The organism is Streptomyces sp. NPDC048612 (assembly GCF_043199295.1).
Taxonomy (GTDB): domain Bacteria; phylum Actinomycetota; class Actinomycetes; order Streptomycetales; family Streptomycetaceae; genus Streptomyces.
Window position 1 is genome coordinate 671,856 of the sequence record NZ_JBICVV010000001.1, and the last position, 54,892, is coordinate 726,747.

Consider the following 54,892-nt stretch of genomic DNA (forward strand, 5'->3'; position numbering starts at 1 on the left):
TGCCAGATGCTGTGGAAGTGCCAGCCGGCCGGCAGCGCGCCCACGGACGAGCCGTACCGCGGAATCCACAGGGGGTTCGACCGGCCGAACTTGCCGGAGTTGCCGGTGCAGCGCTTCCACCAGTTGGTGGAGGTGTAGATGACCGCGTGACGGCCGGTCTCCTCCCGGTAGGTCCGCGTGAAGTCCCGAATCCAGCTGACCATTTCCTTGTGGCTCATGCCGTAGCAGGTCGCGCCGTAAGGGTTGTACTCCATGTCGAGCGCGCCGGGCAGCGTCCTGCCGTCCCGGGACCAGTCGCCGCCGTGGTCGGCGAAGTAGCGCGCCTGGGAGCTTCCGCTGGAGTGGTCGGGCAACGCGAAGTGGTACGCGCCGTGGATCATGCCGGAGTTGTACGAGCCCCTGTACTGCTGCGTGAAGTACGGGTTCGTGTAGCTGGTCCCCTCGGTGGCCTTGACGTACGCGAAGCGCACCCCGGACTTGCGCAGCGACGACCAGCTGACCTTGCGGTTGTGGCTGGAGACGTCGACGCCGGACACACCTCTTCTGGCCGAGGCCCGTGCCCCCAGACCGCCGGCCCGGTCACTGCCCTCGTGGGCCATGATCGTGGAACCCATCCAGTCCTGCTCGGGGTGGGCGGGTCTCTTCTCGGCGTCGGACGCCGTGGCGGAGCCGGGCAGCGCGAGGGGCAGAGCGAGCACGGAGAGGAGAGAAACGAGAGTTCCGGCCGCAAGAGGGACTGTACGGCGGGCCGGACCGGATCTGCGCAAGGGCATCGCATGCCTCCGAAGGCCTTCGGTTGAGTCAGGTTCGGCAGCTTTTGAGCAGAATCCTGCCGATAAGACACATATACGCAGAACTGCCTGACTCTATGACCCGATGGCCCGTCAGTCCGCCGACCGGCCCTGCATCTCACCCGTCCGGCGGGCGGGAACGGCGGGTCACGCCCCCGTTCCGTGCCCCGCGGGTCGCACGGGAGAGCGAAGCGGGCCCCGGCATGGCCGGGACCCGCTCCACCGCGCAGCGGCGAACGCGCCATTCCGCCGCTTCGCAAGCTGCTCTATACCGAGCCTTCGGGCTCGTTCTTGTGGTCCGTCGGGCCCCTGGCCTCATCTGGCCGGGCCGGCTTCGGGTGCCGGTGACGGTTCATGCCGCTCTGCCGGCTCAGTAGGCCGAGTCGACGTTGTCGATCGAGCCGTAGCGGTCGGCCGCGTAGTTGGCGGCTGCCGTGATGTTGGCGATCGGGTCGGTGAGCTTGTTGGGCGTGCCGGCGACGTGGTAGGCGTCGAAGGTGGGCTGGATCACCTGGAGCAGGCCCTTGGAGGGCACTCCGTTGATCGCGTTGATGTCCCAGTCGTTGACGGCGTTGGGGTCACCGGCGGACTCCCGCATGATGTTGCGGTGCAGGCCCTCGTAGGAGCCGGGGATGCCCTTGGCCTTCATGATGTCGAGCGACTCACGAATCCAGCCGTCCAGGTTGTTCGGGTAGTCCTTGACGGCCTTGCGGTCGGCAGAACGGTCGGCGGCCTGCTTGGCGGTGTGCTGCTTCTCGGCCTTCACGTGGTCGGCGACCGAGGCGGTCACCGGACGGCCGGTCTTGGCGTCGTCAGCCTTGGCCGGCTGGCCCTTCGCGCTGACCGGCTTGACCGCGGCGGGGGAGTGCTCAGAAGCGGCCTGAGCGGTGTCCGGAGCCGAGGTGAGGGCCAGGCCCGAGGTGGCACCCGCGGCGGCCAGAACGGCCACGGCGACCTTGTGGGTACGGGTGAGACGGGCAGCGCGGGGCAGGGTGAAGCTGGGCATGCAGAGTGACCTCTTCCAGGTACGGGGACGGGGAGGCGGCCTTTTTGGCGGCGCGTGACGTTCCGGAGGTCTTTGCTGCGATCGCCTTGGGGCGTGATTCGCAAACTCGCTCTCGGTGCGTCGGAATCCATGGTTAACGCCGGTCCCGAATCGAGGCAATGGTGCTCTGTACTACTCATCTTCGTGAGAGAAACCCGGATCACCGAAGGGATAAGCATTTCCGGCGGCGTTGGCCCGGAATGGGCTCACGGATATCGACTAGGCAGGCTCGTAAGTGACGTACATCGCGTGCCTCGGGTCACCCGATAACGCCCTCAAAGGCCGCTCGGAACCCCGGCATAAGTTGCCTGGCTCACACCGGAATTAGCGCTCCGGGGTATCGGTCCGGACGGCGGAGACGGCGTATTTATCTGGCTGTTGGGCCGCTGCGGCCGACCGGGAATCGGGAAATGTGGCGAGGGGCACCGGGGTGGCGGCCGAAAGGGCGGGAATGTGTGCGCTGATTCACGATCGGCGTGGCCGGTTGTGTGTCCGCGAGGACGGCGGAGGGCGGTCCGGCTCGGCCGTTGGTGAGGGCTGCGCTCATGCAATACGGCGGTGCCGCTGGTCCGTTCGCAGCAGCGCCCGGAGCTGTCGCATGACTCCGGGCCGTCCGCCCCGGAAGGTGGCACCGCAATCGTCACCACTCACCGTAGGGACATGCTGATGCTCCGTCGTCTTTCCGTTGTACTCGCCGGTCTGCTCGTCACCGGCTTCCTCGCGACCGGCGCCGCCGCCGCGGCCCCTGTCGACGGCCGCCACCAGGACCGCCTCACCCCCAAGGAGCGCCAGGGACTCCGTATCGCGAGCGAGGTTCTCGACACGCTCTTCGGTGACGGTCTGTACCGGCGCGACCGCTACTGACCGGCGGCGCCGGAGGCTTGACGCCCGGCGCCGGTACCACCTGACAACGGCAGTGGCCCTGCCCGCGATCCGCGGGCAGGGCCACTGCCGTTGCTGTGTTCGGGGCCGTGGTGCGGCACCCTTATCAGTCTGTGGCGACCGTCATGACGGTCGTGTCACGTCGGCTCAGTAGGCCGAGTCGACGTTGTCGATCGAGCCGTAGCGGTCGGCCGCGTAGTTGGCGGCTGCCGTGATGTTGGCGATCGGGTCGGTGAGCTTCTTGGGCGTGCCGGCGACGTGGTAGGCGTCGAAGGTGGGCTGGATCACCTGGAGCAGGCCCTTGGAGGGCACTCCGTTGATCGCGTTGATGTCCCAGTCGTTGACGGCGTTGGGGTCACCGGCGGACTCCCGCATGATGTTGCGGTGCAGGCCCTCGTAGGAGCCCGGTATGCCCTTGGCCTTCATGATGTCGAGCGACTCACGAATCCAGCCGTCCAGGTTGTTCGCGTAGCGCTTGGGGGCCTTGTGCGCCTTGGGAGCCTTCGGGGCGGCCTTCGGCGCGACCAGGGCCTTGCGCTCGATGGAGCGGTTGGCGGTCTGCTCGGCGGGTCGGTCCTGCTTCTCGGCCGGGGCCACCTTGAGGCCGGAGGCGACGGACGAGGCGACCGCGCGGGCCTCCTTGCCGTCGTCGGCCCGGTCCTTCGCCGTGAGCGGCATGCCGTTGGCGCTGACCGGCTTGACCGCGGCGGCACCGCGGGCGTCGGTGGTCCCGGTGTCGCCCGGCGCCGCGGTGAAGGCCAGCGCGGCGGCGCAGCCGGCGGTGGCCACCAGGGCGGCGGAGACCTTGTGGGTGCGGGTCATGCGGACGGTGCGGGGCAGGGTGAAGTTGGGCATGCGGAGGTGACCTCTTCCAGGGCTTGGTGGCGGGGGAAACGGCCTTCGGTTGGCGCGTGAGGACCGAGGGTCATTGCCGCGTTTCGCCGCTCTGGCTGAGATCGCGGTGTCGTTCTCGGTGCTACCCGGAACATGGTTAGCGCGGGCCCAGGATGGTGGCAAAGATGCCTTGTACTACCTATCTTCGTGAGATGCGGCGAGATGTCCGATGTAAATGCCGTTCATCTCGGTATGCGCCCGGAAGAGCGCCGACTAGGAATGCTCGTACGTGACGTACGTCGCGTGCCGGGCATCACGCGGCGCGGACGCCGCATTCCGCTTCCCGGTGCCGCGGAGTTACCTGGCTCACACGGCGAAGCGGTAATTCCGCAACGGCGGCAAGCCCGGGCGGCGCCCATGGCGAGCGCCCCCGGTGAACTTCCACAGGGGGCGCGAGTATGCGGCGGTAAAGGGGGAGGGTGGTGGAGGCGGCGGTAATTCAGTCCGCCATCAGCCGCGCGGCGAGCTGCTCGATACGTGCATGCCACGCGTCCCGCGCCGCGTCGGCGGCGAAGCCCTCCGGGCCGGTCTGGGTGAGGGCGAGACGGGGGCCGTGGCCGGTGCCCTGGCCCAGCTCCCAGCGGACCGTGCCCTCCGGATGCCAGCGGTAGGCGAGCACCGTCGGGGCGACGGCCTCGGTGACGGGCCCGGCCGGTGCCTGCCGACTGGTGAAACCGGCCGGTGCGGGCGCCCCCGCGACCGGCTCGTCACCCGAGGTCAGCACGGCCCAGACGGCCTCGGCCGGCCGGACGAGCTGACGCTCGAAACGGACCCGCGGCCCGTCCGCGGTGTCCTCGACCACCCCGCGCCCGAGATCGAACTGCTCCAGGTACGCCTCGTGCAGCTCGCCCGCGTCCCGCTCGACCCCGGGCGGGACGCCGTCGAGCAGCTGCGACAGCGCGGTGAGGCACAGATGCCAGCCGGAGGCGAAGCTGGCCCCGCCGAACCGGTCGCCGAAGGTGTGCACCAGGACCAGCAGCGAGCCCTCGCCGTCCTGGGTGATCTCCCAGCGCAGATGGTCCTCGCCCCAGGTGAAGGCGAACAGCCGGGGCTCCTCGGCGTCGGTCACCGTGCCGGTCATGGCGATGCCGCTCACGCCGGGCATGGCGAAGGTCATCGCGCCGCCGGGCCGGAGGTCCACGGTGACCTCGGAGGGGAACCACTGCCGCAGGTGTGCCGGGTCGGTGACCGCCGACCAGACCTTCGCGGGCGGATGGGCGAGTCGGCGCTCCATGCGCAGCGCGGTGCGGCCGTCGGCGGTGGTGAGGGTGTCGGAGTGCGGGTTCATCGGTCGTCCTCCATGGCGTCGAGATGCCGTTCCAGGGCGTCGAGCCTCCCGGTCCACAGATGCCGGTAGTGCGCGAGCCAGGCGTCCAGCTCGGCCAGGGGCTCGGGCCGCAGCTCGTACCAGCGGCGCTGGGCGTCCTGCCGGACCCGGACGAGCCCGGCCTCGCGCAGCACCCGGAGGTGCTTGGAGGTGCCGGGCTGGCTCAGCCCGAGCTGCTGGGTCAGCTCGCCGACCAGCCGCGGACGCTCCAGCAGCAGGTCGAGGATCTTGCGCCGGCTCGGCTCCGCGAGTACGTCGAACGGTAGGGGCATGGACCCATCATGCCCCTACGGTTATATAGCTTCAAGGGAATGTCGCCCGGCCAGGGCTCACACACACGCGGGATCGGCCGTCGACGGCTCCTCGCGCACCACCGGCGCCAGGCAGGGCGCCGAGCTGAGCGGCCCGTCGGTGAAGAACCGGGCCGCCAAGTCCGCGACCTCCTGCGGACGTTCGAGCACCACCCAGTGATCGGCGTCGGGAATCGTCAGAAAGCGGCTGCCCGGGATGGTGGCCGCGAAGTCCCGCTGCCGGGCCGGGGAGGTCACCGTGTCGTGCTCACCGCTGAAGACCAGGGTGGGGACATCGGTCAGGCCGCCGGAGAAGTCCGGCCGGTCCGAGAGTCCCCGTTGCAGCGAGTCGACCGCGTGCGCGGAGTTCCGGGCCGCATGCAGCATCGAGCGCCGGACATAGCGGTAGGCCAGCTTCCGGCGGGCGACGTGCCGCCGGTCGTCGAGGCACATCAGGCCCTGCGCGACCAGGGTGGCGAAGGCCTCGATGTCCCCCTGGGCGAGATGCTCGGAGGCCCGCCGCCACAGCTCGACCTGGGCGTCGCTGATGTGCGCCGGCACCCCGCCGAGGGCGAGCCGCGCGATCCGCCCGGGGAACCGCCGGGCGCACCCGTAGGCCAGACCCGCCCCGTACGAGAACCCGAAGAGGTTGATCCGCGGGACGTCCAGATCATCGATGATGTGCTCGATCGCCGCGCACGCGAGATCGATGCTCGGTCCCGGCGGGAGCGGGTCGGCGCTGCCCATGCCCGGGAGGTCCGCGGTGACCACGTCGGCCACCGGCCCGACGTGGTCCTCCATCTGCGGCCAGCCGTACATCCCCTGCAGCGCGCCGCCCAGCACCAGTACGGGCTCGGTGATCCGCCCCGGCTGGCGCAGCCGCCGGTAGGAGTAGGACACCCCGTGCACCGACAAAGAACGGATCGTTTCCTCGGACATGGCAGATTCCTTCTCGGGGCACCGGCGGGAGAGAGCGCGCTGGAGCGGCGCGCGGTGGTGGTCTAGCGGGTCAGTACGAGTGCGGCGTTGTGCCCGCCGAAGCCGAGCGATGTCTTGACCGCGCAGTCGAACGCCGCCTGCCGGGCCTCGCCGCGCACGATGTCGACCGGGATGCGCGGATCGGGAACTTCGAGGTTGGCGGTCGGCGGCACCAGCTGCTGTTCCAGGGCGAGCACGGTGAGCGCGGTCTCGATCCCGCCGGCGGCGCCCAGCGCGTGCCCGGTCATCGCCTTCGTCGAGGTGACCAGCGGCTGGTCGCCGAGTACCCGCCGCAGCACGGTGGCCTCCACGCGGTCGTTCACCACCGTCGAGGTGCCGTGCGCATTGACATGGCCGACGTCCCGGCCCTGCAGCTGCGCGTCCGCCAGCGCACTGCGCAGCGCCCGCTCGATGCCGTTGCCCTCGGGGTCCGGGGCGACCGCCGCGTAGGCGTCGCTGGACGCGCCGTAGCCGCGGATGTGGGCCCGGACGGGCGCCCGGCGGGCGCGCGCGTGCTCGGGCCGCTCCAGGACGAGCAGCCCGGCGCCCTCGCCGACCACGAAGCCGTCCCGGTCCACGTCGAAGGGGCGGCAGGCCGCGCTGGGGTCGTCCCGGCGGGTGGAGACCGCCTTCATCTGGCAGGCGCTGGCGATCAGCAGCCGGGAGAGCACCGACTCCGCACCGCCGGCGACGGCGATGTCGCAGACCCCGGCGCGCAGCAGCTGGTGTGCGGTGCCCACGGCGACCGTGCCGGAGGAGCACGCCGTCGCCACGCCCATGCTGGGGCCCTGCGCGCCGAGGTCCATGCAGACGCTGCTGGCGGCGCTGTTGACGACGGTCAGCGGGGCGAGCTTGGGGGAGACCCGGCGGGCACCGCGCCGGGCCATCGCGACATGCTGCTGGTCGTAGAAGGGCAGCCCGCCGTGCGCGGAGCCGATGACCACCGCGACCCGGCTGCTGTCCCAGGACTCCGGGTCGAGGCCGGCGTCGGCGACGGCCTCCCGGGCGGCGATCACCGCGAGCTGGGAGAAGCGGTCCATCAGCCGCTGGGTGGCCACACCGAGCAGCTCGGTCGTGTCCAGATCCGGGATGGTGTACATGAAGTCGCAGGGCAGATCGGCGAGTTCTTCCTGATGGCTCACCCCGCCGGGCACGGTCTCCTGGGTGACCGAGTGCCAGGTGGCCTTCGCCCCCACGCCCGCCGCGGTCACCAGCCCCAGTCCTGTCACGGCCGCGGAGAACGGCTCCTGGCGGGCCGTCATGCCGGCACGTAGCCGTCGACGGCCGCCACCAGCTGGCCCACGGTGTTCCGCGGGGTCAGCGCCACCTCGTCGAGGTCGATGTCCAGCCGCTCCTCGATCAGGACGCGGAGCTCCTCCAGCGCCAGGGAGTCCAGGCGCAGGCTGCGCAGCGCGGTCTCGTCGGTGATGTCGGCGGGGGAAACCCCGAATCGTTGGACCAGCAAGGTGTTGACAACTTCTGCCGCATTCACGTGGCGCTCCTCCGCTTGTCGTAGGCGATGCTGCCAACCGCGTCGTGGGCGGGATATCACCGGCGGCTCCGGCTGGTTTGACCACCCTTTATACGCCTTTGCGCCGATGACTCCCCAACCTTGGTAGCTCAATGGGGTGATGAGCGACCGGGGTGGAGAACGTGTCCGCACCTCGCCTTGCGGACACCGCGGAAAGCACCTACGTACGTAACGCCGCGGACCGCCGGGAGGTACGGGGCCGCGGCCGGCGGACCGGGGGAGCGCCCGGGGTCAGGCCTCGTCGAGGGCGCGGGTGACCCGGCCCAACAGGCCCTGGAGGGTGCGCAGTTCTTCAAGGGTCAGGCCGGTCGCGGCCAGCATCCTGCGGGGGACCGGCAGCGCCTGCTCGCGCAGCCCGTCGCCGTCCGGGGTGAGGTGGATGGTGACCGACCGCTCGTCCTCGGTGCTCCGTTCGCGGCGGACCAGGCCGGCCGACTCCAGCCGTTTGAGGAGCGGGGAGAGGGTGCCGGAGTCCAGCCGGAGCCGTTCGCCGAGGGTTTTGACCGGCTGGGGGCCGTGTTCCCACAGGACCAGCATGACCAGGTATTGGGGGTAGGTCAGGCCCAGGGCCTTGAGGGCGTCCCGGTAGACGCCCCCGAAGGCGCGCGAGGCGGCGTGCAGGGAGAAGCAGACCTGGTGGTCGAGGCGGAGCAGTTCGGCGTCGGGTACCGGGGGCCTGGTCGCAGGGGTCATGGCCCCAGGTTAGCTCGCCACGCTATTTAGTTGTGCACAACTTAGTTGCGCGCAATTTAGATGTGTGCAACTGTGGTGCACGTCGGGCGGCCGGGAGACGGCCGCCGCGCTAGTGAAGGGGAACCGTGATGGACGCGCTGTACACCGCTGTCGCCACCGCCAATGGCCGTGAGGGCCGGGCCGTCAGCTCCGACGGCCGGATCGACCTGGCCCTGGCCATGCCGCCCGAGCTCGGCGGCAACGGCGCCGGCACCAACCCGGAGCAGCTCTTCGCCGCCGGTTACGCGGCCTGCTTCGCCAGCGCGATGGCCAATGTCGGCCGGCAGATGAAGCTCGACACCAAGGACGTCTCGGTCACCGCCGAGGTCTCTCTCGGCAAGGACGACACCGGCTTCGGCCTGGGCGTCGTCATGCGGGTGGAGCTGCCGGAGGCCCTCGCGGGCGAGACCGGCCGGCAGCTGGTCGAGGCGACCCACCAGTACTGCCCGTACTCCAAGGCCACCCGCGGCAACATCGACGTCGAGCTGGTCATCGAGTAGGGGCGTGGCGCCCGGCGGACCGGCCCCGGAACCGCGGGGAGCGGAGGGCCGCGCCGGGGCGGCGGAGGGCGCGGGAGGCCCGGCCCGTCGGTGCGTCCGACCGGCCGGGCCCGCCGCTCCGCCCGCTCAGGCGTCCCCGGCCGCGTACACCCGCTGTCCGCCCACGAACGTCTGGAGCACCCGGGTCGCGGCGATCTCCTCGTCGGCGCCGTCGAACGGGTCGCGGTCCAGCACCACGAGGTCGGCCAGCTTCCCCGGCTGGAGGGTGCCGGTCTCGTCGAGGTGGTTGGCGTAGGCGCTGCCGGCCGTGTACGCGGCGAGCGCCGCCCCCAGGTCGATGCGCTGCTCGGGCAGGAAGACCGGCGCCGACGGGTCCTCCGGCGTCCGGCGGTTCACCGCGACATGCAGGGCGGCGATCGGGTCGGGGGAGCTGACCGGCCAGTCGCTGCCCGCCGCCAGGGTGGCGCCCGAGCGCAGCAGATCGCCGAACGGGTACTGCCAGGTGGTGCGCTGGGGCCCCAGGAAGGGGATGGTCAACTCGTCCATCTGCGGCTCGTGGGCCGCCCACAGCGCCTGGATGTTCGCGGTCGCCCCGAGCCGGCGGAAGCGCGGCACGTCCTCGGGGTGCACGACCTGGAGGTGGGCCAGGTGCGGCCGGGTGTCGCGCAGCCCGTTCGTCCGGCGGGCCGCCTCGACGGCGTTCAGCGCCTCACGGACGGCCCGGTCGCCCAGGGCGTGGAAGTGCACCTGGAAGCCTTCCGCGTCCAGCTGGGTGACATAGGCCTGCAGGGCCTCGGGGTCGATGAACGAGATGCCGCTGTTGTCGGAGGCGCAGCCACAGGCGGTGAGGTAGGGGGTGAGCATGGCGGCCGTGTGGTTCTCTGCGATGCCGTCCTGCATGATCTTGACGCTGGTCGCCCGCAGCCGGCCCTCGGTCAACTCGGCCCGACGCGCGATGAGTTCGGGGATCTGTTCCGCGCCGCGGGCACGGTCCCACCACAGCGCCCCGGTCACCCGCGCGGTGAGCTTCCCGTCGCGCCGGGCGGCCACATAGGCGGGGGTGGCGTCCGGCATGCCGGGGGCATAGCCCAGCATCGCGTCCTGCCAGGCGGTCACTCCGTAGCTGTGGAGCAGCTGCTGGGCCCGGAGCAGCCCCTCGGTCTGCTCCTCGGGCGTCGGGTCCGGGATCAGGCCGGCCACCAGCTGCATGGCGCCTTCCTGGAGCATGCCGGTCGGACGGCCGTCGGCGTCCCGCTCGATCCGCCCGTCGGCCGGGTCCGGCGTACGGTCGGTGAGCCCGGCCCGTTCCAGGGCACAGGAGTTGGCCCAGCCGCCGTGGTGGTCGCGGTTGACCAGGAACACCGGACGGTCGGGTACCAGCGCGTCCAGGAACTCGCGGGTCGGCATGCCGCCGGGGAACGCCTCCATCGACCAGCCGCCGCCCGTGATCCAGGCGGCCTCCGGGTGCTCCGCCGCGTACGAGGCGATCAGTTCCCGGTACGCCTCGGCGGTGACCGCCGCGCTCAGGTCGCAGAGGGCCAACTCCCGCCCGCCGCCGACCGGGTGGACATGCGCGTCCTGGAAGCCGGGGATCAGCAGCTTGCCGTGCAGATCGACGACCTCCGTGGCGGGCCCGATCAGCGGGCGGACCTCCTCCTCGTGCCCGACGGCCAGGATGCGGTCGCCGCGCACGGCCAGCGCGCTCGCCCGAGTGCGCGCGGAGTCGACGGTGTGCACGGGACCGCCGACGAAAACCAGGTCGGCGGTCCCGCCGTCGGCGGAGTCGGGGGTGCGGTCGTCCGGGGTGGTGCTCAGATCCATGGGGTGAGTGCTCCAGTGGTGTGGGGAGTGTGGCGTGGTGGCCGCGAAGGGCTCGTAGGGGAGAGGCGAAGGGGGCGGATGGGGCGAGGTCAGCCCTCCACGGGACTCGGGAGCGGACGGCCGTCCCCGTCCATCGGCAGCGCGATCGCCTCGGCGTCCGTGCCCTGCCCGGTGTGGAAGTACGGGGCGTGGCGTATCCACTTGGCCCAGGCGGCGGTCGCCAGCCCGGCCAGCACGAAGAGGGTGGGGAGCAGCAGCATGAACCAGCCGTTGTCGGGGCTCGCCTCGAAGTGGTCGCTCATGGTCGCGTAGTCCCAGACGAGGTAGCCGCCGAGCCCGAACAACGACAGCGCGCTGACCGCCGGCACGACCACGTCCCGGAGCGCCCGCACGGCTCCGGCGCGCAGGCTGTCCCGGAAGCGCACCGCACAGGCGAGCGCGGTGAGTCCGTAGTAGAGGGCCACGGTCAGACCGATCGAGTTGACGGCCGTGAGGATCATGTCGTTGAGCTTGGGGATGCCGACCGCGAGCACAGCGAGCAGCGCGGCGAGGGCCATGATCAGCAGGGTGCCGACGGCGGGCGAGCCGTAGCGCGGGTGCACCCGCTGCCACACCGGACCCAGCGTCCGGTCGCGGGCCATCGCCAGTGTCCCGCGGGCGGTCGGGATGACGCTCGACTGGAGGGAGGCGAAGGCGGAGCACATCAGGGCGGCCAGGGGCAGCGAGGCCCAGGGCTCCGGGGCCAGCTTGCCGCCGAGGAAGGTGAGCGCCTGCGGCCCGTTGTGCACGAGTTCCCCGGTGCTCATCACCCGCTGGAAGGCGAACGCGCCGACGAGGAACAGGCCCATCATCGCCACCAGCGCGATCAGTCCGCCGCGGGCCGCGTCGGTGGAGTTGCGGGTCTCCTCGTTGACGCTGAACGCGGCGTCCCAGCCCCAGTAGAAGAACACCGCCAGCACCATCCCCTGGGCCACCCCCTGCATCGACCCGATCTCCAGCGGGTTGAGCCAGGACAGCGAGAACGGCTGGTCGCCGATGAGCAGGGCATAGCCGCAGAAGACCAGCAGGACCACGTACTCGAAGATCAGCAGCGCCATCTGCAGCCGGGTCGCGGCGCGCACCCCCGTGATGGCGGTGACGGTGACGACGACCAGCGCGACCAGTCCCACCGCGGTGCTGACACCGGTCGACGCCGGGTCCAGCCGGAGCCCCCAGACGCTGTACAGGCCCAGTTTGTTGAGGAACTGGAGCACGACGGAGCCGGTCACCGTCCCCGTGTACGCCATGAAGATCACGTTGCCGACCAGCACCACCCAGCCGGTCAGGAATCCGGGCCAGGGGCCGATGGACCGGCCCACCCAGGTGTAGCCGCTGCCGCAGTTCGGCTCGCTGCGGTTGAGCCGGGCGTACGACAGCGCGATGCCGAGGATGGGCACGAAGGCCAGCAGCAACAGGGCGGGCGTCTGCCGTCCGGCGTACGCGGCCAGGGTGCCCATGCCGATCCCGATGCTGGTGGTCGCGGCGGTGCTCGACGCGGCGATCGCCACCCCGTCCTTCACCCCCAGCGACCGGCGCATCCTCGCCGGGCCGGGTTCCTGCTGCACTGGGGAAGGCATGGCACTCACTCCTTGGACGGGCGGGGCCGGTCCGGTCGCGGCCGGACCTGGGGAGGGGGAGGTGCGGGCGGAGGTGCAGGGCGACGCGGACCGGGCCCGGGATCGGGGCCCGGCCGCCTCGTGCGGAGGGGGGGTGGTGCGGGGTGCGGCACCGTGGCGGTCCGTGTATGTCCGCCGATAAAACAGGCCGATCATTCTTGTGTCAACGGTGTTGACGTAACCTGGTGATTAACTTGCTCCGGAAGGGCCAGGAGCCGGGGCGCGGCGAGGCGGAGGGGTGCGGCATGGCGGAGAGCGAGCGGGTCCCGGCCGAGCGCAAGCGGCGCCGGCCGACCAGTTCCGGCGTGGTCCTGTCGGCCGACCTCATCGTCGACGCCGCCTGCGAACTCATCGACGCCCAGGGGGCGCAGGCCTTCACCGTGCGCAAACTCGGCGCGGCGCTGGGCGCCGACCCCTCCGCCGTCTACCGCTACTTCCGCAACACCGAGGATCTGCTGCTGGCACTGGCCGACCGGCTCATCGGCGAGTCCTTGGCCGGCTTCGCCCCCACCGGCGACTGGGCCGCCGACCTGCGCGACCTCGGCATGCGGGCCTACCGCTCCGCGCTGCGCCACCCGCAGATCGCCGTGTTCAGCACCGTCCGGGTCACCCGCCGGCCCCATGAGCAGCGCGCGGTCGACACGGGGATCGGCCTGCTGCTCCAGGCCGGCTTCGACGCCGCCACCGCCGTCCGCCACTACCACGCCCTGGTGGACACCGTCCTCGGCCATGCCGCCCTGGACGCCGGGGTCCTGCGCCTGGCTCCCGCCCAGCGCACGGCGGACGAACAGGCCTGGCAGGACGAGTACGGCAACCTGCCGGCCGACGAGTTCCCCGTCCTGCACCGCGTACGGGAGCATCTGCCGCTCATGGGGGGCTCGGCCGTCGAGCCCGCCCTCGACCTGCTCATCGCGGCGATGCGGCAGGAGGCGGCGGAACGGTCGAGGTGACGTCCGCGAGGCGAAGGCCGTCAAGCGGCGGGGAGGGCCGGCCCGCAGGGTCGTACGGGACCGTGAAAAGCGCCGGCCGGGAGATGAATTCCATCACGCACACACATTCCCGGGTGGATCGACGAAATGGGACGTACGGCGAGAAAGCGGCCCGCCAAATATTCCTGAATTGTCCCTATCTCGTGCAGTTCATCGCGTCACGCTGCGCCACCTCCCCTCCCGCTCCCCGGCCCCCGCACCCTCCCCTCCCTCCCTGACGCTTCCTCAGTGCCGTCCCACTTGATAGACACGTCCGAATCATCCGCAAGTGGCATGGGACGCGCACCATGAACGACCGCAACACCTCGGAACCCCGGATACCGGACCACCGGACCTTCGAGGTCGACCTCACCGCGCACGAAACCCAGCGGCGGACCGAAGTGCTCGCGGCGCTGGGCGACACCTGGGACCCGCTCGCGGTGATGGAGAGCGAGGCGGAGGCGTACCGGCTGCTCTACTCCGGTCTGGACGCGGAGCAGCAGGCCACCTACGACGCGCTGGTCGCCGCCGGGGTGCTGCCGGCCTCCGGGCAGGCCTGAGCATGCTGCCGCTCGACCCCACCGCCGACATCGGCCGCCGCGCCTGGGTCCCCTGCCCCCGCTGCCAGGACCACCAGGGCTGCGGCACCTGCAGCGACGGCCGCACCTGTGCCGACCACTGGCGCTACCTCCTGTCGAACAAGGGCAGTGTGCTGCATCTGCAGTGCCCCAACTGCACCCACCTGTGGGCCTGGGAGTCGGGCTTCGGAGCCGGCGGCCGCAACGGCGGGTGACACCGACCCCGCCGGCCAAAGGGGCGGGAGGCCTCCGCGTCCGGTGCGCTGCGGCGGAGGCCGGGCGGCGGTAGCGTGCGGGGCATGGAGCTGCAAGCACGAGCGCTTTGGCTGTTGACCGAGCCGCTGCACGCGGTCTGCTACTTCGACCAGCGGTGCCGTGACCTGGGCAGGGACCTCGGTCTCAAGGGCTTCTGGATGGGGTATTTCGCCGCGCGCACCGCTCCTCTGGGGGCCGTGGAGCCCGCGGCGGCCACGGCCGTCCTCGGGGTGTTCGCCCCACAGATGGTCGCCCGTGCGCTCCCGGCGGCCTGGAGCATCGTCGGCCCGGCCCATGCGCTCGACGAGCGCGGCAGCCGCGCGGCGCACGCGCTGCGCGCGATCGACCCCGACCTGGAACACGCCGCGGCCGAGCTGCTGCCCCCGCTCCAGACGGTCGTCGACGACGCACCGGCCACGGCACGGCCCCTGTTCGCCGCCAACCGCGCCCTGTGCGACCACGCCGACCCCGTCGAGCGGCTGTGGCAACTGGCCACCACCATCCGGGAGTTCAGAGGCGACGCCCATCATGCCGTGCTCGCCGACGAGGGCCTGGACGGCTGCGAGGCCCTGGTCCTGGCCGCCGCGTCCGGCCGGGTGCCCAGAGACACCATGCGGGAGGACCGCGGCTGGACCGAGGAGGAGTGGGCCGCCGCGACCGACCGGCTGCGCTCCCGTGGCCTCGTGGACGCCGACGGCGATGCCACCGACCACGGCCGGCGGGAACGGGACCGTATCGAGGAGGCGACCGACCGGCTGGCCGCCCGGCTGCTGCGCACACTGCCCGAGGCAGAGACCGGGCGACTGCTCCAGGGCCTGGAACCGGTGGTCCGCCGCATCCTGGCCGCCGATGTCCTCCCCTTCCCCAACCCGATCGGCCTGCCCCACCTCGACGAGCCCGTACGGCGCGACATCGGCGCCCGGTAGCCCGGCCGGCTCGTCGAGAGCTTTCCGGGGCGCCCGCGCCCGCGCACACGACCGCACCGAGCCGTCGCCGGGGGACGCGTCCATGACCACCCGGAAATGCGACGATGCGACTGATCGGGCCGGTGGCCCGCGGCGCCGACAATCCTTCTTGCGTCTTTACGCGGGCCCGTGGCCAGGGCATATGACATCGCGCGGGGTCCGGAGCGGCCCGGGAGCCGCGCATTCAGGACGATTTTCATCTGGTGGTTCGATGGGTGCTTTGGGGTGCTTTACCGAGCCAGATGGGGTCAACGGCGCTCAAGGGGCGTTGACTGGGTATGGATCCTAGAGAGTTGTGGGACCGCAACGCCGTTCTGGCAGAAGCGTTTTGCCTGGGGGACGAGCGTGTGCGCGAGGCGCAGGCCAGGCTTGACGAAGCCCAGGCCGACCGGTCACGGGTTCTGGCGGCGTTCGCGGTGACGGTGGGCAGCACCGGCGCGGTCGCCGGTCTCTTCGGTTTGAACGAGCGGGAAGTGCGGATCGCCCGGCGCACGGTGGGCAAGGAGGACGCCCGCGCCGTCGCCGACGAACTGCTCGCGGCCGCCACGCCCGTCGCGCCGCAGCGGGAGCCCGAGGAGGCCGTTCCGGCGCCCGAGCCCGTGGCGGATTACTCCCACCAGACCCCGTCCGCCGGAGCACGCCCGGCCGGCGCCGCCCGCGAGGCCACCGCCGGTATGGGGGCGGCGGAGCAGACCTGGTCCCCGGCGATGGACGCGGTGCTCATCGGGAGTTGGCAGACCGGGGTGGACCTGCGTGAACTTGCCGCCGAATTCGGGCTCGACCTCACCCGCCTGGTCACCCGGGCCCAACAGCTCTCCGCCCAGGGGCGGTTCTATCCGGGCCCGGTGGAAACCCATGCGGGACGCCACCGGCGCGGTCCCAACGATGTTCACGAGTCCGAATACTCCATCCCCGCACAGCAGACGGCCTCCTGGAACGCCGCGCCCTCGGGGCACCACATGGCGTCCGCGTGGCACACCGGCACGATGCCGTCCACGGAGTCCGTGCCGGACATGGCCGCCCTGGCCTCCGAATGGGACAGCACGCTCGCCCCGTGGGGCAGCCTGACGCCCTCGCACGAGGAGCCCGCGCCGGCTCATCAGCCCTGGGCCCAATACCACCTCAGTTCCTGATACCCACGGTTCCTGACGGAGCCCGATGCGAGTGCGAGACCTACGTCGTCCGCGGGGACGAGGAGAAGGGAGCGGGCGGCAGCCATGGTGACCGAGGACGTGCGGGCGGGCGGGCCGGCCGGAAAAGGGGGAGTACTGGAGGGGAAGGTGGCACTGGTGGCCGGCGCCACCCGGGGCGCCGGGCGGGCGATCGCGGTGGAACTCGGCTGCGCGGGCGCCGTCGTCTACGCGACCGGGCGCAGCAGCCGGACCGCCGGCCGGTCGGAGATCGACCGGTCGGAGACGATCGAGGAGACGGGCGAGCTGATCACCGCGGCGGGCGGCAGCGGGACGGCTCTGCGGGTGGACCACCTCGACAGCGACCAGGTCCGCGACCTCGTCCGGCGCATCGACAGCGACCACGGCCGCCTCGACATCCTCGTCAACGACATCTTCGGCGGCGACACCTACGCGCAGTTCGGCACGACCCTGTGGGAGCACGACCTCGCCGGCGGGCTGCGGATGCTGCGCATGGGCATCGACACCCACGCGATCACCAGCCATCACGCGCTGCCGCTGCTCATCCGCCGCCCCGGCGGGCTGGTGATCGAGATGACGGACGGGACCGCGGAGTACAACGCCGCCTACCGCCACCACGAGGGCTTCTACTACGACCTGGTCAAGGCGGCGGTGCAGCGGATGACGCTGGCCCAGAGCCATGAACTCGCCCCGCACCGCGCCGCCGCCGTCGCCGTGACACCGGGCTGGCTGCGCTCGGAGAAGATGCTGGAGGCGTTCGGTGTGACCGAGGACAACTGGCGGGACGCGACCGCCGACGTGCCGCACTTCTGTATCGCCGAGTCCCCGGTCTATGTCGCGCGGGCGGTGGTCGCGCTCGCCGCCGACCCGGACGTCGCGCGCTGGACGGGCCAGGTCGTCTCCAGCGGCCAACTCGCCCCGCTCTACGGGTTCACCGACACCGACGGCACCCGGCCGGACTGCTGGCGCTACCTCGTGGAGGTCCAGGACCCGGGCCTGCCCGCCGACGACTCCGGGTATCGCTGACGGTTTCCGGCGGGGCCCGGGGCCGCGCCCGCGGGTGCTACCCCGCCGATTCCCCCGCGTTCGGCGACAGCACACCTGCTGCGACCAGCGCGAACAGGGCTATGCCCAGGAGGATGCGGTAGATGACGAAGGGCATGAAGGACTTGTTGGAGATGAACTTCATGAACCACGCGATCACCGCGTAGCCGACGACGAAGGCGATGACCGTGGCGAAGATCGTCGGGCCCCAGGAGACGTGCCCCTCGCCGGCGTCCTTGAGTTCGTAGGCGCCGGAGGCCAGTACCGCGGGGATGGCGAGCAGGAACGAGTAACGGGCGGCGGATTCACGGGTGTAGCCCATCAGCAGACCGCCGCTGATCGTGGCGCCGGAGCGGGAGACGCCGGGGATGAGCGCCATTGCCTGGCAGACGCCGTACAGCAGGCCGTCCTTGACGTTGAGGTCGCTGAGGGTCTTGCGCTGCTTGGCGACGCGGTGCCGGCCGCCGGTCTCGTCGCGGGCGGCCAGCCGGTCGGCGATGCCGAGGACGATGCCCATGACGATCAGGGTGGTGGCGATCAGCCGCAGATCGCGGAACGGGCCCTCGATGGCGTCCTTGAGCGTGATGCCCAGCACACCGATCGGGATCGAGCCCACGATCACCAGCCAGCCCATCTGCGCGTCGTGATCGTGCCGCAGCTCCCGGTTGGTGAGGGAGCGGGCCCACATCGAGATGATCCGGCCGATGTCCTTGCGGAAGTAGATGATGACGGCCGCTTCGGTGCCGATCTGCGTGATGGCGGTGAACGCCGCACCGGGGTCGTGCCAGCCGGCGAACGCCGCGGTCAGACGCAGGTGCGCGCTGGACGAGATGGGCAGAAACTCGGTCAGCCCCTGGACAAGTCCGAGGACGAAAGATTCAAACCAAGACATGGAAAATACGCTATCCAAGGGTGATCAAGCGCTGACCTGCGCGAGACGGGAGAAAGCGGACAGTGGTGGCGGATGCGGATCTCCGCCCACCGGGGCAGCGTAACGTCCGAAGATGTCCGGGCGGCCAAAGGGGGCTGTGCGTACCGGGCCCGTACCGCTGCGGCCGCGGCGAATCCCGTGTCCGCCCGCAGCGTTCAGTGCCCCCGCAGCGCCTTCCGTTTGCGCCATGCCACGAGCAGCGCGCCCAGCCCGCTGACGGCGATGAAGCCCAGGGCGCCGAGGAACACCGGCGAGGTGGGCGTCGCGGCCCGCGCGCCGGCGACGGCGTACGCCGCCGTGTTCGGGATGCTGCCCAGCGCCGTCGCGAGGAGGAAGGGGAGCCAGCCCATACGGGAGACTGCGGCGCAGTAGTTGGTGGCGCAGAACGGCAGCCCGGGGAAGAGCCGGAGGGCCAGCATCGAGCGGAAGCCGTGCTCGCTCAACTGCCGGTCGGCGGCGGTCAGCCAGCGGGCGCGCAGCAGTGGACGCAGTGCGTCCTGCCCGAGCAGCCGGCCGAGCCCGAAGGCCAGCCCGGCGCCCAGCACCGTCCCCGCGAGAGCCGCGCCCAGACCGGCCTGACCGCCGAAGAGGGCGCCCGCCGCGAGATTGAGGACCGGGCGCGGCACGAAAGCGGTGGTGCACCCTCCGTAGGCGACCGCGAAGACCAGGACGGCGGTCGGGCCGGACAGCCGCTCCAGCCGGCCCCCGGTGAGCAGCTGCTGCGGCTGCCACAGCAGCATCGCGGCCGCGGCGCAGGCCAGCAGCGCCAGCAGCACGCCCAGCCGGGCCCAGGGGGAGAACAGCACACGCGTACAGCGCGCGGCGGGGCCGTCGGGCGTGGCGGCGGGCGGGACCATCCCGGGAGCGTAACCGAGAGCGGCGCCGGGAGGCCGCCGTCAGGCCGTCCGTGAGCCGCACCGCAGGCCGGATAAATCGTTCGACGCCGGGGCGGCCGACCGGCACCATAGGGCGCATGTCCCGGTACGCCTTCCTCGCGCCCCCGTCCGCAGTCGCGGACGCGCCGAAGGCTGCCGCCGACCTCCTCGCGGCCCTCGCCGCAGCGGACTTCGCACCCGCCGCCGCCGTCGCCGCGGCCGCCGTCCCGGCCGCCGCGGCGACCGACGGCGCACGAAGCTGACCCTCTCCGGATCGTCCGGCGGACCCCGCAGGGGGAGGGTCGGCCGGTTCCCGGGGTCTCCACGGCGCCAAGTCGCCGTTCTCACCGCACTGTTGCGAGGAAGAACACCATGCCCAAGACGGCATTCGTGCGCACCAAGCCGCACCTGAACATCGGCACCATGGGCCATGTCGACCACGGCAAGACCACCCTCACCGCGGCCCTCACCAAGGTCCTCAGCGACCGGGGGAGCGGGACGTTCGTGCCGTTCGACCGGATCGACCGGGCCCCGGAGGAGGCCGCCCGCGGCATCACCATCAACATCTCGCACGTCGAGTACGAGACCGGCACCCGGCACTACGCCCACGTCGACATGCCCGGCCACGCCGACTTCATCAAGAACATGGTGACGGGTGCGGCGCAGCTCGACGGGGCGATCCTGGTCGTCTCCGCGCTCGACGGGATCATGCCGCAGACCGCCGAGCATGTGCTGCTCGCCCGGCAGGTGGGCGTCCGGCACCTCGTCGTGGCCCTCAACAAGGCCGACGCCGGCGACCCGGAGCTGACCGACCTGGTGGAGCTGGAGGTGCGCGAACTGCTGAGTGCGCACGGCTACGACGGGGAGCACGTCCCCGTCGTACGGGTCTCGGGGCTGCGCGCCCTGGAGGGCGACCCGCGCTGGACGCAGGCGATCGAGGCGCTGCTGGACGCCGTGGACACCTATGTCCCGATGCCCGAGCGGTATGTCGACGCGCCGTTCCTGCTGCCGGTGGAGAACGTGCTGACCATCACCGGGCGTGGCACGGTCGTCACCGGAGCCGTCGAGCGCGGCACGGTGCGGGTCGGCGACCGGGTCGCGGTGCTCGGCGCGGAGACCGAGACGACGGTCACCGGGCTGGAGACGTTCGGCAGGCCCATGGAGTCCGCCGAGGCGGGCGACAACGTCGCGTTGCTGCTGCGCGGTGTGCACCGTGACCAGGTGCGCCGCGGGCATGTGGTCGCCGCGCCCGGCAGTGTCACACCGCGGCGCCGCTTCACCGCCGAGGTGTATGTGCTCTCCACCGAGGAGGGCGGCCGCCGGACGCCGCTCTCCACCGGCTACCGGCCGCAGTTCTACCTCCGTACCGCGGACGTGGTCGGCGACCTCGACCTCGGCGAGCGGGGCATCGCCCGTCCCGGGGAGACGGTGACCGCGTCGGTCGAACTGGGCCGTGCGGTACCGCTGGAGCGGGGCCTGGGCTTCGCCATCCGTGAGGGCGGCCGGACCGTCGGCGCGGGCACGGTCCGCACCGTCGAGGAGTAGAACCCGCAGGTCATCCAGCCGCGCCCGGCGTCTCCCAGGTGCCGGGCGCGGCCGGACGCTGTCCCCGGGACGCACCGGGTGCGAGACTGCTCGCCACGGATGACGGGGGTGATCGCGCCGTACGGTGCGGGCGGTCGGCCGCGACGCGCGAGGGAGAACCGATGGCGGACACGGCACTGGTCCTGGGCGGCGGCGGGCTCACCGGAATCGGCTGGGAGATCGGGATGCTCGCCGGACTCGCCGAGGCAGGTGTCGACCTCGGCGACGCCGACGTCGTCATCGGCACCTCCGCCGGATCGATCGTCGGTGCCCAGCTCACCTCCCGGCAGCGGCCGCTGGAGGAGATGTACGCCCGTCAGCTCGCCGCACCGGAGCCCGGCCCGCCCGCCCGTATGGGCCCGGCCGCCCTCGCCCGGTTCGCGGCCATCGCGCTGCGCTCGCGGGACACCGTCTCCTTCGGCGTACGGATGGGGAAGCTGGCGCTCACGGCCCGTACCGCCCCCGAGGCGGAACAGCGCGCGGTGATCGCCCGGACCCTGGGGCTGACCGACTGGCCGGCCCGCCGGCTGGTGATCACGGCGGTGGACGCGGCGACGGGGGAGCGGACCGCGTTCGACGACACGAGCGGGGTGCGGCTGCTCGACGCGGTGGGCGCGAGCTGCGCGGTGCCCGGCATCTATCCGCCGGTCACCATCGACGGCACCCGCTGGATCGACGGCGGGGTGCACTCCTCCGCCAACGCCGATCTGGCCGCCGGATACGGCCGGGTGGTGGTCGTCGCGCCGATGGCGGCCTCCGGCGGACCGATCGCCGGACCCCGGGCGCAGGGCGAGCGGCTGGCGCGCCACGGCGCCCGGGTGTGTGTGATCACCCCCGACCGCGTGGCCAGGTCGGCCTTCGGCCGTAACGTCCTCGACCCCGCCAGGCGCGCGGACGCGGCCCGCGCGGGGCGCCGGCAGGCGGCCGCACAGGCGGCGGAGATCCGGCGGGTCTGGTCGGACTGACCGGCGGCCCGGGCCGCGGGACCGGGGCCGGAGCGCCGGGGCCGCACCGGCACAATGGGACGGTGGACGAAGCACCCGAGCCGATACCCGTCATCCGGACCGTGGACTGCGGCACCGCCCGGCTGCTGCCGGACGTCGACCGGCCCCGCGCCTGGCTGCTGACCGTGGACGGCGCACCGCAGTCGTACGTGGACCTGGACGCGCCCGCCCATCTGGAATTCGAGTACGTGCGCCGGCTCGCACACGTCCTGGACGAGGCGGCCGCACCGGGGCAGCCGCTCGACGTGCTGCATCTGGGCGGCGGAGCGCTGACCCTGCCGCGCTACCTCGCTGCCACCCGCCCGCACTCCCGGCAGGACGTCGTCGAGGCCGACCGCGGGCTGCTCGCCCTGGTGACCGAGGAGCTGCCGCTGCCCGGTGACCACGGGATCACCGTGCACGCCGAGGACGCCCGGACGGCGCTGGAGGCGGCGCCGGAGGACAGCGCCGATGCCATCGTGGCGGATGTCTTCGGCGGGGCGCGGGTACCGGCCCAGCTCACCTCGGTCGAGTACGCACGGGCGGCAGCGCGGGTGCTGCGCGCGGACGGCTGCTATGCGGCGAACCTCGCGGACAGCGCGCCGTTCGGCTTTCTGCGCGGCCAACTCGCCAACTTCGCCACGGTCTTCGAGCATCTGGCGCTGATCGCCGAGCCCTCGGTGCTGCGCGGCCGCCGCTTCGGCAACGCCGTGCTGCTCGCCTCGCGCGCGCCGCTCCCGGTCGCCGCCCTGGCCCGGCGGACGGCCGGGGACGTCTTCCCGGCCCGGGTCGAGCACGGTACGGCGCTGCGGCGGCTGATCGGGGATGCGGCGCCGGTACGCGATGCCGAGGCGGTGGCGTCCCCGGTGCCGCCGGACGGCGCGTTCAGCGTGGGCTGACGGCGGCCCGGTCCGGGCCGGCGCCGTCGTGCCCGGTCACTCCGCCGCAGCGGTGTCCGGTTCCGTCGCCCCCGCCGCGCGGGCGGCCGGGGCCCCGGCCGCCGGTTCCGTGCTCGTGCGCCGCGTCAGACGCCGGATGTCGGGCACGCACAGCACCGCCGCCGTCAGCAGCACGATCAGCGCCGAACAGCCCCACAGCGCGGCCGTCCGGCCGATCTGGTCCTGGACGGGACCGGCCAGCGCGGTGGCCAGGGGCACCAGGGCCAGCGACCCGAGCCAGTCGTAGGAGGACACCCGGGAGAACTTCTCCTCGGGAATCTCCTGGTGCAGCGCCGTCATCCACGTCACCGCGAAGACCTCGATCGCGATCCCGGTGCCGAACATGACCGCGCAGAGCCCGGCCGTGGGCAGGGGGACGGCGAGCGCGGCGGACGGCAGGGCCAGCGGGAAGACACACAGCGAACCGGTCAGCAGCATGCGGTGCGGTGTGACACGGGTCATCAGCACCCCGCCGGCCGCGGTGCCCACGCCGAACGCGGCCAGCGCCAGCCCCCAGGGCCCGGGGCCGCCCAGATGCTGCTCGGCGACCAGCGGCCCGTAGACCGCTTCGGCGGCCGCCACCATCGCGTTGACCAGTGAGAACTGCACCACCACCGCCCACAGCCAGGGCCGGGAGACCACCTCCCGCCAGCCGTCCCGCAGATCGTGCAGCACCCCGCCGCCGCCGTCCCGCGTGGGGACCCCGCTGACGTCGAGGAAGGCGCGCAGCGCCGCCGCGAGCGCGAAGGCGGCGGAGTCGACGGCCAGCACCCAGCCCGGCCCGACCGCGGCGACCAGTGCGCCGCCCAGGGCCGCGCCGCCGATGTTCGCGCCGTTCATGCCGATGCGGAACACGGCGAAGGCGCGCCCGGCCTGTTCGCCGGAGACGCTGGCCAGCACCATGCCCTCGGAGGCGGGCGCGAAGAACGCCTGCCCGGTGCCGCCGAGCGCGGCCAGCAGCGCCATCTGCCACAGCTGCGGCTCTCCGGCCAGGACGAGCAGCGCCAGCAGCCCTTGGGAGACACAGCTCAGGGCGTTCGCGGCGACCATGACCCGGTGCCGGGGGAGCCGGTCGGCGACCGCGCCGCCGATCAGGAGGAAGCAGAGCAGCGGGACCGTCCGCGCGGCGGCGACCAGGCCGACGTCGGTGGCGGAACCGCCGGCGCCGAGCACCGCGAAGGCGGTCGCGATCAGGGCGCCGGAGCTGCCGAGGCTCGCGATCACCGTGGCGCCGGTGAGCAGCAGATAGTTACGCCCCGCCCAGGCGGGGAGGGCCCTCACCAAGACCGCGTCCGTCGGGCCGGTGCCGCGGTGGACCGCTTCCGGCCCGGGGTGCCCGACCGGTGCCCGGGGCGTACCGGACCCCTTCGCCGTCTGTCTCCGCTGTGCTGCTGTCCTGCCCACATGGGCGTCAACGATATGCGGGGCGGGGGAACGAGCGGTACGGGATTACCGCCCGGCGTCCGCCGACGGCCCGGCCCGTGACGCGGCAGACTCTTCACACCTAAGCTACCGCTAGGTAACATGGCGCCATGTCCTCCGAGACCCTGCCGTCGATCGGCGAAATGATGGCGGCATCCGTGCCGATGGCCCGCACCCTGAACCTCGAGTTCACCGAGACCACCGCCGAGCGCGCCGTGGTCCGCCTGCCCGACCAGCCCGACTTCCACAACCACGTCGGCGGTCCGCACGCCGGCGCGATGTTCACCCTCGCCGAGTCGGCGAGCGGCGCCATCGTGATGGCGGCCTTCGGTGACCAGCTCGGCCGCGCGGTGCCGCTCGCGGTGCGCGCCGAGATCGGCTACAAGAAGCTCGCCATGGGCCCGGTCACCGCCACCGCCGAGCTGGGCCGGCCGGTGGCCGAGATCGTCGCCGAGCTCGACGCCGGCGAGCGCCCCGAATTCCCCGTGAACATCGCGATCACCCGCGAGGACGGCGCGGTGACCGGCGAGATGAGCATCGTGTGGACCCTGCGCCCCAATAAGTGAGCCGCCTCACCGTGGGGCTCTCACGGCCCGCCGTGCACCGCGCGGCGGGCCGTCGCCGTGTCCGGGCGCCGGATGTCGCGCGGCACACGTGGATTCGGTCCCCTGCCGGTCCGATCGAGTACGCTTCCCGGGCGCACCGAGGTGCGCCAGGGGATTGACCGGCACGGTGTCACGGATGCCGGTTCACGGCCCACGGGGGCCTTACACATCAGCGGAGGAATCGGCGTTGCACATCCAGGAGTGGCTCGAGTCGGTACCGGCCGTGAGCGTCTACCTCCTGGTGGGGGTGGTCATCGGGCTGGAGAGCCTGGGCATTCCGCTGCCCGGCGAGATCGTCCTCGTCAGCGCCGCGATCCTCGCGGCGACCCAGGACCACATCAACCCGTATGTGCTGGGCGCCTGCGCCACCGGCGGCGCGATCATCGGTGACTCCATCGGCTATCTGATCGGACGCAAGGGTGGCCAGCCCCTGCTGCAGTGGGCCGGCCGCAAGTTCCCCAAGCACTTCGGCCCCGACCATGTCGCCATGGCCGAGGCGAAGTTCGACAAGTGGGGTATGTGGGCGGTCTTCTTCGGCCGCTTCGTCGCCCTGCTGCGCATCTTCGCCGGGCCGCTCGCCGGCGTACTGAAGATGCCGTACTGGAAGTTCCTGATCGCCAACGTCCTCGGCGGCATCGTCTGGGCCGGCGGTACCACCGCGCTGATCTACAGCGTGGGCATCGTCGCCGAGTCCTGGCTCAAGCGCTTCTCCTGGCTCGGGCTGGTCGCGGCCCTGCTGTTCGGCCTCTGCTCCTTCCTCCTCATGAAGCACCGGGCGAAGAAGGCCGCCGCGGCACGCGAGGCGGAGGAGACCCGGGTCGCCGCGGTGGTCGACTGACCGCGGGCTTGTTCTCCGTGGCCCAGGTCCTGCGCCCGTACGCCCCGACCGCCGGTGAAAGCCGGCGGACGCGCGTCACGGGTGGCACAACTGGCTCATGGGTGAGAGAAGTTCGGTCCCGGCCGTCGCCTCAGGGCATCAGCCAGACGTCGGGGCCGCCGGCCCGCCACTCGAAGACACCGGTGTCGTCCCAGACGAAGGTCGTGGCGCAGAAACCGGCCCGGCGCAGTATCGCGGCCACGTCACCGGGGCGCAGCGCCCGTCCCAGATCCTGTCCGTAGAGCGTCACACGGCGACCACCGGTGCAGGGCGGATGCACGATCACGGGGGCACGCTTCATGCCCCCAGCATGCGACCGGCCCGTCACCGGCGCATCCCGAGCGCGATAACGTCGTCACACAGCGTGTCTTCCTGCCGTGCGGCCGCCGGCCGCCCCGGCACCCCGGCGCTCAAGGGCCCGCCCGCAGCCGTGAGAAGAACGGCTGCGGTGGCAGGTCCGGCCCGCCGGTGCGCCACCACGGGTCCTCCTCCGCACCGTCCGGCACCGGCTCGCGGCCGCGCACCTCACGCCGCAGACCGGCCAGCATGGTGCGGGCTCCGGCGATGAACAGCGGGTCACCGATGAGCTTCTTGGCCGCCAGCGCCTCACGGCAGGCCCGCAGCGCCGACCCCGGCTCCCCGTGGACGCGCTCGATCGCCGCACAGGCGTAGAGGACCGTCGAGTACAGCCAGAAGTCGCCGTCCGAGTGCCGGGCCTCCCAAGCACGACGGGCCGCCGCCTGCGCCCGCTCCGCGTCGGACGCGGACAGGGCGACGGCGAGCAGCGCCCAACTGTGAGCGGGGCCCGGCCCGAACCACGGGTCCCTGGAACGGTGCCGTGCCGCCTCCTCCAGACAGGCCACCGCCGCCGCGGAGTTTCCCCGGTACAGCTCCAGTACGCCGTGCGCGTGCGCGATCCGGGCCAGCCCGTCGGAATCCGCGTGCATCACGGCGGCCCCCCACGCCTGGTCGAGCAGCGCCTCCGCGGCGCCGAGCGCCTGCTCCTGCGCCGCGAGATAGCCCGCCAGCCACAGCGCACGGGCCCGCAGCGCGGTGTCGTCCCGGGACAGCAGCAGCAGCCGGTCCAGATGCGCCCGCCCCTCGCGGCGGAAGCCGCAGGCCGCCCAGTGGAACCACAACGACACCGCGATCTCCAGTGCGCCGAGCGCGTCCTCCGCGTCCTGCGGGGGACGGGTCAGCGCCGCGTCGAGGTTGGCCTGCTCGACCTCCACCAGCCGTACGGCGACCTGCTGGTCCGGGCCCTGCCAGGCGATCTGGGCCTCGGCCGCGAGCGCCGCACACGCCTGCCGGAACCGGCGCAGCGCTGCGGACTCCTCGCCCGCCTCGCGCAGCTGCGTCCGCCCGAAGTCACGGGCGGCGCGCGGGAGTCGGTAGCGCGGCGGCTGCGCGGCACCGGTGTCGTCGTGCACATCGCCGGTGTCCCGTACGCGCTCCAGGACCGAGGCGTTGAGCAGCCGTTCCACAGCACCCTCGACCGCTGCCGCAGGAACGTCACAGCTGGTGCAGACACAACCGGCGAGCCAGGCATCGAAATCGCCGGGCAGCACCGAGAGCCGCGCCCAGACCCGCCGGTCGGTGGGCGAGCAGAGGGCGTAGCCCGCGGCCTGCGCGGCGTAGAGCGAGGTGTGCCGCACGGTCGCCGCCGGCCCCGAGTAGTACAGCGGACCGTCCGCCCCCACCTGCGCCGCGAGCTGCGGCAACGACATCCGGTCCAGCTGGTGCGCGGCCAGCGCGATCGCCAGCGGCGAGCCCTCCAGCGCCTGGCACACGGCGACCAGCAGCTCCGGCGTGGCGGCTCCGGCCCGCGCGGCCAGCAGCTCCACGGCGGGTCCCGTGGCGCCCCCGCCCAGCGTCACCGGCAGCGGAGCCAGCTCCACGACCCGCTCCTCGGGCAGCCCGAGCGCGCCCCGCGCGGTCGCCACGATGCGCAGCGTCGGCTCGGCCCGGAGCAGTTGCCGTACGAGCTGTGCGCAGGCGTCGCGCAGCGGGTCGCAGTCGTCCAGCAGCACGGTCGCACGATGGCGCCGGCAGTACGCGGCGAGCGCGGCAACCGCCGTATCGTCCGCCGGAACGTGCCCAGTTGGGGCATCCGTCCGCGCCGCCCGGCCGGGCACCGGCTCACCGGTGCGGGGCGGGCAGTTACGCCGGACCAGGGCGGTCGCGGAGTCCCGGCGGGCGTCCTGCGCCGGCCGGGCGGCCCGGAGCAGCGCCGCCACCGGCCCGCCCTCGGCCGGGCCCTCCCAGCAGCCGACCCGGAGGACCGTGCCGTCGTGCCGGGCGGTGTGCTCCTCCAGGACGGCGCGGGCCAGCACGCTCTTGCCCACTCCCGCGGCCCCGGTGAGCGTCACGAGCCCGGCGCCGTCCAAGAGGCCGGACACCAGCTCATGCTCAACACCCCGTCCCACTACGCCGGGCAGCGGCCGGCGATCGGCCCTCGCGGTCATCGGTCATCCCCAACCACGGCACAGCGCCGCGCCCTTCGGAATTGGGAATCAACCTTGCCAGAACCGACCGGCCGGTAAACAACCCATGGCCTCATCGAACGAGGGAAACGCGGTCGGTGCATTTGACGTGCGAAGACGGCTCCGGACGGCGCGGGGAGCACGGATCGCCAGGTCAGGGCGGCCGGGACGGCGCCACGGGCACGGTGGACGATCTTAAAGGCGTGTCGTGCGACCGGTACCCGCAGTGGCAGCGTGGCTGCCCGCGGCCGGCCCAAGTACCCGAGGAGAACGCCCCGATGAAGCGTCTGCGCGTCCGCGCTGCGGTGAGTGTGGTGGCCCTGGCGCTGCTCGCCGGCTGCGCCGAGGACGGCGGTCGCGTCCACTCCTCGGGAGTGCCCCGGAGCCAGGCCCGTGCCGCGGACGCCCTCAACGGACAGCCGCGGGTGGTGCCGCCCCGCGGACCGCGCGCGTCCTTCACCGTGTTCCGTACGACCGGGCGCGACGGCACCAGGGTCGTGAGGGCGACCTGGCACGGCCGCAAGTCCGGTGTCACCGGGGCCATTTGGGCCTGGGTGCCACCGGAGTACCACCAGGCGCGGTACGCCCACAGCGGCTTCCCGGTGCTGATCGCGCTGCCGGGCGCCTACGGCTATCCGTTCAACTACTGGGCCGGGCCGGGCTTCGCGCTGGAGGAGCGAATGGCACGGTGGTCGCGGCAGGGCAGGACGCTGCCGTTCGTCGTGGTGATGCCGGTGCTCAATCCGGGCCGGAGGTACTACGACGGCAGCGACATCCCGGGGCAGCCCAGGATGGGCACCTGGCTCACCGAGGACGTACCGGACTTCGCACGGGCCCACTTCCGCACGTACGACAGCCGCGACGGCTGGGCGTTCATGGGGTCCTCGTCCGGGGGGTTCGCCGCGCTGAAGGCCGTCCTCAAGGAACCGCGGAAGTTCAAGGCGGCCATCGTCAACGGCCCGGACACCGCACCGGATTCACCGATGTGGCAGGGGCATCCGGCCGAGATGCGCGCCAATGACCCGCGCCATCTGGCACGGCAGCTGGCCGCGGGCCGTGGAGCGCCGGTCTATCTCGCCTTCGAGCTGGGCGGCCGGGAGGCGGCGGTGCCCGATGTGAAGCGCTTCATCAAGGACTACACCGGCGGGCCGGTGCACTCCACGCTCTACGTCATACCGGGTGGCGGGCACAGCGGGCACACCTACATCCGGCGGATGGGCGACTCGCTGCACTGGATCAGCGAGCGAATGCAGGGCCCCGTACCGTCCGTGTGACGCACCGTCGCCTGGCCGGCGGCACGTCCGGGGACTCCTGTTGCCGAAACCGGGCCACCGGCAAGAATGGTCCGTGACCCGGCACGGTGCGCACGGCCGGTGTCCGGCGTGCGCCTCTGGAAGGAGAACGGTGCGGAATCTGCGAGCTGCCGGCCTGGCACTGGCCGGTACGGCTCTGCTGGCGGGGAGCCTCACGGCGGGCAGCCGGTGGCTCACGGACCGGGACGCGACCAGTGCGGTGGACGGGACGTCCGACACCGTCCCGCGCGCGGAGGTCGCCCGCTCGATCTCGGGCCATCTGTCGCTTCCGGTGATCCCCAGGGGGCCGCGCTCGGTCGACTGCGCGCGGGATCTGCGTGCCGTGAAGGGCGCCCGGACCCACTGCACGGCGCACTATCTGCGGGGCACCGACCGGGACATGACCGTACGGGTCGTCCGGGTCGGCGGCGGTGAGATCACCTACGTCCACGACGCCCCGCATCGCTGATCTTCACTGACCTTCCCTGACCGCACCCGCGCGGTGCGTTCGCGCGGGGAGAGGGCCCGCACATCAACGGTCCGTCAGGAAGCGGGCGGACCGGTTGCGCCGCAGGACCGGCATCGCGCCCAATGGCCGCAAAGTGGCCCTTTGTTGAATCCGCTTCAGATGCACAACTGTTCAGATCGCCGTTGGACGACGGGTGTTGTGGTGATGCTAAGATCATCGCACTTGCCAACCGGGTAGTCACCTGCTAAGGCGAGATAGAAATTCCGCGCATTGGCCTAAGAAAACCGCCACCCCGGGGAGAACTATGCCATTAGCCGGCCCATCGATGGCTTTCTGGCAGGCGACTGTGCGCGGCCGTACACGTATGTCTGGGGCCGTGGGTGATTCTCTACGTCGCGGCCAGGCACACGACACCTGGTGGCTCCGTCGTCCGAAGAGAGTCCTATGACGCAATATTTCCAGGATCCAGCGCTCTGGGGATTGATCGCTGGTACCCCTCTTGCTGCCACCGCGATTATTCGCGGCAGAAGGAAGATCGCCGATCTTCAAAAAGAGAAGGCCGAGCTCAAGCAGCACTACGCCAATCTCGAAGATCACTACACGGAGGCCGTCGGAGAGGCCAAGGACCGCGCCGAAGAAGCCACCAAGACCACGCTGAAGTCCGCCATGCGGACCCTGCAGGGTCTGGCGAGCGAACAGCAGCTGGCCATTTCCAAGCTGCAGGACACCTACGGTGAACACAAGATCCTTCAGGATCTGCTCGACATCGACCACATGAATTCGCAGTTCGCGCGGCGTGCCCAGTCCATCGCCGTGCTCTGTGACGGCTGGCTAGGCCGGCGCCGGAGCGACGCGTCGCTCTACGACGTGGTCCGCAGCGCGAAGGGCCGTATTCGCCATTTCACGCGCGTCGAGATCCGGTCGCAGAGTAATTTCGCGATCGTGAGCCGCGCCGTGGAACCGGTGGCGCTGGTGCTTGCCGAACTGCTGGACAACGCCACCAGCTATTCGGCGCCGGAAACGGTGATCGAGATCAATATCCGCCCGGTTCCCAAGGGCGTCTGCATCATCGTCGACGACGCCGGTGTCGGTATGAACGAGGAGGAGAAGGCGCGAGCCGCGCAGCTGCTGTCGAGTGAGAATTCCGCCAGCGTCTCCAGTCTCGGCAACCCTCCGCAGTTCGGTTTCACCGTCATGGGTGTGCTCGCCGCCCGCTACGGCTTCAGCGTGTCGGTGGACACCACTTCTCCCTACGGTGGCGTGCGCGCGGTCGTCCTGCTCCCCGACGATCTACTGACGTCTCTGCACCAGCCCGAGGAGGGTCCTGCCGTGGCCGCGTCCGCTCCGTTGCCGCCTGAGAACCCTGCTGGTCAACCGGCCTATGGCGTCCCCGCACAGCCCGCGCCCGGATACCCGGCGGCCGGTTCCCCGGCCCCTGGTCCGGCGCCCCTGGGGCAGCCGGCCGGCGCCCGCCCGGCTGCCGAGACGACGGCCGGCGGTCTGCCCAAGCGGCGGCGCCGCGGTGCGATTTCCATCGTGCCGACCGAGTCCGAGAGCAGTTCCGAGAGCAGTGAGACCCCGGCACGCGACAGCGCGCGGACTGCGTCCGTCATGGGCGCATTCCAGCGCGGTACGCAATCCGGGCGTCGTTCTACCTACGCAAGCAATGAAGGGCCTGAGGTTCAGTGAACTACGATCTGTCGTGGATGCTTGACAGTGCTCTGGAATTGCCCGAAGCACAGCATGCCATCCTCGTCTCCGCGGACGGTCTGCTCATGGCCCGTTCGAAGGACGTCGGCCGGGACCACGCCGATACCGTGGCCGCCGCGATGAGCGGAATGCAGTCGCTGAGCCGTACGGTCGCCGACTTCTGCCACGGTGGGGCACCCGTCAACCGTCCGCAATGGCGGCAGACGCTGGTCGAGTTCGACCATGGCTGGGTCTTTCTCATTTCTGCCGGGGAAGGCGCCTATCTCGCGGTTTCCGCGTCTCCCGACGTCGACATGGCGGAGATCACGTTCCGTATGCAGCAGTTGGTGGGGCAGCTCGGCAAGGCACTGACCAGTCCGCCGCGTGAGAGGGCTGATATCCAGTCATGACACCCGATGACGAGCCGGAGCTGGAACACGAAGCAGCGGAATTAGTACGGCCGTACGTCATCACCAACGGCCGCGATCTTCTTGACGGCGATGAGTTCTCACTCATCACCCTGGTCACCGTGCAGGCGGACCCGCCCCGCACGAAACCCCTCGATCCGGAGAAGCTCCGTCTGCTGGAGCTGTGTTCGGGGGGTTTCCTCTCGATCGCCGAGATAGCCGGGCACACCCAGCTGCCGGTGGGTGTCGTCAAGATTCTGGTGTCCGATCTCGCGCAGGAGGGATTTCTCTTCTCTCGTGCGCCCATACCTAGCGCTCAGCTTGTCGACCGGCAAATACTGGAGGAGGTGCTGAATGGGCTCCAGGCTCGCTTTGGATGACGGCGTGTATCTACGCGATTCAGTGCAGACCGCGGCGAAGATCCTCGTGGTCGGACACTTCGCGGTGGGAAAGACGACATTCATCGGAACCATGTCCGAGATTCCGCCGCTGCGTACCGAAGAGATCATGACGCAGGCGGGCGCCGGAATTGACGACCCGAAAGGCGCGCCCGGCAAGACCACGACCACCGTCGCCATGGACTTCGGCCGTCTCACACTCAGCGAGAAGCTGGTCCTCTACCTGTTCGGAACACCCGGGCAGCAGCGCTTCGTTCAGGTGTGGGAGGACATGACGCGCGGTGCGCTCGGGGCGCTCGTCCTGGTCGACCCCGAGCGTCTCGACGAGTCATTCCCTGTCATGGACCTGGTGGAACACTACGGAATCCCGTACGCCATCGCCGTGAACCGTTTCGACGGGACGCCCTCGCACTCCCTCGACGAGATCCGGGAGGCACTGGACCTGCTTCCCGAGACGCCAGTGGTCAGCTGTGACGCACGGGACCAACGTTCCTCGGCGGATTCACTCATCGCGCTCGTCCGATATCTCCAGTCCCGCCTCAACTAGGAGTTCAGGCATGCAATCTCACTCGGAATTCCAGAGCCCACCGCCGGGCTGCCCCGCGCACGCGGGTGGCCCACGGGCACCCTTGCACGGTCCCGAATTCGCCGCCGCCCCGGAGGCCTTCTACGAGATCCTGCGGGAGCAGGGACCGAGTGCCCCCGTCGAGCTCGCGCCCGGTGTGGAGGCCGAACTCGTCACGGAGTACGGGGCGGCGCTCCACGTCCTGCAGAACCCGGACACCTTCGCACGGGACCCGCGCCGTTGGCGCGCCCTGAACGAGGGGCGGGTTCCCCTGGACAGCCCGGTGCTGCCGATGATGATGCACCGGCCGAACGCCATGTTCTCGGACGGTGCCACTCATCTGAGGCTCCGCCAGGCCGTGACGGACAGCCTGGCCCGGATCGACATGCACCGGATGAACCGGCATGTCAATCGTGTGGCGGCCTATCTCATCGAGCAGTTCAGCAGCCGCGGCAAGGCCGATCTGGTCACCGACTACGCGCAGTGGCTGCCGCTGCTCGTCTTCAACGACCTGTTCGGCTGCCCGGCCGAGATCGGTGACCGGCTGGTCTTCGGCTTCTCCGGCATCTTCGACGGCGTCGACGCGGAGAAGGCGAACGAGGTCCTCACCGAGTCGCTGTTCGAGCTGGTGGCGCTGAAGCGGACCCACCCCGGTGACGACGTCACCTCGTGGCTGATGCAGCACCAGGCCGGGCTCAGCGACGAGGAGATGATCCACCAGCTGGTGCTGCTCATAGGCGCCGGCGCGGAGCCGATGCAGAACATCATCGCCAGTGCCCTGCGCCTGCTGCTGGCCGACGAGAAGTACACCGGTGGCCAGCATTCGGCCGGCATGCTCGTCGAGGACGCAATCAACGACGTGCTGTGGAACTCCCCGCCGATCGCCAACTATGCGGTGCACTACCCGGTGCACGATGTCGAGGTCTCCGGGCGCACGCTGCCCGCCGGTGACCCCGTACTCGTCAGCTTCGCGGCGGCCAACACCGATCCGAACGTCTCGTCGGGCCGTCAGACGCTCAGCAAGCGCGCGCATCTGGCGTGGGGGGCGGGCCCGCACGCCTGCCCGGCGAAGGACCCGGCCCTGCTGATCTCGCTCCTGGCCATCGAGAAGCTCCTCAATGTCCTGCCGGACATCGAACTGGCGGTGGCCGAGGAGAGCTTGACGTACCGGCCAGGTCCGTTCCACCGGGCGCTCAACGGGCTCCCGGCCCGCTTCACGCCGGTGCGGGACGAGCGTCGGCCGTCCGGTCGGCCCTCCGGCGTTACCGGCGGAAATCCCTCCTCGCAGGATAACCAGGGCAGGTCCAGGAAGGGCAGCTGGTGGAGCGGATTCCTCAGCTGGTGGAAGGTGTGACATCTGCAACATAGTGGAGCGCGTATCCACCGTATAAGTGTTCAGGCGCCGGGGTAGGCAGGGGTGTCCCGTTTTATGTGAGCGGCTGAACAAGGAGTAGCTGTGGAGTCCGTCCTGACTTCCCCCGCGGTTGATCGACGGGCCGTGGTTTCGCTTTTCTCTCGTTTGCGCACCCCGAGTGGGCAAGCGAATCCATTGCCCTTCTACGCCGAACTCAGATCGATGGGGGACGTGGTCCCAGCACCATGGGGCGGGTACCTGATCACGTCATACGGCCTGTGTGACCAGGTGCTCCGGGATCGGACATGGCGGGTGCCGGACAGTGAGTGGCGGGCTCGGCAGGGGGAGGCGACGCGCTGGAGCGCAGCTTCATCGCGTGAAATGAGCAGGACCTTGCCCGCGCTCAATCCTCCGCATCACACACGGGTGCGGCGCTCTCTGGGCAATATGTTTGACCGGAAATGCATGGCCGATTTCAAGGGTGCGATCGAGGAGTCCGTTGATCAGCTTCTTGATCGGCTCGCCGAGAAATTGCGCGCTGATGGTGAAGCGGATTTCGGTGCTCTGGTCAGCGAAGAGCTTCCCATGAATGCCATCGGGGGCTGGCTGCAACTGCCGTCCGCCGACTATCCGTATTTGCGCGCACTCGCCCACGACCAGGTGTTCACCCAGGAGCTGCTGCCGTCCACGAGTCAGCTCGCGCTGTCCGACGCTGCCACCGGGCAACTCCAGTCGTACTTCAGGGAATTGGTGCAGGAGCGCCGCAGGGCCCCCGGGAACGATCCGGTCTCGGGCTGGCTGCGTACCTGGGATGCTCTCGAATCCGACCGGGAGGCGGCCGACGAGGCCGTCTACCTCCTCGCGCTGCTGGTCTTCCTGGCCGCACCGGAGACCACCTCCACCATGCTGTCCACCATGGTGTGGCTCCTCCTTGAGCACCCTCGCCAGTTCGGGTGGCTGCGTGCCCATCCCGACCACGTTCCGGACGCGGTCGAGGAAGTGCTGCGCTACGACTCCCCGAACCACATCATCAGCCGTGTCGCACCCGAGGACACCATGCTCGCCGGAGTGCACATCGAGAAGGACCGGATGGTGCACCTCATGATCGGTGCCGCCAACCACGACCCGCAGCACCATCTCGACCCCGGTGTCTTCGACATCCGACGCAAGGCCGCGCACCTCAGCTTCAGCTCCGGCATCCACTACTGCCTGGGGGCGCCGCTGGCGCGTCTCGAGGCGACGACACTGCTGACCGCGCTCCTCGGACGGCTGCCGGGTCTGCGGGTCAGCGGGTCCCCGGTCTGGGCTTCGCGGGTGGGGTTCCGCCGCATCACCGAACTCCGTGTAGTCCAATCCTGATGCCGTTTCGGCTGACAGTAGACAGAGAAGCAAGAGACAAGGCGTTGTGATGGAAGATTTCAAGGCCCTCCGTGTCATATCGGAGGGGCCGGTCCTCAAGGTCCAGCTGGACAGTCCGGAAACGGGCAACGCCGTTTGCGGCACGCTCCTCGATGAACTCCTCACCGTATTGCATGCCTTGGAGGAGGCGCCCGAAGTCCGCGTGCTGATCCTCTCCGGCCAGGGCGCGGACTTCTGTCTGGGCGGCGACCGCCGTGAGTTCGCCGAACTCCTCGCCGCCGACGCCGGGGGAGCGGGGCTACGGGCGGTGGCGGGCAAGGCGCGCCGGGTCTGCGACGCCCTGGCCAACGTCCAGGCGGTCACCATTGCCAGGCTGCACGGTGGGGTGATCGGAGCGGGGCTGGCGCTGGCGCTCTTCTGCGATCTGCGCGCCGGAGCGGACAACTGCCGTTTCCGGATGCCGGAGCTGGCGCTCGGCATGCCGCCCGCATGGGGTGGTGCGCTGCCGCGGCTGCTGCACGAGACGGGCGCCGCCCGCATCCGTGAGTTGATCCTGACAGGCGACAGCTTCGACGCGGCGAAGGCGGCCGAGCTGTCCGTCCTCCACAAGGTCGTCGCGGAGGACGAGCTGGACGAGGTCATCCAGCAGTGGACCAAACCGATGGTCCGCAGGTCACCTGTGGCACTCCGAACGGCCAAGGTCATGCTGAACGCGTACTCCGGTGCCCACCGGCTCGCAGATGCCACCCAGTTCGACGCGGAACTGATGACCTCCGTCCTCACGGCCGCCGCAGCGGGCCGAGGCCGCTGAACTTCCGGCCGGGTGCGGCCCGGAGCCCGCCGCACCCGGCCTCAGCCGTCCGCCCGGCTCACTCCCCGGCGGCGGTGACGTCCTCCCGGTGCCGGGCCGCCAGCTCCAGGTACATCGTGGCGTTGAGCTTGATGCCCTCGCGCTCCTCGTCGGTCAGCTCCCGCCTGACCTTCGCCGGCACCCCGGCGACCAGCGAGCCGGGCGGGACCCGCATGCCCTGGGGGACCAGCGCCTGCGCGGCGACCAGAGAGCCCGCGCCGATGTGGGCCCCGTTCAGCACCGTGGCCCCCATACCGATCAGGACGTCGTCCTCGACGGTGCAGCCGTGCAGCACCGCGTTGTGGCCGACCGAGACCCGCTCGCCGACGGTCACCGGGAAGCCGGGGTCGACATGCACCGTGCAGTTGTCCTGGATGTTGCTGTCGGCGCCGAGCACGATCGGGCCGCAGTCGGCGCGCAGCACCGTGTGGTACCAGACGCTGGCTCCCGGGCCCATGGTGACCTCGCCGAGCACGACGGACGTCGGGGCGGTGAAGGCCTTCTGATCGACCTTCGGCTCCTTCCCGCCCACCGGTGAAAGCAATGGCCGTGCCGTCATCCTGGATCTCCTCACCGTTCTGCGCCGCGCCAACAGCACCGTAGACGACGGGCGCGGCGCCGGGTGGGGACGGCCGCCGGTGGGGCGAAGATCACAGCCCGGGGCGCGGCCGGCCGGCCGCGGGCTGAGTACGGTGTGCGGGTGCCGATAAACCAGAACGTGTTCTCGTCCGTCGCGGCCTGGCGGCGCCGGGCCGTGTCGCGCGCCGTCCACCGCGGGGCGCGCTGGGTGCGGCAGACCGCGGCCGTGACGGCCGACCGGCCGGGTCCGTACCGCTTCCGCCGGATCGGCACCGGCACCCGGCTCGCCTACCCGCAGGGCACGGTCTTCGGCGACCCGTGGATCGAGCTCGGCGAGCACTGCATCATCGCCCAGGACGTGACGCTGACGGCCGGCATGATGCCGGACCTCGACCTGGGCGCGGAGCCGATTCTCACGCTGGGGAACGGTGTCGTACTGGGCCGCGGCAGCCATGTGATCGCGGATGTCCGGCTGACGATCGGTGATGACTGCTTCTTCGGCCCCGGTGTCTACGTCACCACCACCAACCACAGCTATGACGACCCCGAGGTGCCGGTCGGTAAGCAGTGGCCGCGCAGCGAGCCGGTCGCCATCGGGCCCGGCAGCTGGATCGGGACCGGTGCGGTGATCCTGCCCGGGGCACGGCTGGGCCGGAACGTGGTGGTCGCGGCCGGTGGCGTGGTCCGCGGTGAGGTCCCCGACCATGCGGTGGTCGCCGGCGCGCCCGCCCGGATCGTCCGCCGCTGGGACGCCGGGCAGGGCTGGCAGCCGCCGCTGCGCACACCGGCCCCGGTCCCGATCCCCGAGGGCGTCACCCCGCAGCAGCTGGTCGCGCTGGAGTCCTGGGAGGCGGAGCAGGCCGGAGAGGCGTACGAGACGTCCTGAGCCGGCATCAGCTCCGCCGCCCGCGGCCGGTCCCGCAGGTGTCAGCCGCCGGAGGCGAGCAGCGCCGAGCCGACCAGCGCGAGGGAGGCACCGGCCGTCTGGACCGCCCGCAGCCGCTCCTTGAGGATGCCGAGCGCGGCGAGCGTGGTGACGACGGGGTAGAGGGAGGCGAGCACCGCCGCCATGGTGACCGGGCCGCTGTGGGCGGCGAGGGCGTAGGTGCCGTTCGCGGCGACATCGGCGATCCCGACGAAGGCGAGTGCCGGCAGCGCGTCCCGGAGGGCCGGGAGGCCGCCCTCGGGCAGCGCCGGTGTGCCGCGCCGCACCGAGGCGCAGAGCGCGGCGCCGCCGACGGCGACATTGCACAGCCGCTGCACGAACAGGGCGAGAAAGAGCCCCGTGACGGTCGTCGACGCCGCCGAGATCAGCACCATCACCGCACCGAAACCGAGCGCCGAGACCAGCGTCAGGACGATCGTCCGGCCGGCCACGGAGGCACCGCTGATCCGCGGCCCGCCGGCCAGCACGACACCGGCCACCGCCACCAGCATGCCGGTGACCTGGAGCGCTCCCGGCCGTTCGCCCGCCACGAGCCCGACGCCGAGTGGTACCAGCACGGCACCGAACGAGGCGAGCGGGGAGACGACCCCCATGGGGCCGAGCGCCAGGGCGCGGTAGAAGCAGAGCATGGCGGCGGGCCCCACGACGCCGGCGCCGACCGCGCACCACAGCTGCGGCCCGGCCTCCCGCCAGCCGCCGGTGGCCAGCACGACGGCGCCCAGCACGACGGCGGCCAGGGTCTGCGAGACCACCACCACGGTCAGTGCCTGCATCCTTCGGGTGAGCAGTCCGCCGCCGAAGTCGGCGAGCCCCCAGAGAAGGCTGGTGGCCAGGGCGAAGACCGCTGTCATGGTGAAACCTCGCAGTACAGTGAACCGGACGCTGAAGTACACCACACCGTAGTGCAGCAGGTTGCACTAGGGAATCGAATATATTGGCCTCGACTTGGACGGACTGTGACGGATCTCGACCAGCTCACGCAGTCGCTCGCCCGCAACCTCAAACACTGGCGCACCGAGCGCGGCTTCACCCTCGATGCGCTGGCGGCCCGCGCCGGCGTCAGCCGCGGCATGATCATCCAGATCGAGCAGGCCCGTACGAACCCGAGCGTGGGGACCACTGTCAAGATCGCCGACGCGCTTGGCGTCAGCATCACCACGCTCCTCGACTTCGAACAGGGCCCGCAGGTACGGATCGTAGCCCCGGCGGAGGCGGTCCGGTTGTGGTCCACCGAAGCAGGCAGCTCCACCACCCTCCTCGTGGGCGCCGAGGCGCCCGGACCGTACGAACTCTGGGACTGGCGACTGATGCCGGGCGACAGCAGCAGCTCCGATCCGCACCCGCCCGGCACCGTCGAACTGCTGCATGTCCGGGCCGGCACCCTGACCCTGACCGTGGACGGCGAGGAGCACGAGGTACCCGCGGGCTCCTCGGCGACCTTCGAGGCCAAGACCGCGCACGGCTACCGCAACGACGGGACGGAACCGGTCGAGATGACCATGTCGGTGATCATCCCGGCCGTCCGCTGAGACGGCCCGGCCACCGGGGCGCCCCGCCTGTTAGCTTGGCGGGTATGCCCGTGCCGATGGACGCTTTTGACGATGTCCGGCCCGCTGTCGAGCGCCTGGACCTGCTGCCCGGACCCGTGGCCGCCGCGATCCGTGCCTGGAGCGGCTCGGTGCCCGTCGAGGAGCTGCGCCACGTCGACACCGATCCGTCGATCGCGGACACCGCGCTGCTCGTCGAGCACCACGGCCCCTGGCTCCTGGAGCAGTCGGCGAACTGTGTGGTGGTGGCCGGCAAGCGCGGCGGCGAGACCACCCTGGCCGCCTGTGTCGTCCTCTCGCACACCCGCGTCGACGTCAACGGGGTGGTGCGCCGTCAACTGGGCGCCCGCAAGGCGTCGTTCGCACCGATGGACAAGGCCGTCGGCGACAGCGGGATGGAGTACGGCGGGATCACCCCCATCGGCCTGCCCGCGGACTGGCCGCTGCTCGTGGACGCCGCCGTCGTCGATACCCCGTACGCCCTGATCGGCAGCGGCAGCCGCCGCGGCAAGCTCATCGTGCCCGGCAAGGCACTGGCCGAACTGCCGGGCGCGACGGTCTTGGACGGGCTGGGTATCGCCTAGCGGCCGCGCGCCCCAGGGGCCCGCACGGGACGTATCGCCCGTTGCCGCCTCAGCCCAGCCGAGGTATCTCGATCGCCGGGCAGCGGTCCATCACCATGTCGAGGCCGGAGTCGCGCACCCGGTCCCAGGCCGTCTCGTCGACCACACCGAGCTGGAACCAGACCGCCTTCGCGCCGACCGCCACCGCCTCGTCGGCGACCGGGCCCGCCAGCTCGCTGTTGACGAAGACATCGACCACGTCGACCGGGAAGGGGATCGCGGAGAGCGAGGGGTAACCCTGCTCGCCGTGGACGCTCTCGGCCTTCGGGTGCACCGGCACGATCCGCTTGCCGTAGCGCTGCAGCACCTCCGCGACGCCGTGCGCCGCACGCTGCTCGTTGCCGGACAGGCCCACCACCGCCCACGTGTCGCCCAGCTCGGTCAGGATTCTGCGGATCGTCCTGGGGTCGCCGTACACGCACTGCCTCCTGCGTCGGAAGGGGTCCTGTGCGGCTCAACGGACGGCGGGACCCGGAGATTCCCGTCGCGGGGGACGACCACACCGCGGGGTGAACGGCAGCCGGTGCGCGCCGCACGACAGACGCCCCGCCCGAAGGGGAAGACGGGCGGGGCGGGTCTCTGTACGGTGGCTCAGTTCGCGCCGCGGGCCACTCCGCTGCCGGCCATCCCGGCGCCGACCTTGCCATTCTTCGCGGTGCGGGCCGGCTTGCCGATGCCGCGGCTGTTGCCGACGGGCTCGGCCCCGCCGGCGCCGGTCCCCGGCCGAGGTGCCACAGGCGCGGCCTGCTCCCGCGCCTCGGTCCCGGACACCCCGGCCAGCGCCGTACGCAGCTCCTCGGTGTCCACCAGCATGCTCACCGGCCCGGTCGGGTTGAGGTACAGGGCGTGCCCCGGCGGCAGCTGCTCGACGAGTTCGGCCACCGGCCGGCGGTCGTACAGCAGCCGGCCCACCGACTCCAGGTAGCTCTGCGAGGTGTAGACGGGGATCACCGGGGTGCCCTCGGGGGAGGCGGCGGCCAGCGGCGACCCGGTCGCGGTCACCAGCACGGAGACCTCCGCGCGCGCCAGCGCCTCGGAGACGTCCTGCCCCGGCCCGTAACCGGTCGCGGCGAGCTGGAGCGCGCAGTCCACCGCATCCGTCGGCTCGGACCAGTCCAGCATCTGGGGCGACGGCCGGTACTCCGGATTGTCCCGCCACTCCTCGATCTCGCCCGTCGGCCCCGAACGCCACTGGCCGATCAGCGCCCAGAGCGGAGGCGGACCCTCTCCCTGCCAGGTCAGGTCCACCATGGCCAGCCAGTGGTCGGGCGCCTCGCGGGCCGCCTCGATGACCTCCGGCGGGGGCTCGGGCATCTCGTCGCCCGTCACGGGCACGCCCGCCGTCATCGCCTGCTGTGTGCTCTCTTCCATGCAGCCCTCCGCAATCCCGCCGTTCCTGCCTGTACGAGCGGGGCCCCGGAAACACGAGGCTCTCGCACTGGCCTCACAGTGCCCACGGGCAGCGCGGACGTCGCTCCGACGCACCGTGCGGACGGGGCGGGTACGCCGCGTGGCCGTGCGCACTGCGCCCGGACGGCGGACCCCCGCGCCCTTACGGCGGACACCTCAGCGCGGCGCGGGCCACCGGCGCCGGCCGCTGTCCGCCTGTCACCGGGGCCGCATAGGCTGGTGCGATGCAGGAGCAGTACCGCACGCTCGCGCGCGAGGGTGTCCACGAGATCGAGATCAACAAGTCCCGCTTCCTCTGTGCGCTCGCGCCCGTCGCGACCGAGGCCGAGGCCGAGGACTTCATCGCGCGCATCCGCAAGGAGCACCCCACCGCCCGCCACCACTGCTTCGCCTATGTCCTCGGCGCCGACGGCGGTGTCCAGAAGGCGAGCGACGACGGTGAGCCGGGCGGCACGGCGGGCGTCCCGATGCTGCAGATGCTGGTGCGCCGCGAGGTCCGCTACGTCGTCGCCGTCGTCACCCGCTACTTCGGCGGCGTCAAGCTCGGCGCCGGTGGCCTCATCCGCGCATACGGCGGCGTGGTCGGCGAGGCGCTGGACGCGTTGGGCACGGTCACCCGCCGGCGCTTCCGGCTGCTGACGGTCACCGTCGACCACCTGCGGGCGGGCCGGCTGGAGAACGATCTGCGCACCACCGGCCGGACCGTGCGCGAGGTGACCTACGGGGCGGAGGTACACATCGAGATCGGGCTGCCGGAGTCCGACCTCGACGCGTTTCGCGCCTGGCTCGCGGACACCACCGCCGGCACCGCGCGACTGGAGCTCGGCGGGGAGGCGTACGGGGAGGTCTGATGTCGGCTGGCGGTGGCGGCTGACGGCCGATCGCCGGACTCCGGGAGTGCCGGCGTGGTGTGGTGGCCGTGTTCGGGTCGAGGTGGGTCACGGAGGGGTATCTGTAGCGCTCCGGTCCGGACTCCGGGCGGCCGCGGGGGAGAGAGGGAGGGGGCCGGTGTGGTCGCGGCCCACCGTGCCCGGCTGAGCCCCTCTCGCCCCGGGCCGGCCCGGCCCGGCGTTACGTGCCCGCGATCGCCGCCAGCATGTTCGTACGGGCGGCCCGGCGGGCCGGCCATATCGCGGCCAGCACGGCCGCCAGGGTGATTCCGGCCAGCGACAGGCCGATGATTCCGGCGGGGAGCGAGAAGTCCCACAACCGCTGTCCGAACATCGCGTGTTGCATCACGGCGCCCGCAGGGACACCGGCGGCCACCCCGAGCAGGGCACCGAAGAGGGAGATCACGATGCTCTCCACCCTGATGGTGCGGCGGACCAGCAGCGGGGTGGCGCCCACCGCGCGGATCACCCCGATCTCACGGGTGCGCTCCATGACCGAGAGCACCAAGGTGTTGACGACCCCGAACACCGCGATCAGGATCGCGACACCGAACATCGCGTACATCAGGGTGAAGGCCAGTGACTGCTGCTCGACGCCCTGTTGGACCAAGGTCTCGCGACTGCCGACGGACACATCCGGTCGGTGGTGGAAGGCCGCCCGGATGTTCTCCCGTGCGGCGTCCGGGTCGGGACCGGAGGCGTACAGGGTGGTGATCTGCTTCCGCAGCGACGGTGGTGCCTTGCTGACGTCCATGAAGATGCTGGCCTGCAGCTCGGTGGCGTCGTAGATCCCCACCACGGTCTGGGTGACGGAGGTCCCGGAATCCAGATGCAGCGTGATCCTGTCGTGCATGCCCAGGTCCAGCATGTCGGCCTGGTTCTGCGAGATGACCACACCGCGGCTCAAGTCGGGGCTCCCTGCCGTGAGATGAGGGGTCAGTGGGCCTTTGAGGCCCGCCGGCTCGATCGCGGAGATCCGGCGTTCGGTCCTGCCGCCCCGGTAGGTCAGCCCGACCAGCACATCGCGGCTCCCCGCCACCTGGGTGACCCCGGGCAGTTTTCTGAGCCTTTCCGCCTCGGCGGGGGTGAGCGAGGACTCGCCCCCGGCCGCGGACTGCAGGACCGTGGTGGTGACCGGTACGTTCGCCCGGGTCGTCGAGGCGATCAGGGCCGAGAAGGAGGCACTGAGCGTGGCGAACGCGCAGACCAGGGCCAGCCCGACGGTCAGGGCGGTCGCCGTACCGGAGGTCCGTCGCGGGTCGCCCGCAGCGTTGCGCAGCCCGAGCCGGACCGCCGGTCCCGACCGCGCCCCGAGAAGGCGCATCAGCGGCCGGAGCAGCACCTCGGCGAACCAGGGCGCGAGCACGATCACACCGGCGACGCCGAGGACCGCCCCCACCAGTCCGACGACCCGCGCGAGGTTGGACCCGCTGGGGTCGGCCGTGACCGCGACCATCACGAGGCCGGTGACGACACAGCCGGCTCCGGTGACATTGCGGGTCCACCGGGTCGCACGGGGAACGGTCTCGGCGGTGCGTAGCGCGGCGACCGGCGGGACGGCCGCGGCCCGCCGTGCGGAGCGGTAGGCGGCCAGGACCGTCACCAGCACCGCGACTCCATAGCCGAGCAGAAGGGCCACCGGGCTGATGGCCAAGGCGACATCGTCCTCCGGACGCATCACCGCGATCATCGAGGGGCCCAGTGCCACACCGCCCGCCGTCCCGAGGGTGCCGCCGGCCAGGCCGAGTACACCGGCCTCGATGATGATCCCGGCCCGGACCTGGCCCTTGCGCGCACCGACGGCCCTCAGCAGCGCGAACTGCCGGGTCCGCCGGCTGACCAGCAGGGTGAAGGTGTTGGCGATGACGAACATGCCGACCAGGAGCGCGACCGCGGCGAAGGGCAGCATCGTCATCCGCAGGTCCTGTGCCTCGGAGTCCGACTGCCGCACGGCAGCTCGGGCCAGTGCACGGCCCGTCTCGATGTGGAACCCATCGGATACCTGGTGTTGTACGGCCGCCTTGATCGCGCCAGGGCGTGCACCGGGTGTGGGGATCAGCTCGATGCGGTGGAAACGCGGGCCGAGCAACTTGGCCGCGGTCACGGTGTCGTAGGCCACCACCGGCACCGCGTCGGACGCCTCGTTCCCGTCCGTCGTGGCCCTGGGGCCCAGTCGGTGGTAGGTGAACAGGGCCGTCACTCTGGCCGTGTCGGAACGGCCGTCGGACAGCAGCACCTGCGTGGTGTCACCCACCGCGAGACCGGCGGTGTCGGCATCGGCCTTGTGGAGAGCGACCTGGCCCGGGCCCGTGGGTGCCCTTCCCGCCTCGACGGTGAAGCGCTCGGCGTTGCTCCAGTTGGTGCCGGCCCGGTCCAGGACCGTGGTGGTCCTGACGAATTTGTGGCCGCGGCCGACCAGCCCGGCGCGGCCGACGAGTACGCCCTCGGCGCGGCGGACCCCGGGTGTGCGGGCCAGTCGGGCCCGGTCTGCGGGCGTGAGCAGCGGCTCCTTGCCGGGGCTCTGCACCGATACCCCGACATCCTCGCGGGTTCCGCGGCCCGTGAGGGTGGTGGCGATGGAGTCGCTCACCACCCAGCTTCCGACCGTCGCCGTCACCCCGAGAGCGATGGCGATGAGCGTCATCACCATGCGGCCCTTGTGTGCGAGCAGGTCGCGCAGCATCGCCTTCAGCATCAGACGGCTGCCTTCTCGAAGGACATCATGCGTTCCAGCACGCTGTCCGCGGTCGGTGCCCGGAGCTCGTCCACGAGCCGGCCGTCCTCGAGGAAGAGCACCCGGTCCGCTGAGGTGGCGGCAGTCGGCTCGTGGGTCACCATCGCCACGGTCTGGCCGAGTGTGTCGACACTGCGGCGCAGGAATCCGAGTAACTCCGCGGAGGCGGCGGAGTCCAGTGCGCCGGTCGGCTCGTCGGCGAACACCACGTCGGGCCGGGTGACCAGAGCCCGGGCGCAGGCCACGCGCTGCTGCTGGCCGCCGGAGAGCTGGCTGGGCCGGTGGTGCAGACGGTTCTGCAGCTGCAGTGCTCCGACGACCTGGTCGAGCGTGTCCTGGTCATGCGTGCGGCCGGCCAGGTCGAAGGGGAGCGTGATGTTCTCGAGGGCGGTGAGCGTGGGGAGCAGATTGAAGGACTGGAAGACGAAGCCGACCCGGTCGCGACGCAGTTGTGTGAGCGCGTTGTCGCGCAGACCGGTCAACTCGGTCTCCCCGATCCACACCCTGCCCTCGTCTGCCCGGTCGAGCCCGGCGACGCAGTGCATCAGCGTCGACTTACCGGAGCCGGACGGCCCCATGATCGCGGTGAACTCACCGCGCCGGAACTCCACATCGACCCCCGCGAGCGCGACCACTCGGGAGTCACCCGTTCCATAGCGTTTGGCGAGCCCGGTGGCCCGGACGGCAGCTGTTTTCTGTGTCATGGCGTGAAGTGTGTGCGCGTGAACCACCCCACGGCTTCGCCCAAAAGGCAAGAAAAGTCCCTGACTTAAGGTGAGACCGGCCTCAACTTAAGTACGGCACATGGCAGACGAACGGCAGAAGCCGGGCCGACCGCGAACAACTAGGCTCGATTCGTGGCACAACGTTGGGAAAGAGCGCTTCGTCGGCGCCTGCGACGCTTAGGGGACCGCTGGGGACGCACTGTGCTGGCGGTCGTGGTCGGGGCGGGTGCCCTGCTGTGGCACGCGGCCGGTCCGGTTCTCCACCTGCTGGCCGAGTGGGGCGTGATGCCGCTGGCCGGTCATGTGCTCTCGGTGGTGACCGGGGTGGTGGCCGGGGCCGCAGTCCTGATGCTGCCGTACCGGCGGTGGCCCGCGATCACCATGGGTGCGGTGGCCTGGCTGCTGCTGTCGGTCTGGATACCGCTGGGCGTCGGGTCGTATGTCGCGGCCCGCACCTCGTCCAGACCGCGGAACCTGGTGGGCTACCTGGTCGGCGCCGGAGCCGTCGCCGTCCTGCCGACGGCCACGGGCGTGGCCGTCGGGACGCCGGGCCTGGGCGGGGAGGACCTGCTCCCGTCGCTCGGCGGTGCGGTGCTGTTCGTCTGGCTCCCCGCGGCACTGGGCCTGTGGAGCAGGGCCCGCCGTGAGGTGATCGACGGCATTCAGGAGCGTGCCGCACAGCGGGAGCGCGAGCACCTCGCCCACGCCGAGCGGGCGCGGGCGGAGGAACGGGCCCGTATCGCACGGGACATGCACGACATCGTGGCTCACCGGGTGTCGCTCATGGTGCTGCATGCGGGGGCCCTGGAGGTGAACGCCAAGGACGAGGAGACGGCCGCCGCGGCGGAACTCATCCGCACCACGGGCAGGGAAGCACTCACCCAGCTCAGGGAAGTCATCGGGGTGCTCAAGAGCGCGGGGGACGGGAACGGGCCCAGCCTCGGACCACAGCCGACCCTGGTGGACCTCGACGGGCTGCTCGATCAGTCGCGTGCCGCCGGTGTCTCCGTGGCGCGGCACGACGAGGGCACCCCGCAACGGCTGCCGACCCTGCTGGAACACGCCGCGTACCGCGTCGTACAGGAAGCCCTCACCAACGTCCACAAGCACGCCGGCAGGGCCCACGCCGACGTCGCCGTGCGCTACCTCGAGTCGGAGCTGGAGGTCGTGGTGTCCAACACGGCCCCGGAAGCTCCCGCCGAGTCACTGCCGGGCAGTGGCACCGGACTGATCGGCCTGCGGGAGCGGGTCGAACTCCTCGACGGGATATTCGCCGCCCAGCCGTGCCACGGCGGCGGATTCACCGTCTCGGCCCGATTTCCCCTCGCCCGGCCCGCCCTGGAGGAACGCGCGTGATCCGAGTCTTGCTGGTCGACGACGAAGCCCTGGTCCGGGCCGGCCTGCGCATGATCCTCGAACCGGCCGAAGGCATCGAGGTGGTGGGCGAGGCGAGCGACGGCGGTGCAGCGATCACCGCGGCCGCCGAACACCGCCCCGACGTGGTGCTGATGGACGTGAGGATGGCCGGCATGGACGGGCTGACCGCCCTCAAGGAGCTGCGACGCTCGGCCAACGGCCCCAAGGTGATCATGCTGACCACCTTTGACCTCGACGACTATGTGCACACCGCCCTGCGCAACGGCGCGTCCGGTTTCCTCCTCAAGGACACCTCCCCGCGGGATCTGGCCGACGCCGTCCGCACGGTCGCCGAGGGGAGCGCCATGCTGACCCCGAAGGTCACCAAGCGGCTGATCGACACCTTCGCGGGACTGGCGTCGGAGGGCGCCACCGAGGCGCGACAGCGGCTCTCAGTACTGACCGACCGGGAGGGCGAGGTGGTCCGGGCCGTGGCCCGAGGGCTGTCCAACGCGGAGATCGGACGTGAACTGGCCATGAGCGAAGGCACGGTGAAAGCCCACGTCAGCCGTGCGCTCGGCAAGCTGAATCTGTCCAACCGGGTACAGATGGCGCTGCTGGTCCGTGACGCGGGCATGACGTAGCCGGCCCCGGGTGGCGGAGCGTCCCGGAAGAGGGGGCGGGCCGTCTCCGCGACACGGTCCGGAACTGACGACTGCGCCCGCCGCACCGGCCACGGATGCGAGAATGAGGCCCGCAAGGGACGGGGTGCGGACGGTGGTCGCCGTGGTGGGGGACGGGTTCCGGGCCGGGTCGGGGTGGTGCTGAAAAGTGGGTTCTCGGAGGGGAAATATGCAGGTCGGAGCGGCTGGGTGAGAATTCTGCACACCTCCGACTGGCATCTGGGGCGGTCGTTTCACCGGGTGAACCTGCTCGCCGCCCAGCGCGCGTTCCTCGATCATCTCGTCGAGACGGTGCGGGCCCGGGAGATCGACGCGGTGCTGGTCGCGGGCGATGTCTATGACCGTGCCGTGCCGCCGCTCGCCGCCGTCGAGCTGTTCGACGACGCCCTGCACCGGCTCGCCGGTCTCGGTGTCCCGACGGTGATGATCTCCGGCAACCATGACTCGGCCCGCCGGCTGGGCGTCGGCTCCGGGCTGATGGAGCGGGCCGGCATCCACCTCCGGACCGACCCGGCCGGCTGCGGCACCCCCGTGCTGCTCGCCGACGCCCATGGCCCGGTGGCGTTCTACGGGCTGCCGTATCTCGAACCGGCCATGGTCCGCGACACCCTAGGGGCCCGCCGTGCCGACCATGCGGAGGTGCTCGGCGCTGCCATGGACCGCGTCAGGGCCGACCTCGTCGGCCGGCCCACGGGGACGCGTTCCGTGGTGCTCGCGCACGCCTTCGTCACCGGCGGCGCGGTCAGCGACAGTGAGCGCGACATCACCGTCGGCGGGGTCGCCTCGGTGCCCGTGTCCGTGTTCGACGGGGTGGACTACGCCGCCCTCGGGCATCTGCACGGCTGCCAGACCCTCACCGAGCGGGTCCGCTACTCCGGATCGCCGCTCGCCTACTCCTTCTCCGAAGCCGGCCACCGCAAGTCGTCGTGGATCATCGACCTCGACGCGGGCGGTGCCGTGCACGCGGAGCGGGTGGACTGCCCGGTGCCGCGGCCGCTGGCCCGTATCCGCGGACGGCTGGAGCAGCTGCTGGACGATCCCGAGGCGGACCGGCACGAGGACTCCTGGGTCGAGGCGACCCTCACCGACACCGCCCGCCCGCACGAGCCCATGGCCCGGCTGGCCAAGCGCTTCCCGCACCTCGTCAGCCTGGTCTTCGACCCCGACGACGGGCCCACCCGCTCGCTCGCGTCGTATGCGCAGCGGCTGCGCGGGCGCAGTGACCAGGAGATCGCCGAGGACTTCGTGGAACACGTACGGTCCGGCCGCGCGGCCGACGCGCAGGAGCGGGACGAACTGCGTTCGGCGATCGACGAGGTACGCGTCGACGACATGGCGGCCGAGGTGGCGCGTTGAGGCTGCACCGGCTGTCCCTCACCGCCTTCGGGCCGTTCGGCGGCACCCAGACCATCGACTTCGACCGGCTGACGCGGGACGGTCTCTTTCTGCTGCACGGCCCGACGGGCGCGGGCAAGACCTCGGTCCTGGACGCGGTGTGCTTCGCGCTGTACGGGTCGGTGCCCGGGGCGCGGCAGAGCGGTCAGGCGCTGCGCAGCGATCTGGCGGACCCGTTGACTCTCACCGAGGTCGTCCTCGAACTCACCGTGGGAGAGCGCCGGTTGGAGATCACCCGGCTGCCCGAGCAGCTGCGTCCCAAGAAGCGGGGCAGCGGCACGACGAAGGAGAAGGCGCAGAGCCGGCTGCGGGAATTCGTGCCGGCCGGGGAGCCGGCGGACGGCGCGGGACCGGAGGGAGGCGAGGGGCCGGAGGGCGGCAAGGGGCCGGAGGGTGGCGACGGGCCGGACGGCGGGGGGCGCTGGAAGGCGCTGAGCCGTTCGCACCAGGAGATCGGTGAGGAGATCGGCCAGCTGCTCGGGATGAGCAAGGAGCAGTTCTGCCAGGTCGTGCTGCTGCCGCAGGGCGACTTCGCCCGATTCCTGCGGGCCGATGCCGAGGCGCGCGCCCGGCTGCTGGGACGGCTCTTCGACACCCGGCGGTTCGCCGCGCTGGAGGAGCAGCTGAACGCGCGCCGCAAGGCCGCAGCGGACACCGTCACCGCGGGCGACGAACGGCTGCTGGCGCTGGCGCACCGCATGGCGCAGGCGGCCGGTGAGAGCGCCGACCTCACCGACCCCTCGGTCCCGGCGCCGGACCGGGCCGGGGCGGCGGCACAGGGCGCACCGGCACGCGGACGCGCGGCGGCGTCCGGTGGCCGCGGCCGGGCGACGGCGACGGCCACGAAGCGGGCGACCGTCCCGGGACAGGCCGGGGCCGTGGAGCCCGCCGGCTCCGCCGCGGCGGCCCGTACCGGCGGCGCCGACGACCTGCCCGCCCCGGGCCCCGGCGAGCCGGGCTTCGCGGACACGGTGCTGGTCAGGGCGGCGGTCGCCCGGGTGAGCGCACGGGAGCGGCTGACGGTCGCCCGCTCCGCGCTGCACACCGCCGAGGCCGCCGAAGGTGCGGCGGCCGGGCGCTGGGAAGCCGCCCGGGAACGCGACCGGCTCCAGCAGCGATACGCGGACGCCCGGCGCCGGGCCACCCGGCTCGAAGACCGTGCCGAGGAGCGGGAGCGGACCCGCGAGCGGCTCGAACGGGCCCGTGCGGCCGCGGAGGTCGCGCCCGCGCTCGCCCTGCGCGACGCCGCCTGGCACGAGCTGGACGCCGTCCAGCGCGCCGAGCGGCGGCACCGGGACCCGCTGCCGCCGGACCTCGCCGACGCGGAGAGCGAGCAACTCGCCGCACGGGAGAGGGAGCTGCGGGAGGACCTGGGGTCGCTCGGTGCGGCCCGCCGGGCCGAGCGGCGGGCCGCCGACCTCGCCGAGGAGCGGTCCGCCCTGGACCGTGAGGCACGCGCCGACGAGCAGACGCTGCTCGACGCCGCCGAGTGGCTCGCCGTTTGGGACGACGCCCAGCGCGCCCACCAGCAGCGCATCGAGACGGCGCAGGAGGCCGCCACCCGCGCCGAACAGCTCGGCGCCCGTATCGAACCGGCCGCCGAACGCTGGGAGGCGGCCCGCCGCCGCGACCGGCTCAGCGGGGAGGTCCGTGCGGCGGAAGCGGAGCTGCTCGCCGCCAGGGAGCGGTCCGCGGCGGCCCACGAGCACTGGCTTGATCTCAAGGACCGGAGGCTGCGCGGGATCGCCGCGGAGCTGGCGGAGGGACTGCGTGACGGGGAGGCCTGCGTGGTGTGCGGCGCGACCGAGCACCCCCGACCGGCCCGCGCCGGAGCGGGCCATGTCGACCGGGCGGCAGAGGAAGCCGCCCGGGAGGCGTACCGGCAGGCCGAGGAGGCCCGGGGACGGGCGGAGACCCGCTGCCAGCCGGCCAAGGAGGCGCTGGCCGCCGCGGCCGCCACGGCGGGGGACACCCCGCCCGGTGAACTCGCCGCAGAAGTTGAAGAGTTGCGCGCCGAGCACACCCGCGCCCATGCGCGGGGCGCCGACCTCCCCGCCGCCCGTGAGGCACTCGCCCGCGCCGAGCGCGAATACGAACGGCGCCGCGCCGGACAACAGCAGGCCGAGCGCCGGGCCGCGGCCCGCACCTCCCACGGGGAGGCGCTGGACCGCGAACGGGCCGCCCTGGAGGAGGAGCTGACCCGGGCGCGCGGTGACAGCGCGAGCGTCGCCGACCGGGCCGCCCGGCTGGAACGGCAGGTGGCCCTGCTCGCCGCGGCGGCGGAGGCGTCCCGTACGGCCACCTCCTGCGCCCGGCGGCTCAAGGACGCCGACGCCGGACTGTCCGACGCCGCCTTCCGCGCCGGATTCGACACCCCGCAGGCCGCCGCCGAGGCGTTGCTGGGCGACGACCAGTGGCGGGCGCTGCAAGGGCGGCTCGACGCATGGCAGGCCGAGTCCGCCGCCGTGGAGGCCGAGTTGGCCGATCCGGAGACCGCGGCCGCGGCGGCGCTGCCGCCTGCCGACCCCGCCGCCGCACAGTCCGCGCACCAGGCCGCGACAGCCCGGCTGCGCACCGCCTCGGCCACCCAGGCGGCGGCCCAGGAGCGCTGCACGGAACTCGACCGGCTCTCCGCCCGCGCCGAGGCCGACGCCCGCGCGCTGGCCCCGCTGCGCGCCTCGTACGACCGCATCGCCCGCCTCGCCGCACTCGCCTCCGGCACGTCCAGCGAGAACGAGCGGCGGATGCGCCTGGAGTCGTACGTGCTCGCCGCCCGGCTCGAACAGGTCGCGGCCGCCGCCAGCGCCCGGCTGCACCGGATGTCCGCCGGCCGCTACGCCCTCGTGCACTCCGACGAACGGGCCGGCGGCGCCCGGCGTTCCGGCCTGGGGCTGCATGTCATCGACGCCTGGACCGGCCATGAGCGGGACACCTCCAGCCTCTCCGGCGGCGAGACCTTCTTCGCCTCGCTCGCGCTGGCGCTCGGCCTCGCCGATGTCGTCACCGACGAGGCGGGCGGCACCCGCCTGGACACCCTCTTCATCGACGAGGGCTTCGGGAGCCTGGACGAACAGACCCTGGACGAGGTGCTGGACGTGCTGGACTCACTGCGCGAACGGGACCGCAGCGTCGGCATCGTCAGCCATGTCGCCGACCTCAAGGCGCGGATTCCCGCCCAGCTGGAGGTCCTCAAGGACCGGTCGGGCTCTACGGTCCGGCATCGCGTACGGGGGTGAGGGGGCGGGGTGAGGCTGGTGGGGTGAGGCCGCGGGATGGGGGAGGCCGCGGGCGGGTGAGCCGATGGGCCGGGGCGTCGCGGGTGAGTTGGCTGTTCGCGGCTTCTGTGCCTCCCCCCCCCACCCCCGAACCCACCCCCCGCCCCCTCCCCCGAAGGGGGAGAGGGGGAGGGGGCGGGGGAAGCGCTGTGCGGGTGTTCGCCGCCTCGGCCGCGAAGCGCGGTCGGGATGCCGGGGACGCAGTCGGTCACCGGGGAACAGTCGGAGCGGCCGGTCCGCCGCGAGCGCCGCTGGCATGTCTGCGGACCCTACGGACGGCGGTGGCCGGCCACAACGGCACTGCGTCGTGGCCGGCCGCCGCGCCGGAGCGCTCGGTCAGAGTGCCGACAGCTCGCTCAGCAGGTCGTCCAGGCCCAGCGAACCCTGTGACAGCGCCGCCATGTGCCAGGCCTTGAGGTCGAAGTCCGCGCCGTGCCGGGCGCGGGCCGCCTCCCGGCCCTGGAGCCAGACCCGTTCACCGAGCTTGTAGCCGATCGCCTGGCCGGCCATGCCCTGGTAGCGGGTGATCTCGCTCTCGACGAAGTCGGCAGGGCGGCTGCTGTGCCGGGCGAAGAACTCGTGGGCAAGCTGCGGTGTCCAGCGCTCACCCGGGTGGAAGGGCGAGTCGGCGGGGATCTCCAGTTCCAGGTGCATCCCGATGTCGATGATGACCCGGACCGCCCGCATCATCTGCGCGTCCAGGTAGCCCAGGCGCCGTTCCGCGCTGGTCAGGAAGCCCAGTTCGTCCATGAGCCGCTCGGCGTACAGTGCCCAGCCCTCGGCGTTGGCGCTGACGATGCCCACCGTCGTCTGGTACCGCGAGAGCGTGTCGGCGACATGGGCCCACTGCGCCAGCTGGAGGTGATGGCCGGGCACGCCCTCGTGGTACCAGGTGGAGACCAGGTCGTACGCCGGGAAGCGGGTCTCGCCCATCGTCGGCAGCCAGGTCCGGCCGGGGCGGGAGAAGTCCAGCGACGGCTGGGTGTAGTACGGGGCGGCGGCGCCACCGGGCGGGGCGATGCGTGACTCGACCCGGCGCACCCGTTCCGCCAGTTCGAAGTGGGTGCCGTCGAGCGCGTCGATGGCCTCGTCCATGAGCGCCTGGAGCCACTGACGGGTCTCCTCGACGCCCTCGACGGCCTCGCCGTGCTCATCGCACCACGCCAGCGCCTCCCAGGGCGTCTTCGCGCCGGGCAGCACCTTCTCGGCCTCGGCCTCCATCTCGGCCAGTAGCCGGTGGAATTCGGACCAGCCGTAGGCGTACGCCTCGTCGGCGTCGAGGTCGGCGCCGTTGAAGTAGCGGGCCAGGCGGGTGTAGCGCTCGCGGCCCACCACGTCCGGTGCGCCTTCGACGGCGGGGGCGTAGGTGTCACGGAACCAGTCGCGCAGCTCCACGAGGGCGCCGGTCGCCACCTCGGCGGCCTCGGTCAGCTCGGCGCGCAGCGCGTCCGGGCCCGGGTCGGTGAACTCGGCGAACCAGCTGCGGTCCGTGCCGATCCACTCGCCCAACTGGCCGATGACGGTGCGGACCTGGAGCGGTCCCGCGGGCAGGTTCCGCTTGCGGCCGGCGTCGAGGGCGGCGCGGTAGCCCTCCAGCGCGGCGGGTACGGCACGCAGCCGCTGGGCGATCGCCGTCCAGTCCGCGTCGGTCTCGGCGGGGGTGACCGTGAAGACCTCACGGACGTGGTGCAGCGGAGAGCTGAGGTTGCTGACCGTGCGCAGGCCCTCGCCCGCCTCGTGGACCGCCAGCTCGGCGGTCAGCCGCTCGCGCAGCAGCCGGGCGCAGATCTGCTCGGCGGCGCGGTCCGCGCCCGGCCGGGTCTCGGCCTCGGCGAGCTTCTCCAGCGTCGTACGGGCGAGCTGGGCCACTGCTTCCTGGCCCGTCGGAGAGAAGTCGGGGAGCTTGCCGGAGCTCTCGGCGACACCGAGGAAGGTGCCGGTGATCGGGTCCAGGTCGACGAGGGCGTCGACGTAGGTGTCGGCGACCTCACGGGGCAGCGGGCCGCCCCCGGGAGTAGTGGTGTTGGACATGCGGCCATCCTTGTACGGATCATGCGCCGCGTCACCATCAAAGAGCCGTACGTTCCTGTCGCTTTACGGCGCCATTGCCTTGTGCGGCGGCCGGCCGGGCGGCCGCCCCCCCCCCCCCGCCGGGGGGCGGGGGGGCGGGGGGGGGGGGCGGCCCGCCCGCCCCCGGCCGGGGAGGTGTCGCGCTACGCCGGCCCCCCCGGGGGGGGGCGC

At 71.8% G+C, this 54,892-nt stretch carries 54 protein-coding genes (1 of these 54 running past the window's edge); 31 read left to right on the forward strand and 23 right to left on the reverse strand.

Annotation, left to right across the window (positions count from 1 at the left end; genetic code table 11):
- Both ACGFN2_RS02790 and ACGFN2_RS02795 read right to left on the reverse strand, forming a co-directional pair.
- Positions 1-773, reverse strand: partial view of a lysozyme gene (locus ACGFN2_RS02790; RefSeq protein WP_362609453.1) — the 5' portion only. The gene continues 88 nt to the left of window position 1, outside the view; only the first 773 of its 861 coding nucleotides appear in the window; the start codon lies at positions 771-773; its stop codon lies beyond the left edge, outside the window.
- Positions 774-1,161: 388 nt separating this feature from the next.
- The gene (locus ACGFN2_RS02795) at positions 1,162-1,797 is read right to left on the reverse strand and encodes a transglycosylase SLT domain-containing protein (RefSeq protein ID WP_393357015.1); all 636 of its coding nucleotides are present in this window, start codon (positions 1,795-1,797) and stop codon (positions 1,162-1,164) included.
- Positions 1,798-2,496: 699 nt separating this feature from the next.
- Between ACGFN2_RS02795 and ACGFN2_RS02800 the strand changes: the two genes are divergently transcribed.
- Positions 2,497-2,700, forward strand: a complete 204-nt coding sequence (locus ACGFN2_RS02800; RefSeq protein ID WP_362615295.1) for a hypothetical protein — start codon at positions 2,497-2,499, stop codon at positions 2,698-2,700.
- A 165-nt stretch (positions 2,701-2,865) separates the two neighbouring features.
- On the opposite strand, the gene ACGFN2_RS02805 is transcribed toward ACGFN2_RS02800, so the two are convergent.
- The 7 genes from ACGFN2_RS02805 to ACGFN2_RS02835 all read right to left on the reverse strand — a co-directional run bounded on the left by ACGFN2_RS02805 (position 2,866) and on the right by ACGFN2_RS02835 (position 8,431).
- The gene (locus ACGFN2_RS02805; RefSeq protein ID WP_393357017.1) at positions 2,866-3,573 is read right to left on the reverse strand and encodes a transglycosylase SLT domain-containing protein; all 708 of its coding nucleotides are present in this window, start codon (positions 3,571-3,573) and stop codon (positions 2,866-2,868) included.
- A gap of 478 nt (positions 3,574-4,051) precedes the next feature.
- Entirely contained in the window at positions 4,052-4,900 is an 849-nt protein-coding gene (locus ACGFN2_RS02810; protein ID WP_393357019.1) for an SRPBCC family protein, read from the reverse strand.
- Positions 4,897-5,211 (reverse strand): metalloregulator ArsR/SmtB family transcription factor, encoded by a 315-nt coding sequence (locus ACGFN2_RS02815; protein ID WP_362609885.1) that lies wholly within the window; start codon positions 5,209-5,211, stop codon positions 4,897-4,899. The genes ACGFN2_RS02810 and ACGFN2_RS02815 overlap by 4 nt, the downstream gene beginning before the upstream one ends.
- Positions 5,212-5,268: 57 nt before the next feature.
- Entirely contained in the window at positions 5,269-6,168 is a 900-nt protein-coding gene (locus tag ACGFN2_RS02820) for an alpha/beta hydrolase (protein ID WP_362609883.1), read from the reverse strand.
- 62 nt (positions 6,169-6,230) lie between these two features.
- A complete protein-coding gene (locus ACGFN2_RS02825) occupies positions 6,231-7,469 on the reverse strand; it encodes a beta-ketoacyl-[acyl-carrier-protein] synthase family protein (RefSeq protein ID WP_362609882.1) in 1,239 nt (412 codons plus the stop codon).
- Entirely contained in the window at positions 7,466-7,699 is a 234-nt protein-coding gene (locus ACGFN2_RS02830) for an acyl carrier protein (protein ID WP_362609880.1), read from the reverse strand. The genes ACGFN2_RS02825 and ACGFN2_RS02830 overlap by 4 nt, the downstream gene beginning before the upstream one ends.
- A 270-nt stretch (positions 7,700-7,969) precedes the next feature.
- Positions 7,970-8,431, reverse strand: coding sequence for a MarR family transcriptional regulator (locus ACGFN2_RS02835; protein ID WP_362609878.1), 462 nt, complete (start codon positions 8,429-8,431; stop codon positions 7,970-7,972).
- A 128-nt stretch (positions 8,432-8,559) separates the two neighbouring features.
- Between ACGFN2_RS02835 and ACGFN2_RS02840 the strand changes: the two genes are divergently transcribed.
- Positions 8,560-8,970: an organic hydroperoxide resistance protein gene (locus ACGFN2_RS02840; RefSeq protein WP_362609875.1), complete on the forward strand. Its 411-nt coding sequence runs from the start codon at positions 8,560-8,562 to the stop codon at positions 8,968-8,970.
- A 126-nt stretch (positions 8,971-9,096) separates the two neighbouring features.
- Here the strand turns inward: ACGFN2_RS02840 and ACGFN2_RS02845 are convergent, their stop codons facing one another.
- Positions 9,097-10,791: an amidohydrolase gene (locus ACGFN2_RS02845; protein WP_393357023.1), complete on the reverse strand. Its 1,695-nt coding sequence runs from the start codon at positions 10,789-10,791 to the stop codon at positions 9,097-9,099.
- 89 nt (positions 10,792-10,880) lie between these two features.
- The gene (locus tag ACGFN2_RS02850; RefSeq protein WP_393357024.1) at positions 10,881-12,407 is read right to left on the reverse strand and encodes an APC family permease; all 1,527 of its coding nucleotides are present in this window, start codon (positions 12,405-12,407) and stop codon (positions 10,881-10,883) included.
- 284 nt (positions 12,408-12,691) lie between these two features.
- Here ACGFN2_RS02850 and ACGFN2_RS02855 point away from each other — a divergent pair, with 284 nt between their 5' ends.
- From ACGFN2_RS02855 to ACGFN2_RS02880, 6 genes are all read left to right on the forward strand, one after another.
- On the forward strand, positions 12,692-13,396 hold the full coding sequence (locus tag ACGFN2_RS02855; protein ID WP_362609867.1) for a helix-turn-helix domain-containing protein: 705 nt from the start codon (positions 12,692-12,694) through the stop codon (positions 13,394-13,396).
- A gap of 326 nt (positions 13,397-13,722) precedes the next feature.
- Positions 13,723-13,974 (forward strand): DUF6400 family protein, encoded by a 252-nt coding sequence (locus ACGFN2_RS02860; protein ID WP_362609865.1) that lies wholly within the window; start codon positions 13,723-13,725, stop codon positions 13,972-13,974.
- Positions 13,975-13,976: 2 nt separating this feature from the next.
- A complete protein-coding gene (locus ACGFN2_RS02865; RefSeq protein ID WP_362609863.1) occupies positions 13,977-14,207 on the forward strand; it encodes a hypothetical protein in 231 nt (76 codons plus the stop codon).
- 84 nt (positions 14,208-14,291) lie between these two features.
- Positions 14,292-15,173 carry a hypothetical protein gene (locus ACGFN2_RS02870; RefSeq protein ID WP_393357025.1) on the forward strand — a complete coding sequence of 294 codons (882 nt, stop codon included), beginning with the start codon at positions 14,292-14,294 and terminating at the stop codon, positions 15,171-15,173.
- Between the two features lie 386 nt (positions 15,174-15,559).
- Positions 15,560-16,345, forward strand: coding sequence for a hypothetical protein (locus ACGFN2_RS02875; protein WP_362609858.1), 786 nt, complete (start codon positions 15,560-15,562; stop codon positions 16,343-16,345).
- An 84-nt stretch (positions 16,346-16,429) separates the two neighbouring features.
- Positions 16,430-17,389, forward strand: a complete 960-nt coding sequence (locus tag ACGFN2_RS02880) for an SDR family oxidoreductase (RefSeq protein WP_393357026.1) — start codon at positions 16,430-16,432, stop codon at positions 17,387-17,389.
- Positions 17,390-17,426: 37 nt separating this feature from the next.
- Here the strand turns inward: ACGFN2_RS02880 and ACGFN2_RS02885 are convergent, their stop codons facing one another.
- Both ACGFN2_RS02885 and ACGFN2_RS02890 read right to left on the reverse strand, forming a co-directional pair.
- Positions 17,427-18,299, reverse strand: coding sequence for an undecaprenyl-diphosphate phosphatase (locus tag ACGFN2_RS02885; protein WP_393357028.1), 873 nt, complete (start codon positions 18,297-18,299; stop codon positions 17,427-17,429).
- Between the two features lie 194 nt (positions 18,300-18,493).
- A complete protein-coding gene (locus ACGFN2_RS02890; RefSeq protein ID WP_362609851.1) occupies positions 18,494-19,195 on the reverse strand; it encodes a VTT domain-containing protein in 702 nt (233 codons plus the stop codon).
- Positions 19,196-19,311: 116 nt separating this feature from the next.
- Between ACGFN2_RS02890 and ACGFN2_RS02895 the strand changes: the two genes are divergently transcribed.
- The 4 genes from ACGFN2_RS02895 to ACGFN2_RS02910 all read left to right on the forward strand — a co-directional run bounded on the left by ACGFN2_RS02895 (position 19,312) and on the right by ACGFN2_RS02910 (position 22,679).
- Positions 19,312-19,476: a hypothetical protein gene (locus ACGFN2_RS02895; protein WP_393357030.1), complete on the forward strand. Its 165-nt coding sequence runs from the start codon at positions 19,312-19,314 to the stop codon at positions 19,474-19,476.
- A 109-nt stretch (positions 19,477-19,585) separates the two neighbouring features.
- Positions 19,586-20,758, forward strand: a complete 1,173-nt coding sequence (tuf, locus tag ACGFN2_RS02900) for an elongation factor Tu (RefSeq protein WP_393357032.1) — start codon at positions 19,586-19,588, stop codon at positions 20,756-20,758.
- 161 nt (positions 20,759-20,919) lie between these two features.
- Positions 20,920-21,762 (forward strand): patatin-like phospholipase family protein, encoded by an 843-nt coding sequence (locus ACGFN2_RS02905; protein ID WP_393357034.1) that lies wholly within the window; start codon positions 20,920-20,922, stop codon positions 21,760-21,762.
- A gap of 62 nt (positions 21,763-21,824) precedes the next feature.
- On the forward strand, positions 21,825-22,679 hold the full coding sequence (locus ACGFN2_RS02910; RefSeq protein ID WP_393357036.1) for a spermidine synthase: 855 nt from the start codon (positions 21,825-21,827) through the stop codon (positions 22,677-22,679).
- A gap of 36 nt (positions 22,680-22,715) precedes the next feature.
- Here ACGFN2_RS02910 and ACGFN2_RS02915 read toward each other — a convergent pair whose 3' ends face one another.
- Positions 22,716-23,999, reverse strand: coding sequence for an MFS transporter (locus ACGFN2_RS02915; RefSeq protein ID WP_393357038.1), 1,284 nt, complete (start codon positions 23,997-23,999; stop codon positions 22,716-22,718).
- A 251-nt stretch (positions 24,000-24,250) separates the two neighbouring features.
- On the opposite strand from ACGFN2_RS02915, the gene ACGFN2_RS02920 reads away from it, so the two are divergent.
- Positions 24,251-24,706 carry a DUF4442 domain-containing protein gene (locus ACGFN2_RS02920; RefSeq protein WP_362609836.1) on the forward strand — a complete coding sequence of 152 codons (456 nt, stop codon included), beginning with the start codon at positions 24,251-24,253 and terminating at the stop codon, positions 24,704-24,706.
- A 226-nt stretch (positions 24,707-24,932) separates the two neighbouring features.
- Entirely contained in the window at positions 24,933-25,583 is a 651-nt protein-coding gene (locus ACGFN2_RS02925; RefSeq protein ID WP_393357041.1) for a DedA family protein, read from the forward strand.
- Positions 25,584-25,713: 130 nt separating this feature from the next.
- Here ACGFN2_RS02925 and ACGFN2_RS02930 read toward each other — a convergent pair whose 3' ends face one another.
- Positions 25,714-25,923 (reverse strand): hypothetical protein, encoded by a 210-nt coding sequence (locus ACGFN2_RS02930; RefSeq protein ID WP_362609831.1) that lies wholly within the window; start codon positions 25,921-25,923, stop codon positions 25,714-25,716.
- A gap of 109 nt (positions 25,924-26,032) precedes the next feature.
- The gene (locus ACGFN2_RS02935; RefSeq protein ID WP_393357043.1) at positions 26,033-28,087 is read right to left on the reverse strand and encodes an ATP-binding protein; all 2,055 of its coding nucleotides are present in this window, start codon (positions 28,085-28,087) and stop codon (positions 26,033-26,035) included.
- 296 nt (positions 28,088-28,383) lie between these two features.
- Between ACGFN2_RS02935 and ACGFN2_RS02940 the strand changes: the two genes are divergently transcribed.
- From ACGFN2_RS02940 to ACGFN2_RS02980, 9 genes are all read left to right on the forward strand, one after another.
- Positions 28,384-29,379, forward strand: coding sequence for an alpha/beta hydrolase (locus tag ACGFN2_RS02940; protein ID WP_393357045.1), 996 nt, complete (start codon positions 28,384-28,386; stop codon positions 29,377-29,379).
- Positions 29,380-29,509: 130 nt separating this feature from the next.
- Complete coding sequence (locus ACGFN2_RS02945; protein WP_362609825.1) at positions 29,510-29,866, forward strand: DUF4333 domain-containing protein; 357 nt, start codon at positions 29,510-29,512, stop codon at positions 29,864-29,866.
- Positions 29,867-30,310: 444 nt separating this feature from the next.
- The gene (locus tag ACGFN2_RS02950; protein ID WP_393357047.1) at positions 30,311-31,555 is read left to right on the forward strand and encodes an ATP-binding protein; all 1,245 of its coding nucleotides are present in this window, start codon (positions 30,311-30,313) and stop codon (positions 31,553-31,555) included.
- Positions 31,552-31,965: a roadblock/LC7 domain-containing protein gene (locus ACGFN2_RS02955; RefSeq protein WP_362609819.1), complete on the forward strand. Its 414-nt coding sequence runs from the start codon at positions 31,552-31,554 to the stop codon at positions 31,963-31,965. Before ACGFN2_RS02950 ends, ACGFN2_RS02955 begins: the two co-directional genes overlap by 4 nt.
- Positions 31,962-32,342: a DUF742 domain-containing protein gene (locus tag ACGFN2_RS02960; RefSeq protein ID WP_362609817.1), complete on the forward strand. Its 381-nt coding sequence runs from the start codon at positions 31,962-31,964 to the stop codon at positions 32,340-32,342. Before ACGFN2_RS02955 ends, ACGFN2_RS02960 begins: the two co-directional genes overlap by 4 nt.
- The gene (locus tag ACGFN2_RS02965) at positions 32,317-32,907 is read left to right on the forward strand and encodes an ATP/GTP-binding protein (protein ID WP_362609814.1); all 591 of its coding nucleotides are present in this window, start codon (positions 32,317-32,319) and stop codon (positions 32,905-32,907) included. The genes ACGFN2_RS02960 and ACGFN2_RS02965 overlap by 26 nt, the downstream gene beginning before the upstream one ends.
- A gap of 10 nt (positions 32,908-32,917) precedes the next feature.
- Positions 32,918-34,279 carry a cytochrome P450 gene (locus tag ACGFN2_RS02970; RefSeq protein WP_393357050.1) on the forward strand — a complete coding sequence of 454 codons (1,362 nt, stop codon included), beginning with the start codon at positions 32,918-32,920 and terminating at the stop codon, positions 34,277-34,279.
- 102 nt (positions 34,280-34,381) lie between these two features.
- Positions 34,382-35,638 (forward strand): cytochrome P450, encoded by a 1,257-nt coding sequence (locus ACGFN2_RS02975; RefSeq protein ID WP_393357052.1) that lies wholly within the window; start codon positions 34,382-34,384, stop codon positions 35,636-35,638.
- Between the two features lie 46 nt (positions 35,639-35,684).
- Positions 35,685-36,449: an enoyl-CoA hydratase/isomerase family protein gene (locus tag ACGFN2_RS02980; protein WP_362609809.1), complete on the forward strand. Its 765-nt coding sequence runs from the start codon at positions 35,685-35,687 to the stop codon at positions 36,447-36,449.
- A gap of 58 nt (positions 36,450-36,507) precedes the next feature.
- Here the strand turns inward: ACGFN2_RS02980 and ACGFN2_RS02985 are convergent, their stop codons facing one another.
- A complete protein-coding gene (locus ACGFN2_RS02985) occupies positions 36,508-37,047 on the reverse strand; it encodes a gamma carbonic anhydrase family protein (RefSeq protein ID WP_362609808.1) in 540 nt (179 codons plus the stop codon).
- Between the two features lie 135 nt (positions 37,048-37,182).
- On the opposite strand from ACGFN2_RS02985, the gene ACGFN2_RS02990 reads away from it, so the two are divergent.
- Positions 37,183-37,953 (forward strand): acyltransferase, encoded by a 771-nt coding sequence (locus ACGFN2_RS02990; protein ID WP_393357055.1) that lies wholly within the window; start codon positions 37,183-37,185, stop codon positions 37,951-37,953.
- Positions 37,954-37,994: 41 nt separating this feature from the next.
- On the opposite strand, the gene ACGFN2_RS02995 is transcribed toward ACGFN2_RS02990, so the two are convergent.
- Complete coding sequence (locus tag ACGFN2_RS02995; RefSeq protein ID WP_362609803.1) at positions 37,995-38,864, reverse strand: DMT family transporter; 870 nt, start codon at positions 38,862-38,864, stop codon at positions 37,995-37,997.
- A 105-nt stretch (positions 38,865-38,969) separates the two neighbouring features.
- On the opposite strand from ACGFN2_RS02995, the gene ACGFN2_RS03000 reads away from it, so the two are divergent.
- Together ACGFN2_RS03000 and ACGFN2_RS03005 are read left to right on the forward strand one after the other, a co-directional pair.
- Positions 38,970-39,542 (forward strand): XRE family transcriptional regulator, encoded by a 573-nt coding sequence (locus ACGFN2_RS03000; protein ID WP_362609801.1) that lies wholly within the window; start codon positions 38,970-38,972, stop codon positions 39,540-39,542.
- Positions 39,543-39,586: 44 nt separating this feature from the next.
- Positions 39,587-40,144: a YbaK/EbsC family protein gene (locus ACGFN2_RS03005; RefSeq protein ID WP_362609798.1), complete on the forward strand. Its 558-nt coding sequence runs from the start codon at positions 39,587-39,589 to the stop codon at positions 40,142-40,144.
- 49 nt (positions 40,145-40,193) lie between these two features.
- Here the strand turns inward: ACGFN2_RS03005 and ACGFN2_RS03010 are convergent, their stop codons facing one another.
- Positions 40,194-40,601 (reverse strand): CoA-binding protein, encoded by a 408-nt coding sequence (locus tag ACGFN2_RS03010; protein WP_362609796.1) that lies wholly within the window; start codon positions 40,599-40,601, stop codon positions 40,194-40,196.
- 173 nt (positions 40,602-40,774) lie between these two features.
- On the reverse strand, positions 40,775-41,554 hold the full coding sequence (locus ACGFN2_RS03015) for a type VII secretion system-associated protein (RefSeq protein WP_362609795.1): 780 nt from the start codon (positions 41,552-41,554) through the stop codon (positions 40,775-40,777).
- 263 nt (positions 41,555-41,817) lie between these two features.
- Between ACGFN2_RS03015 and ACGFN2_RS03020 the strand changes: the two genes are divergently transcribed.
- Positions 41,818-42,444, forward strand: a complete 627-nt coding sequence (locus ACGFN2_RS03020) for a YigZ family protein (protein ID WP_362609794.1) — start codon at positions 41,818-41,820, stop codon at positions 42,442-42,444.
- A 220-nt stretch (positions 42,445-42,664) separates the two neighbouring features.
- Here the strand turns inward: ACGFN2_RS03020 and ACGFN2_RS03025 are convergent, their stop codons facing one another.
- Together ACGFN2_RS03025 and ACGFN2_RS03030 are read right to left on the reverse strand one after the other, a co-directional pair.
- The gene (locus ACGFN2_RS03025) at positions 42,665-45,178 is read right to left on the reverse strand and encodes an ABC transporter permease (RefSeq protein WP_393357059.1); all 2,514 of its coding nucleotides are present in this window, start codon (positions 45,176-45,178) and stop codon (positions 42,665-42,667) included.
- The gene (locus ACGFN2_RS03030) at positions 45,178-45,921 is read right to left on the reverse strand and encodes an ABC transporter ATP-binding protein (protein ID WP_393357061.1); all 744 of its coding nucleotides are present in this window, start codon (positions 45,919-45,921) and stop codon (positions 45,178-45,180) included. Before ACGFN2_RS03030 ends, ACGFN2_RS03025 begins: the two co-directional genes overlap by 1 nt.
- 222 nt (positions 45,922-46,143) lie before the next feature.
- On the opposite strand from ACGFN2_RS03030, the gene ACGFN2_RS03035 reads away from it, so the two are divergent.
- The 4 genes from ACGFN2_RS03035 to ACGFN2_RS03050 all read left to right on the forward strand — a co-directional run bounded on the left by ACGFN2_RS03035 (position 46,144) and on the right by ACGFN2_RS03050 (position 52,612).
- Entirely contained in the window at positions 46,144-47,298 is a 1,155-nt protein-coding gene (locus ACGFN2_RS03035; protein WP_362609788.1) for a histidine kinase, read from the forward strand.
- On the forward strand, positions 47,295-47,942 hold the full coding sequence (locus tag ACGFN2_RS03040; RefSeq protein WP_362609786.1) for a response regulator transcription factor: 648 nt from the start codon (positions 47,295-47,297) through the stop codon (positions 47,940-47,942). Before ACGFN2_RS03035 ends, ACGFN2_RS03040 begins: the two co-directional genes overlap by 4 nt.
- Positions 47,943-48,170: 228 nt before the next feature.
- Complete coding sequence (locus ACGFN2_RS03045) at positions 48,171-49,337, forward strand: exonuclease SbcCD subunit D (RefSeq protein WP_393357064.1); 1,167 nt, start codon at positions 48,171-48,173, stop codon at positions 49,335-49,337.
- Positions 49,334-52,612, forward strand: coding sequence for an AAA family ATPase (locus ACGFN2_RS03050; protein WP_393357066.1), 3,279 nt, complete (start codon positions 49,334-49,336; stop codon positions 52,610-52,612). Before ACGFN2_RS03045 ends, ACGFN2_RS03050 begins: the two co-directional genes overlap by 4 nt.
- A 375-nt stretch (positions 52,613-52,987) precedes the next feature.
- Here ACGFN2_RS03050 and ACGFN2_RS03055 read toward each other — a convergent pair whose 3' ends face one another.
- The gene (locus ACGFN2_RS03055; RefSeq protein ID WP_393357068.1) at positions 52,988-54,682 is read right to left on the reverse strand and encodes a DUF885 domain-containing protein; all 1,695 of its coding nucleotides are present in this window, start codon (positions 54,680-54,682) and stop codon (positions 52,988-52,990) included.
- Positions 54,683-54,892 lie beyond the last annotated feature (210 nt).

Excerpts from the sequence above, each read along its gene's own strand:
- ACGFN2_RS02950 (WP_393357047.1), top strand. The coding sequence starts at position 30,311 with ATGACGCAATATTTCCAGGATCCAGCGCTCTGGGGATTGATCGCTGGT.
- ACGFN2_RS02825 (WP_362609882.1), bottom strand. The coding sequence starts at position 7,469 with ATGACGGCCCGCCAGGAGCCGTTCTCCGCGGCCGTGACAGGACTGGGG.
- ACGFN2_RS02855 (WP_362609867.1), top strand. The coding sequence starts at position 12,692 with ATGGCGGAGAGCGAGCGGGTCCCGGCCGAGCGCAAGCGGCGCCGGCCG.
- ACGFN2_RS02840 (WP_362609875.1), top strand. The coding sequence starts at position 8,560 with ATGGACGCGCTGTACACCGCTGTCGCCACCGCCAATGGCCGTGAGGGC.
- ACGFN2_RS02815 (WP_362609885.1), bottom strand. The coding sequence starts at position 5,211 with ATGCCCCTACCGTTCGACGTACTCGCGGAGCCGAGCCGGCGCAAGATC.
- ACGFN2_RS02885 (WP_393357028.1), bottom strand. The coding sequence starts at position 18,299 with ATGTCTTGGTTTGAATCTTTCGTCCTCGGACTTGTCCAGGGGCTGACC.
- ACGFN2_RS02865 (WP_362609863.1), top strand. The coding sequence starts at position 13,977 with ATGCTGCCGCTCGACCCCACCGCCGACATCGGCCGCCGCGCCTGGGTC.
- ACGFN2_RS02845 (WP_393357023.1), bottom strand. The coding sequence starts at position 10,791 with ATGGATCTGAGCACCACCCCGGACGACCGCACCCCCGACTCCGCCGAC.
- tuf (WP_393357032.1), top strand. The coding sequence starts at position 19,586 with ATGCCCAAGACGGCATTCGTGCGCACCAAGCCGCACCTGAACATCGGC.
- ACGFN2_RS03020 (WP_362609794.1), top strand. The coding sequence starts at position 41,818 with ATGCAGGAGCAGTACCGCACGCTCGCGCGCGAGGGTGTCCACGAGATC.
- ACGFN2_RS02870 (WP_393357025.1), top strand. The coding sequence starts at position 14,292 with ATGGAGCTGCAAGCACGAGCGCTTTGGCTGTTGACCGAGCCGCTGCAC.
- ACGFN2_RS03025 (WP_393357059.1), bottom strand. The coding sequence starts at position 45,178 with ATGCTGAAGGCGATGCTGCGCGACCTGCTCGCACACAAGGGCCGCATG.
- ACGFN2_RS03030 (WP_393357061.1), bottom strand. The coding sequence starts at position 45,921 with ATGACACAGAAAACAGCTGCCGTCCGGGCCACCGGGCTCGCCAAACGC.
- ACGFN2_RS03055 (WP_393357068.1), bottom strand. The coding sequence starts at position 54,682 with ATGTCCAACACCACTACTCCCGGGGGCGGCCCGCTGCCCCGTGAGGTC.
- ACGFN2_RS02860 (WP_362609865.1), top strand. The coding sequence starts at position 13,723 with ATGAACGACCGCAACACCTCGGAACCCCGGATACCGGACCACCGGACC.
- ACGFN2_RS02935 (WP_393357043.1), bottom strand. The coding sequence starts at position 28,087 with ATGACCGCGAGGGCCGATCGCCGGCCGCTGCCCGGCGTAGTGGGACGG.
- ACGFN2_RS02985 (WP_362609808.1), bottom strand. The coding sequence starts at position 37,047 with ATGACGGCACGGCCATTGCTTTCACCGGTGGGCGGGAAGGAGCCGAAG.
- ACGFN2_RS02890 (WP_362609851.1), bottom strand. The coding sequence starts at position 19,195 with ATGGTCCCGCCCGCCGCCACGCCCGACGGCCCCGCCGCGCGCTGTACG.
- ACGFN2_RS02805 (WP_393357017.1), bottom strand. The coding sequence starts at position 3,573 with ATGCCCAACTTCACCCTGCCCCGCACCGTCCGCATGACCCGCACCCAC.
- ACGFN2_RS02810 (WP_393357019.1), bottom strand. The coding sequence starts at position 4,900 with ATGAACCCGCACTCCGACACCCTCACCACCGCCGACGGCCGCACCGCG.
- ACGFN2_RS02895 (WP_393357030.1), top strand. The coding sequence starts at position 19,312 with ATGTCCCGGTACGCCTTCCTCGCGCCCCCGTCCGCAGTCGCGGACGCG.
- ACGFN2_RS02880 (WP_393357026.1), top strand. The coding sequence starts at position 16,430 with ATGGTGACCGAGGACGTGCGGGCGGGCGGGCCGGCCGGAAAAGGGGGA.
- ACGFN2_RS02795 (WP_393357015.1), bottom strand. The coding sequence starts at position 1,797 with ATGCCCAGCTTCACCCTGCCCCGCGCTGCCCGTCTCACCCGTACCCAC.
- ACGFN2_RS02850 (WP_393357024.1), bottom strand. The coding sequence starts at position 12,407 with ATGCCTTCCCCAGTGCAGCAGGAACCCGGCCCGGCGAGGATGCGCCGG.
- ACGFN2_RS03005 (WP_362609798.1), top strand. The coding sequence starts at position 39,587 with ATGCCCGTGCCGATGGACGCTTTTGACGATGTCCGGCCCGCTGTCGAG.
- ACGFN2_RS02970 (WP_393357050.1), top strand. The coding sequence starts at position 32,918 with ATGCAATCTCACTCGGAATTCCAGAGCCCACCGCCGGGCTGCCCCGCG.
- ACGFN2_RS03015 (WP_362609795.1), bottom strand. The coding sequence starts at position 41,554 with ATGGAAGAGAGCACACAGCAGGCGATGACGGCGGGCGTGCCCGTGACG.
- ACGFN2_RS02930 (WP_362609831.1), bottom strand. The coding sequence starts at position 25,923 with ATGAAGCGTGCCCCCGTGATCGTGCATCCGCCCTGCACCGGTGGTCGC.
- ACGFN2_RS02960 (WP_362609817.1), top strand. The coding sequence starts at position 31,962 with ATGACACCCGATGACGAGCCGGAGCTGGAACACGAAGCAGCGGAATTA.
- ACGFN2_RS02800 (WP_362615295.1), top strand. The coding sequence starts at position 2,497 with ATGCTGATGCTCCGTCGTCTTTCCGTTGTACTCGCCGGTCTGCTCGTC.
- ACGFN2_RS02835 (WP_362609878.1), bottom strand. The coding sequence starts at position 8,431 with ATGACCCCTGCGACCAGGCCCCCGGTACCCGACGCCGAACTGCTCCGC.
- ACGFN2_RS02820 (WP_362609883.1), bottom strand. The coding sequence starts at position 6,168 with ATGTCCGAGGAAACGATCCGTTCTTTGTCGGTGCACGGGGTGTCCTAC.
- ACGFN2_RS02905 (WP_393357034.1), top strand. The coding sequence starts at position 20,920 with ATGGCGGACACGGCACTGGTCCTGGGCGGCGGCGGGCTCACCGGAATC.
- ACGFN2_RS02965 (WP_362609814.1), top strand. The coding sequence starts at position 32,317 with ATGGGCTCCAGGCTCGCTTTGGATGACGGCGTGTATCTACGCGATTCA.
- ACGFN2_RS02940 (WP_393357045.1), top strand. The coding sequence starts at position 28,384 with ATGAAGCGTCTGCGCGTCCGCGCTGCGGTGAGTGTGGTGGCCCTGGCG.
- ACGFN2_RS02920 (WP_362609836.1), top strand. The coding sequence starts at position 24,251 with ATGTCCTCCGAGACCCTGCCGTCGATCGGCGAAATGATGGCGGCATCC.
- ACGFN2_RS02995 (WP_362609803.1), bottom strand. The coding sequence starts at position 38,864 with ATGACAGCGGTCTTCGCCCTGGCCACCAGCCTTCTCTGGGGGCTCGCC.